The sequence below is a fragment of the Streptosporangium sp. NPDC051023 genome (assembly GCF_040689595.1).
Classification (GTDB): Bacteria; Actinomycetota; Actinomycetes; order Streptosporangiales; family Streptosporangiaceae; genus Streptosporangium.
On record NZ_JBFBCE010000009.1, the window covers coordinates 1 to 53,476 of the forward strand.

Sequence of the window (53,476 nt, forward strand, 5' to 3'; positions counted from 1 at the left end):
GGCCCCGGGCCGGGGGGGCGCCCGCGCGCGGACGCCCGCCGGGTCGGCTCGGCGATCTCGCCCCGTGCCCGGGGCGCCGGGATGCTCAGGAGACGGAGAAGTACGCCGTCGCGGTGACGCCGTTCAGCTTGACGGTTTTGCTCCACGAGCCGATGTGCGAATAGAGCCACGGCCCGCCGTATCCCGTCCAGTTTCCATAGGCGTCGGTGTAGTGGCCGTAGAAGGTATCCACCTCGCCCGTCGACGGGCCGTTCTGGGTGCTGGACCAGTAAATCGGTGTGTACGGCGGGCCCGTGACGCTGTAGTACGGGTACTCGCCGACGTAGTAACTGCTCTTGTCCATCCAGAGCCGGACCGGGTAGACGGTTGCCGGGGTTTTCGCGGTGACCGTGCTCGCGTTGACCGTCCCCGCCTGAATCCCGACGAGTACGGCCGCCATCGTGACGATGAGCGCGAGCCAGTGGATGTGGTGCCGTGCGCGTACCGTGCCTTTCATCATGAGAGAGCTCCTCTGCGCTTGACGACGCCATCAGCAGCTCACACCTGCTCGTGCTCGTCCAGGCCGAATCCAGTCACCTCAGCGCAATCTTCATCGCACCTGGTCGCCGGGATGAGTCGGCACGCGGTCTCATAAGCGCCCACGTGGAGGTGGTGCGCCGACGACGTCGCGAAGGCCCGTGGCCTGGCGATGGGGCCGAAGACCACCTGCAACCACCATCCAATTCGTACCTATGTGTTATTTTTTGAGGCTTTCCTTGCCTTAGTGGTGGTGGTTGCGGGCAGCACGGTTTCATGGCAGACCTTCCCTTTCAGGATCGGACCGACTTCGACAACGCGGAGCGGGGTTTCGTCGCGAAACTCACCCCCGCGCTGATCAAAGGGGCCGACGGCGAAGTCGTCTGGGACAACGACTCCTAACAGCCCGCACGACAATCCTGTGGAACGCATCTGGGCCGCGCTCAAGGCCTTCATCGCCAACACGGCGGTCAGCTGGCCCGGCCGTCTTAGACAGATCCACGCCTTCTTCCGTGCCCGCTCACCTGATCAGATGCTCACCGCAGCTGCACCCTGGACCAGCCCCTGGCTCCCCGCCGGTTACAAGCGGAACTTCTGGAATGCCGCTTAGGACCTACCGATTAATAACTTGCGTGCTCACACGGCTTCCACCGAGGTCAGCGCGCTGGAAACAAGCAAGTTATTTCTCTGCGAGCTCTTAGAAGCACTCGTGCTCGCCGCGCAGCACCTTCAGCCCGAGGTCGGGCAGGCTCAACGTCGCGGCCGTCACCGCCCACGCGCTCAGCCTGGTGTTGCGCAGCGTGAACGTGCTGCTCTGGCCGCCGAAGCTGCCGGCCGGGCCTCTGGCGGCGGGGACTCCGTCCAGGGTGCTGGCGTCGCGGCCCAGCTCGACGTCTCGCAGGGTGGCCGCGCTCTGCGCCGCCGCCACGTCGATCACCAGGTCCTCGATCGTCACCTCGTTGCCGTCCCGGCCGCCGGTGATCCTGATCGTGATCCTGATCGTGATCGTGCCCGCGGGGGTACTCACCAGCGCGCTCGTGCACAGGTCGGTGGCCACCGCGCGCCGGACGCCGGTCACGATGACCGGGATGACCTGGCCCTTCTTGGTGCGCACCACGCCGCCGGCCAGAGTGAAGTCCTGGGGTCCGCTGTATTCGCGTTCCATCCCCGACAGCGCGGCCAGCACGGTGAACACGACCCCGGAGGGGTCGTGGGAGCCCTGCAGGTCGCCGGACAGGAACTCCAGGCCGACGTCGGCGGCACGCAGGTCTTCGGCGAGTTCGATCAGGGCCAGGCCGCGGCCGAGGCGCTTGTGCTCGTGAACCACCAAGGTGACCGCGACGCCGGCGGCGCGGATCTGGCGGGCCAGAGCGACGGCGGCCTGGAGTTCGGGCCGGGCGGTGGCGCGGGTGGAGAGCTTTTCGGAGAAGATCTGGGTGATGCCTGCCGCGGCGAGGGCATCCAGCTGGGTGTCCAGGGACTGGCACAGGGTCGAAGCGCGGCGTAGCCAATCTTGGCGTGCCCGGAGGTGCTGGTGTCGGCGGCCGCGGGGCGGGGCAGCTCGGCCCACGCGGTGCCCGGCTTGCGCAGGAGCGGGGTCGGCACGGTGAGCGTCTTGGCGAGGGAGGGCACCAGCCGGAAGCGGGCGGTGTGGTATTGGGTGGCGACCTTGCCCCTGGCGGTCCGGCACGGGGATCCAGCCGGGGCGGCGCAGGAGGACATGGGGCAGTCGCAGGCCTCCACGCGCAGGAAGTCGTCGTCCATCCCCGGATCGTTTCATGGGGCCAGGGCTATGAACCGACCTATGAAACGAATTCCGGAGAAGAACACCCTGGACGGGCGGGGCCCGCGCCGGTGTTTCACAGGCGGTCGCCTGTGAAACACCGAGACGACTACCCACCATGATCGTTCTCAGCGATAATCGCTGTCCGCCGGTTCCTCAACCCCGCATCCAGCCAGATGTGCCATGACCTCAGCCCTTGATGAACCGGCGGGTCATGTAGCGGCGGACCGGCGGGAGCGCGGCCAGGCGCAGCGGCAGCAGGCTCAGCCACAGCAGCAGCGGGCTGGTGGGGGCGTAGACGCCTTTGACCCGGCGGCCGAGTTTCTGCTTGCGTTCGGCTTCGGGCCGGATGGCGGCCTCCCACGCGGCCAGCGCGGCGGGGAGGTCGCCGGGGTGGGCGGCCAGTTCGGTGCCGAGACGGTCGGCGCCCCCGACGGCCAGGGAGGAGCCGTACCCGGCGAACAGGGTGACGCACCAGGCTGCGTCACCCAGCAGAACCACCCGCCCCTTGCTCCAGGACGGTGCGACGACCTGGCTGATGGTGTCGAAGTAGACCGAATCGGCCCGCTGGAGTCCGGCCAGGGCTTCGGGGATGACCCAGCCGAGGTCGCCGTAGACGCGGTGCAGTTCGGTGGTTACGTCCTCGCCGGGGCGGGCGTGGTCGGTGCGGTAGCCGAAGAAGGCGACATTGCGGCCGTCGGGGATACTGATCACCGCGGCGGTACGGCCACCGGACGACAGCGTGCCGGTGGCGCCGGGCGCGATGGTGGCGGGCCGCTTGTCGAGCATGAAGACGGCGACCTTGTGCTCCAGATTGAGCAGGAAGTCCTCCTCCGGGCCGAACAGCAGCGCGCGGGTGGCCGAGTGCAGGCCGTCGGCACCGACCAGCAGGTCGCCCTCCTCGACCGTGCCGTCGGTCAGGGTCACGCGCACGGCGTGCTCGTCCTGGTCGACGGCAGTCAGGGTGGCGCCGAAGCGGATCTCGGTGTGGCCCTCGGCCTTCTCATAGAGGACGCTTTCGAGGTCGCCGCGCAGGATGGTGATCGAGCGGGGACCGGTGGTGGCCGCGATGGTGGCGCGATCGAGGGCGAAGCGGCGTTCGCCGTTCGGCTTGTGGTAGACGAGTTCGTCGGTGACGAAACCCTTGGCGAGCAGGTCATCCACGATGCCCATGTGTTCGGCGGCGTCGTAGCCGATGCCGCCGAAGGTGACCGCGTAGCCGCCACCCCGCCGGGCTGGGGCGCGTTCGACGATGAGGGTGTCCCAGCCGATCTGGTGCAGGCGAAGGGCGGTGGCCAGGCCGGCGATGCCGGCTCCGATGATGATGGCGCGCATGAGAGTCGTGTCTTCCTTAACGTGCGAGGTGGTCGAGGAGCCGCTGTTCGGCGGAGGCGTCCAGCCAGGTGTCGGGTGAGGGGGCGTCGGCGCGGGGTGCCGGGTCGCCTTCGCTCTGGAGCCAGGCCCAGGTGTCGGCCAGGGTGTCGCGCAGCGGGCGGGTGGTGAGGCCTTCGGCCAGGGCGGCGCTGACGTCGGCGTCGTGCATGCCGCTCGGCGCGCTGCCGTCCGGCAGGCGGAGCCCGAACTCCATGCCGAGCGGCAGCCCATGCTGGAGGAGCAGTTCCGGCTGGGCCCACACCAGTTCGGTGTCGAAGCCGGTGACCTCCAGCATGGTGGTGAGCAGGTCGCCGAGGGTGATCGCGCCGGGCGGGCCGGTCGTGGTGAAGGCGCCGGCCAGGCCGCGTTCGGCGGCCTGGAGCATCCAGGTGGCCAGGTCCCGGGCGTCGAGGTACTGCAGTGGCGTCTGGGCGGGGGCGGGGGCCAGGACGCGCCCGCCTTTCTCCAGGCGGCGCAGCCACCACGGGATGCGGCCGACATCCTCGTACGGGCCGAGGATCATCCCCGCTCTGGCCAGCAGCGCCGCGCCGGGGAAGGATTCGGTGACGGCGAGTTCGCCGCCGCGCTTGGCGGCGGCGTAGTCGGCGTCGTCGGTGCTGGCGGGGTCGCCGTCGACCAGGGGCGCCTGCTCGTCGGCGCCCTCGGGCCAGGGCCAGCGGTGGACGCCTCGGCTGGAGACGTAGCCGTAGTGCCCGGCTCGGCCGGACAGTAGGCGGGCGCTGTCGCGCACCACCCGCGGCGCCCAGGCCCAGGTGTCGACGACCGCGTCCCACTCCCTGAGGCCCAGCGCCAGCCGTACGGTCTCGGGGTCGGTGCGGTCGGCGATGAGCGCCTCCACCTCGGGAGCGGGGTCGCGGCTGAGCCCGCGGTTGAGCGTGCTCACCTCATCGCCGCGCTCCAGGGCGGTCTCCACGACGGCGCGGCCGACGTGGTGGGTGCCGCCGAGAACAAGCAGTTTCATGATGCTCCTGAGGTGAGGGGCAGCCAGAGGGCTGACGCGTGCTGATGGTCGTGAAAGACTTCATGCTTTGAGGTGCGCAGGCTCGTACCGGTCGCGAGCGGTTCGCCAGCTCCGGGGTTGCGGCCGAAGCGCGGGTGAGCGCCGCTGGAGACCTGCAGCCGGATGCGGTGTCCGCACCGGAAGCGGTGGGCCATCGGCCATAGGGGGATGTCGGCCACCCGGATGTCGCCGGGGTCGCGTAGGCGGACGATGCCGTCGCACACGTTGACCGACCGGCCGCGCGCGTCCACATCGCACAACCGGGCGAAGTAGTCGACGTAGGGGTTGGCCGAGCGCGCGTGCAACGTCACGCGGGCCGGACCGACGGCCTCGACGTCCTCGGTCAGGGGCGCGGTGGTCGCTGCTCTCCCAGTACGGCTCGCCGGGCCCGTGCCGGATCCAGTCTCGGAACCAGGGCACGGGGTGACCGGTCAGCACCTGATCGGCCTCCTGCAGCGGAAGGGCGAGCGTGGCGCGCGACAGCCGCCGCGCGGCACCGACCAGTCCGGCCATTTGGCGGGTGATGCCGTAGCCGCCGGTGAACATCCGCTCCACCAGCTGCACCCAGCCCAGCGCGTTCCCCGTCGCGAACGCCCCGCCGGGGTACATGAAGCCTTCGGCGAAGCTGGACGGCGCGTCCTGGATGAGCGCGACCTTCCATTGAGCAGGGTCATGGCCGGTCACCTTCCTGGTTCCTGACGATGTGGATGAGCTGTCACATCGCCGACCAGGCTTCCCGGCACACCATCGAACCTCCCGGGGAGAGGCCGATACGAGGACTATACCGACTTTTCAGAAATTTCTAAACACTCGGAGTGTTCGATATCCTGCTTCCCCGAGGAGGCCATGTGAACGACAGGTATGAGCAGTGGCAGGCGGCCGAGCGGCTGGCCCTGACGCTGATCGAGGGCGGGCTGCAGCGCATGTCCGCGCGCACGTTGGCGGTCTTCCTGTTCACCGACCGGGACAGCGTCACCGCCGGTGAGATCGCCGAGCGGCTGGAGGCCAGCGCCGGCTCGGTCTCCGGCGCGATCAAATCCCTGCTGACGGTCGGCCTGATCGAACGCCTGCCCGCCCCCGGCAGCCGCCGCGAGCACTACCGCCTCCGCGACGACGCCTGGGCCACCCTGTTCACCAGCCAGAACACCGTCATCCAGGCCATGCTCCAGGCCGCGGCAGACGGGATCGCCGCCACTGAAAACGGCGACCCCGCCCACCAGCGCCTGGCCCAGATGCACGCCTTCTACGAATTCCTGCTCGGCGAGCTCCCCGCCCTACTGCACCGCTGGCACCAGCAGAGCGGCTGACCCAGCACTGAGACTCGAGAAGCGGTAGCCGCGCTCAGCCTGGGGCGAGGAATTCGCGGATCTTGGTGGCGATGCGGGGGTAGTCAGGGCTGAACCAGATCATGTGGCTGTCGGCCCTGCTGTCCACCAGTTCGGCGTTCGGCAGGACCGACGCCAAGGACTCGGCGTGGGCGAAGGGCACCGACCGGTCGTGGCGGGTGGCGATGACCAGCGCGCTCTGGCTGACCTGTGCGGCGCAGTCGGGCACGGGGAGCATGTCGGCGACGAAGCCGTGGCCCGAGCGCATCCTGGTGAACAGCCCCGCCAGCGTGGCGCGTTCGGCCGGGGACAGGCCCGCCAGGACCTGGCGCGCTGGCAGGGCCGACAGGCTACGCAGCAGCAGGCGCAGCCCCAGGGACGGTGTGAGACGGATCAGGGACCGCATGATCGCCCAGGTGCCAGCCTCGATCTGGGCGTTGAACACCGCCCGGCCGCCCAGCCGGGTCAGCCTGTCGGGCCAGGGCAGGAATCCGACCGCGCTCTGCAGGATGACGCGCTCGACCAGGTGCGGGTGGCGGGCGGCCATGGTCAGAGCGGTGCGGCCGCCGGCCGAGATACCCACGACCGCGGCGAGGCGTTCGATGCCCAAGCTCTGGCACAGCTGCGCGGCGGCGTCGGCGAAGCCTGCCGGCGTCGTGCCCGTGGTCAGCGGCGTACGCCCGTAGCCGGGGCGCGAGGGCGCCAGCACCCTGAAACCGGCGTCGGCGAAGACCTCCTCGCCCAGAGCGAGCCCCGCCCGCATGTGACCGCCGTGGAACACCAGGACCGCCCTGTGGCCGTCGCCCTCCAGCCGGTACTCCACCGGGCCCGCCGGCGTGCGCGCGACGGCGGTCGCACGTTCGGAAAGGGCGGCGAGGGATGCGGACATCAAGACTCCCTCTTGCAGGCAAGCCAGTCACACCCGGCCGGAATCGGGGTCTCCGCGGGACATCTCGACGGTGGAACGCGGCGGCAGCTCACGAGCCCGGGCAAGCAGCACGTCAAGCCAGTCCGGCCGGGCAGGTCCTGGTCGGCCAGCAGCCGGGCGGCTTCGATCGCCGCGGTGTCCAAGGCGATCGCAGGGAGGTCGGTGAGCAGGTCGCGAGCACGCATGGCGGGCGCCTTTCCGGGATGGACGGCAGAATTGCCGACCAGGCTTCCCGGCGCACCTGTAGGGAACCTACCAGCGAGCGTTAAGATCGGCGAGAGCGCCGTACCTTGTTCAAGCCTCGGCCTGCTGCCCGAAACGCCCCACCACGATCCCCAGTGCTCGTCTCTGGCCTGCTTGCCGTCTACGCCGCTTCGGCCAAGGCGGTGAAGTCGATTACGGGTAGGTCGGGGTCGAAGTCGTCGGGGCGCAGGCACAGCACGTCGGTGGCATACAGGCCGAACCGGCTGATGTGGGCGGTCAGGTAGGGCGACAGCTGCGCGATGTCGGCGGCGGTGATGTCCTGGCCCTGTTCGGGCTGCCAGCCCTCGGCCAGCAGTTGGCGCAGCACGTCGGTCATGTCGAGGGCTGTGTGGAAGAGCACGCAGTTGGCCAGCAGGGAGTTGAATTTGATCATCTTCTCCTGCTCGGCCGGGTCGTTGTCGGCGATGACGCCGTCGTTGCCGAAGCGCAGCCAGCCGGAGAAGCCGTTGAAGCCTTCGACCTTGTTGGTGACCGCGGTGATGCGCCTGCGCAGTGCCGGGTCGGCGAGAAAACGAAGCAGCGCCACCGTGCGCACGCTACGCCCGACCTCGCGAAAGGCCCGGTAGATCTCGTTCTTGCGGGAGTGGGAGCCCAGCCGGCGCAGCAGGGTGACGGAGTTGAGGCGACCCTCGCGGATGGAGATCGCCACCCGCATGAGGTCGGGCCACATCTTTTCGATCAGCTCCCAGCCGATGACGTTGCGGTTCCCGCTCTCACCGCGGAACAGGGAGTCGATGTGGTGGTAGGTGACCTGGTCGGTGTGCTGAAAGAAGGTCAGACCCTTCCAGTTGCGGATACGCGGCATCAGATCGAACCCGAACAAATGCGCCAAAGTGAAGACCGGGAACGACTGACCTTGCGTGTCGGCGTGCACGGTCTTGGGCTGGACCTCGGAGGCGTTGGCCAGCAGCCCGTCGATGATGTAGATCGCCTCTAAATGCGCCATCACGAGGGAAGTAAGCGAATCGCACCAGTTCTTACAGCCCGAGGGGAATGTGTGTTGCCCGTCCCGTGTCTCCTGCATCTTGTCCTCGATCCCACCCGGAGGAGCGAGGGATCATCGTTTTGCTCCTCCGATTAGGCAGCGCCGCAGTCCTCCTCCTCTACGCCGAAGCCGGCTTGTCGGGATCGAGGTGGCGGTAGATCGTGGCGCGGCTGACGCCCAGCCGGTCAGCGATCTGCTGGACGGTGTAGCGGCGCTTGCCATCATCGCCCTTCATTTCGCATTCGGCCAAGATCAAAGTGGGGCTCGTCCGAGAAGCCGCTCGTTTGGGGCTCATGACACGTTTCTTACCGGCACCCCTACAAGGCTGGGCGCTGTCTCTGCCGGCCTGGCTATGCGAGATCGGCGAGGAGCGCTTCAAGCGCACTGGTCAGAGCCTCGGAGTTGGCCTGGTCGAACCATGTGGTGCGGATGCGCTCGTTGTTTCCGTTCGGCGTCTCGTGGTCGGCTGCGAGTCGGTCCAGGGAGCGGGTCTCGTCGCCCAGAGAGCGTCCGACGCCCTGGAAGAGGCTGCGGACGTAGCGGTCGGCGTCGTCGGGGGCGATGCCGTGGTCGGCGGTCCATGAGGCGAGCGTGACGAGATACGCGTAGTGGGTGGAGAGCGTCCCGGTCACCGCGGACAGGACGTTGAAGGCGGCCTCGTCCGCGACGGGGAGTACCCCGCCCATCCGTGCGAAGAAGGAGTCCACCTGCGGGTGCGAAGGGTGCACCACCGTGACGGAGCGGCGTTCGCGGATGGCCGGCAGGGGGATGGCGCGGACCAGCGGGGCGTTAGTGCCGAGCGTTTGGCGCAGATCGTGGTTGCCGACGCCGGCCATCACGTTGACCACGATCTTCTCATCGCCCACCCGCACTCCGGCCAGGGCTGCGTGCCAATCCTGGCGGCGCACCGCGATTATCACCATCTCGGAGCGATCCACCACCTCCTGGTTGTCGGCACACACCTCGATGCCCTCGTAATGCTGGGCCAGTTCCGCAGCCGTGCGGGCTCCTCTTGGGGAGAGGAACACCTCCGGGGACGTGCCGCCTCCATGGCGCAGGCCCGTCACGATGGCACGGCCGATCTCGCCGACGCCGATGATGCCGATGCGTTTCACTGTGTCTTCCTCCATGGCGTGTCGTGATCATGCCCCGGGTCGGTCGGGCTCTGTGTCGTCGAGCCGGCGCTGCGGCCACCGCGATGCCCGCGGCACCGCCCCGGATCCCTTCGCGTGTTCAGGGGCGGGGCTGTGGCTCGGGTCAGTATCACCGAGATGGTTGCCGCCCGCCCGTCACGTGCGGATTATGCCGTGCGCCGGCGCCATACGGCTCCCGCTCCCGCCGCGCCCGAACCTGCCCTCCACCCGACCGTCTCCGACACGAACACGATCAAGCAGAAACCCCGCCCAACCAACCACATTCACCACACCGAAACGATCGCCAATCGTAATCGCGACCTCTCACTCCGCTACCTGGCGGCTGAGGACATCTTCGGGAACGGAAGGACCGTCACCGAACCGTCGTCAACCCGCCGGACTATCGCCAAAATCCGGTCCGATCCTCCTCGCGGGCCGATAATGCTCCGCCATCAGGCAGGAAGCCTAGGACCCGGGCGTTCCGGAAATCTGACCGCCGAGGCCCAATCCTCGTGGCCAGACAGACACCTTCTCATTCTTCGTAATGAACTGACTACCCATGGTAACTATGATGCTCAGCGAACCACCTTAATCAGCAACGAGCAGGGAAGGCGAGGGTCTCATCATGAAATCAGGCAACCACACGGCACGGGCCGCCACGGCCGCCACCGTCCTCGGGCTGCTGTGCGCGGGATTCACCGCACCAGCACCCTCCACACCGGCCGAGTCCGTCACGGTCTCCGCGATCGGGCACGCCACCGCCCTGCAACGCGCGGCCGACCAGTGCGGCGGCGGCGAGATCTGCTTCTGGCGTGACCGAAACTACCGGGGCACACCATGGCGCTGGACACCCGCGAGCGGCTACCGCAACATGCCCGCTTACCTCCACGACCACGTCTACTCCTTCTACTCCAACGCCACGGGATGCTTCATCGACTGGGCTCCCGAGGAGCGCCGCAGGGTGACACCGGGCGACTATGCCAGGGCCTACGACACCAACTTCGGCACCAGGATCGATGCCGTGGACACCTCGTGCTGACCCGCTGACCCGTCTGGCCGGACGGGAGGGACGCGCCGCCGCATGCGGCCGCGCCCCGCGTCCGCCCAGAGGGCGCGGGGCGGCCTTTGATCTAGGTGATTAGGTCTGGATTTCGAGGATACTAGGACATAAACCCGACATCTTTACAATGTAGATCATATAGCTGGAGCGGGCCTCGAGCCCGTGGCTGCCGGGGCAGCGCCAGGGGTGGTTCTCAAGGCTGGAGCGCGGGCTCCGGCACCTGCTCCTCGAGCCAGTCGCGGACCGCGGGATAGGTCCGCTGCGCGATCAGCCGCTGCCCCGCGGCGTTCGGGTGGAAGAAGTCCCACTTGCTGACGTGGTTCAAGGTGAACGGGCAGTCGAACAGGGCGTTGCCGTCGAACCTGCAGGCTGGGCCGTACGCGGCGCAGACCCTGGCCAAAGCGGCGTTGTAGCTCATGACCCGGGCACGCACCCGGTCACGGCGGGCCTGGTCGGCCGGGGCGACCGAGGTAGGCCTGGCCAGCATGGTGGGGCAGATCCTGCCGACCGCCCAGAACCCGCGCGCCGCCAGGTTGTCCTTTCCGACCCGCCACAGCCGCTTGAGGTCGGGGATGCTGGCCACGAACACCCTGCCGCCGGGACGCCCCGTCCTGAACGCGGCCAGTGCCTCGGCCACCCGCCTTTCGTAGACGGCCACCGGTGTCATCTGCCGCTCCTCGGACACGCACGCGTCCTGAGCTCCGATCAGAACCGTCACGTAGTCGGCGTCCCGCTCGACCGCCTCGGCGACCTGACCGGCCAGGGCTGCACTGGTCGCCCCCGGGACCGCGAGGTTCACGTTGTGCCCGAGGGGCCCAGCGCCCAGGTCGAGCAGTCTCAGGTAGTGGCTCTGGACACCGGGCTCGTCACCCGCGGACCAGGACCGAGAAAGGCATGTGACGTACCAACCGCAGGCGTTGAACCCCGCGCTGATCGAGTCGCCGAGCGCGGCCATCACCGCGGGGCGCCACGGCTCCCCCGCGATCGCCGCCGAGGGGGCAGCCCACAGGGCCGCGAACACGGTCGCCGCTGTGAATGCAGTCACAGTCCTACCGGACATGACACCTCCGCCTGAGAGATCACCTGTGCTTCGGATGTATCACCGCAGGACAGCGTGGCGCCCATCGTTGACCCAGTGCCTTGGTTTTCTTGACAGAGCGTGGCGGCCGTGCTGACCGAGGACCGGGCGCCGAACACGTTCAGTTTGCGGCATAGAGTGTTCCGGGTGAGTGTCGCGCTCGGATTGACCCGTCCCCTCGCGGTGAGAACCGCACTTGTCGACGACCCCGGTGACCTGCTCTCGCGGCTCCCCGAGGTCGCCCCATACGCCTGGGTCAGGCATGGTGAGGGCCTGGTCGCCTGGGGAGAAGCCGCCAGGGTGGCCGTTCCCCCCGGCCCAGGACGTTTCGACTGGGCTCGCGACTGGCTGTCGGCGACCTTCGGCGAGGCCCACATCGACGACGGCGTCGGCGTCCCCGGCTCCGGCCCCGTCGCCTTCGGCTCCTTCGCCTTCGACCCGGACGCCCACGGCTCGGTCCTCGTCGTCCCCCAGATCATCCTGGCCCGCCGCCAGGGGCTCGCCTGGCTGACCATCGTCGGTGAGGAACGGCTCGACCTGGTCACGGTTCCGCGCGCACCGGGCAGGATCCGGTACGGCGACGGAAGCCTGACCGCTCCCGAATGGGAACACGCCGTGGCGCGAGCCGTACGACAGATCAGGTCGGGCCGTCTGGAGAAGGCCGTGCTCGCCCGGGACTTGACCGCGACCGCCGAGCGGGCGATCGACGTCCGCGTGCTGCTGGCCCGCCTGGCGGACCGCTACCCGGAGTGTTACACCTTCTCCTGCGCCGGTCTGGTCGGCGCGACCCCCGAGCTACTGGTCAGGCACACCGGCGAGACGATCGAGTCGCTGGTGCTGGCGGGCACGACCCCTCGGGGCACGGACGAGGCCGACGACATAAGGCGCGGTGCGGCGCTGCTCGCCTCTGAGAAGGACCGTCACGAGCACGCCTGCGCAATCGAGTCGGTTCGCGAGGCGCTAACCCCGCTCTGCTCGGAGCTGAAGGTGCCCGAGGAGCCCGAGCTGCTGCTGCTGTCGAACGTCCAGCACCTGGCCAGCCCGGTGACCGGGCGCCTGGCCGCAGGAGCTTCGGTCCTCGACGTGGTCGCCGCCATGCATCCGACGGCCGCCGTCGGCGGCACGCCGACGCGCACGGCGCTGGAGGTCATCCGCGAGCTGGAGGGCATGGACCGCGCGGGCTACGCGGGCCCGGTCGGCTGGATCGACGCCAGAGGCGACGGCGAGTGGGGCATCGCGTTGCGGTGCGCGCAGATCGAGGGCCCTCGGGCCCGCCTGTTCGCCGGCTGCGGCATCATGGGCGACTCGGTGCCCGCCGCAGAGCTCGCCGAGGCCCAGGCCAAGCTCCGGGTGATGCAGTACGCCCTGGAGGGCTGAACCCACGCGAAATTCACGACTCAACCGCGGACAGATGTCAGAAACCCGTCCGCGGCTCCGGCGTCCCCCGGCAACAGGCACCGAGTGGGTGCCGGGGCATGACGAGCATCCGAACGAAAAGTCCCGTTAGCGGGTAGTACCCGCTAACTATTTGATCTTCCGCTCGTCCTGCTTGCTGGACCTGCCCTACCTTCGGCGTCTACGCCGGCGCCCAACCCGACCTCGGCCCCGCCGGTGTCCGGCAGCTCCGCAACCCCGATGAGCCGGATGCTGTGCACCCTGCCCTGGCTCGGGTTCGTGCCCAATGATGTGACCGCGGCGGCGGCGCGGGTGGCCGAGCGGCTCGAGGTGACCCCGGCGACACTGAGGCTGTACGGCAAGCGCGATCAGACCCGCTCGGATCATCTGGGCCTGATCGCCAAGTATCTGGAGTGGCAGACAGCTCCGGCGGCCAGCCAGGCGATGAAAAAGCTGGAGCAGTTCCTGCTGAACCGGGCGGTGGAGCACGACTCGCCGACGCTCTCGGTGGCGGCACCATGAGCTCATCAGATGGCCAGCGGTTCCCGTACGCGGCAAGCCCCTGAGCGGGCCGGACCTGCTGCGGATGGCCGGGGCGCTGAAGTACGGCATGGAGGCGGAGCTGGCCAAGCTCGACACCAGCGGCTGGCGGCCGTTGCGCCCCGCGCAGTTGCGCGAGCTGGGAATGACGCCCTGAGTCGCCCCCGGCGCGAGCTTCGATCTGCGGTGATGGCCGACGCGGCGCGTCCGGGTGTACGAGCCGGCCGCGCCCGCTTCGAAGGCCGCTGCCCCCCAGCCATCTCGATAGAACCAATTTAAAATGAGTTACCCCGTTTACTGGACAATCCCCGCACGCTATGGCCAGCAGTCGAGCAAATAGTCAGTGGCCGGAGAGATACATGATGAGAATTGAGATGTCCATCTCGTTGCGCGAAGCGGCATTTCATGCCCTTGCCAGCGGAGTCGACCTGCTGCTGACCCTGCTGACCTGGGTGGACCGTCTTGGACGGCGGAACGAGTGCGTGACTTCGGCCAGCGAAGGTGGCCGTTTCGACTTTTCCAGCGAATGCGGGCGACGTGTGTGGGGAAAAGCGTTTACGGCAGGCCGTTAGAGTCAACTCCATGGAATGGAATTTTCAGGCGGCCGAAGACCTCGCAGCTGCATTGCGTGCCGGTGAAGTGAGCTCGGTGGAACTGACCGACGAGACGATCGCCCGTATCGAGCAGGACGACAAGGTGATCAACGCTATTTGCGTGCCAGACTTCGACCGTGCGCGGGCCGCCGCGCGCGGTGCTGACCAGGCACGCGCGCGTGGTGAGGACCGGCCGCTGCTCGGCATTCCGGTGACGGTCAAGGAGTCGTACAACATCGCTGGGCTGCCCACGACCTGGGGCATGCCACCGCACCGGAACCATATGCCGGCCGAGGACGCGGTACAGGTGTCGCGGCTCAAGACCGCGGGCGCGGTAGTGCTCGGCAAGACCAATGTGCCGTTGGGGCTGCAAGATATACAGAGCTTCAACGAGATCTACGGCACCACCACCAACCCGTGGGATCACGGTCGCACGCCGGGCGGATCCTCCGGTGGGTCGGCGGCGGCCCTGGCATCCGGGTTCGGCGCGCTGTCCATCGGCTCCGACATCGCCGGCTCGCTGCGCACCCCCGCGCATTTCTGCGGCGTCTACGCGCACAAGCCGACGCTCGGACTGGCGGCTAACCGCGGTATGGTCCCGCCGTCCGAGCCGGCATTGCCGGCCGACCTCGACCTCGCCGTCGTCGGTCCGATGGCGCGCACCGCCCGCGACCTCACGCTCCTGCTCGACGTCATGGCCGGGCCGGACCCGCTGACGCTCGGCGTGGCGCACCGTTTGGCACTGCCGCCCGCCCGCCACGAGCGACTCTGCGATTTCCGGGTCTTGGTCCTCGACGAGCATCCGCTTGTTCCGACCGGGTCCGCCGTGCGGGCGGGCGTGAACCGGGTGGCCACCGCGCTCGTCGACGGCGGCGCCCGCGTCGGACGGCACAGTCCGCTGCTGCCCGATCTGACCGAAGCCGCGACGCTCTACATGCAGTTGCTGATTTCGGGCTCCGTTGCGCGTTTTCCCATTGAATCGCACGAGCAGCTGCGGACCCGCGCCGCCGGACTGAGCGCGGACAACCAGAGTCTTGACGCCGTGCGGCTGCGCGCCATGGTGTTCGGTCACCGCGACTGGCTTGAAGCGAACAACCGCCGCGAGGTCCACCGCCACGGCTGGCGGCAGCTGTTCGCCGAGTTCGACGCCGTGGTGTGCCCGATCACGCCGACGCCCGCGTTCCCGCACGACCACGACCCCAATCCGTTGGAACGGCGCATCGACATCGACGGCGTCGAGTACCCGTACTTCGACCAGCTCGTCTGGGCCGGCCTGGCCACCATGCCCGGCCTGCCCGCCACCGCCGTACCAGCGGGTCGGTCTCCCGAGGGCCTGCCGGTGGGAGTGCAGCTCATCGGTCCGATGTTCGAGGACCGCACCCCGCTGCGGCTGGCCGAACTGCTCGAGCAGAAGATCGGCGGCTTCCACGCACCGAAATAGAGCATATTGCCGGGTATCCGTCGAGGACGAGGTACGTATCAGTCTCCTTCCGGCACAGGAAATCCACAGTGCCGGCCATCTGGCCCTGGCCGAGCTCGCCGAACAACTGCGCGCTGCAGGCGTCGCCCTGGAGTTCCTCACCGGGGAGCTCCAAGGCAGCCATGATCCGTCCGGCGTGGTGTTCACCGTGCTGGCCGCCCTGTCGAGGATGGAACGCGAATACATCCGCGACCGCAGACGATGGCGGGTGCCCCGCTCGGGGTTGATGAGGATGGTGTGGAGGGCTGGCCTGTGGTCGGGTCTGATAGCCGAGATCGGTGGGTCAGGTGGGTTCGCCGGTTTCGAGCAGGATCTTCAGCAGGTCCTGCGGGACGTCGCGCATGAGGTTGTGCCCGCTGTCGAGTGCGTGGGTGGTCCATATGGATTCGCCGTCGGCTGGTACGACGGCGTCCAGGTAGACCAACGATCTGACGCGCTCGGGCATGCGGTCGGCGACTCCGGTGATCACCATTCCGCCGTAGCTGTGGCCGACCAGGACCGCGTCCTGGAGTTGCTCGGCCGCCAGCACACCGGTCACGTCCTGGATGTGGGTGTCCAGGTTCACGCCACCGTGCAGTAGATGGCTGCGCTCGGACAGCCCGGTCAAGGTCAGGGGGTATGCGCGATGCCCGTGGGAGCGCAACTGTTCGGTGAGCTCGTGGAAGCACCAGCCGCCGTGGCACATGCCGGGAATCAGCACGAAGGTGGTCACTGTCGTCCTCCTTGCCTGGTGGCCGGTGAAGGCCGGCGTGTGGGTGATCTCAGGTGCCGGTTTGGTGCGTTGCGGTGGTGGCCGTGGCGGGCGGCGCGGGCGACCGGTGGTGGCCTACGGTGGCGGCGATCGCTGCTGCGGCGGCGCACAGGATCGCGGTCCAGGCCAGCGTGGCGTTGGTCGAGGTGTGATCGGCCAGGATGCCGGCGATCCACGGACCGGCGGTCTGGCCCACCGCGAACACGGTGGTGAAAGCCGCCAGCGTGGCCGTCCAGTCGGCGGGTGGGGTTTCGGCCTTGACCAGCGCGGTGATGGCGGCGGGCACACTCATGAACGTCGCGCCATAGACGATCGCGGACGCGAGAACGAGGGGCGGGGCCGGAGATGCCAGGGCGAGTGCCGCTCCGCCCGCGAGCAGGACCAGCAGCGCGGCGAGCGCGCTGCCGCCGCGCCAGTAGGTGATGGGACGGCTCCACAGTGCCGGTGCCGCCACGACCGCCGTCCCCAGGGACGTCCAGATGAGTGTCACCTGTGTGAGAGGGGCGTGGCGCTCGGCGAGGTAGGCGGACAGGAAAGTGATGTAGGTGATGTATCCGGTTGCGAACAGCAGGTAGGCCAGGAGCATGCGCCGCAGAGGGCGCAGTCGCGCTCGTCCGGCGGTGGTGGCCGTCTCCTCCTCACCGGGGCTCGCGGCCCTCCAACTCACCAGGGTCGCCAGGCCGGCGGCGAGCCCCATGCCAACCCAGGCGATGCGCCAGTGGGTGCCCAGTGCCGGAACGGTCGCGCCGCTGAGGACGATGCCCAACCCAGTGCCGGCGAAGTAGACGACGATGGGGGCACCGGAGGAGGCGCGAGCGGCGATCCGCGATGCGATCACACCGCCGGTGATGAACACCACCGCCCCCGTCACGCCCGCCGCGGCCCTGGCGGCCAACAGCGCCGGATAGTGGCCGCTGACCGCGGTGACCGCCAGCGCCACCGCGGTCAGCACCATGCTCCAGCGGAAAGCGGCCGCGCTGCCCACCCGCCGGACCAGGGCGGCGGTCACCAGCGCGCCGAACAGGTAGCCGAGCCCGTTGGCGGCGCTCATCACCCCGGCCTGGGTCAGACTCCAGTGCAGATCATCGCGCATGGCCGGCAGGAGCAGACCATAGGCGAAGCGGGCCAGGCCCAGAGCCGAGGCGGTACCCGCGGCCAGCCGTACCGCCTGCCACACCGGCGCCCTCACCGTCCCCGCACCGACCCGGCCACCAGGACCCGGCGATCGGCAGCCCTGCGCGGGGCGGCCCCACTAAGACGATCGCGCCGACAAACAATGATCATGTTGACAACACTCCAAGAGATCGAACCGATCGGTACGGTCTGCGACCTTAGCAGTTGATCGAACCGAGCGGTACCATCTAGGTGTGCCAGTGACCAAGGGAACGACGATCGACCCGGTGCGCACCCGCGCCGCCATCCTCCAGGCGGCCACCCCACTGCTGTACCAGCGCGGACTCGATGGCATCGGCGTCGCCGAGTTGTGCGCGCGCATCGGGGTGTCCAAGGAAACGCTCTACCGGCACTTCGGCACCAAGGATGGCCTCGTCGCGGCCTTGCTGGAGGCACGCAGCCGGCGGGTGTCCGACTGGCTCGCCGCGGCCGTCGCATCGGCCGCCGCCCCGCCTGGCTCCTGACGCCGCATCGCGAGCATGCCGGGGAGATTCAGCAGGCCTACGACCCGCTATGAGCTTGGGCGGCCTTCCTGCATCGGCTGGACATGCGGGCGAAGATGCTGAAATCAGTTTTGATCATCATTCGGCGCTCCTCACCGACGAAGTGACCACTGGTTGCGGCGTCATTACGTCGAGTTCACCGCTCTGGGTTTCCGCTCGGCTCTGCCGTCGGTATTTGCCGGGTGCGATGCCGTACTCCCGCTTGAAGGCGGTGGCGAAGGCGAACTCCGAGGTGTAGCCGATCCGGGTGGCCACCTCGCCGAGCGGGGCGTCGGACTCGCGGAGAAGCCGGGCTGCGGTGGTCATGCGCCACCAGGTCAGATAGGTGAGGGGCGGCTGGCCGATCAGAGTGGTGAAGCGCCGGGAGAAAGCCGCCCGCGACAGTCCCGCCTGGGCGCCGAGTGTCTCGACCGTCCAGGGAAGTGCAGGGTCACGGTGGAGGGCGTGCAGCGCGGCGCTGATCGCCGGGTCGCCCAATGCCGCGGCCCAGCCGGCGGTTGTGCCGCGTTTGGACTGCTCGTCGAACCAGGCCCGCAGGATGTAGAGCAGCAGCATGTCAAGCAGGGCGGGCACGATGGTGTCCACGCCAAGGCGAGGATTGTCGAGTTCGCCGCCGAGCAGGTCGACGGCGGCGCGCAGTTCTGGGCGGCGCCCGAGGCGGGCGGGCAGGTGGACGATCTCGGGCAGGTCGGCCAGGAGCGGATGGGCTCGACTGGGGTCGAGCCGGTATCCACCGCAGAGGGTCACGGTGACCGCCCGCGCGCCGTCCTGTCCGGTCTTCCCCACGGTCGCGGAGGCGTAGCGGTCTTCGAATCGAGCGTCGTTCAGTGGGTCACAGGCGGGTTCGGTCAGCGGGGTGGTAGGGCCGTCGGCGAGCGCGTAGCCGCTTCCGTGGGGCAGGAACACCACGTCGCCGACGTTCAGCGCGATGGGGGCGCCGTCGTCCGGGGGGATCAGCCAGCATGATCCCTGCATGACCACTTGAAAGCCGGCGGAACCGCGCACGGTGGGGAACTGCTGCCCCCAGGGGGCGTGCCACCGAACGCGCGCCGAGCGGGGTTCCCCGGCGCGCATCGCGGCGATCACATCGCTGAGTACATCCACAGAGAGAGTCTAGCTCTACGGCTCCATGAAGACGAACACGTATAAATACGAGATTTCAACGCATTGGGTGTCTCTCTTCATCCCCATAGGGTTAAGCACACACGAACTGGTCAACCACTGGGAGTCTTTCATGCCGAAGCAACGCAAGATTCTGGTGATCGGGGCGACCGGCACGATCGGCCGGCAGGTCGTGGCTCAGCTACTGGAGGCGGGGGCCGAGGTTCGCGCGCTGGCCCGCGATCTCGAAGCGGCCGGCCTTCCGGACGGCGTCGAGGTCGTACGTGGCGACCTGGCCGATCCGGACACCCTGCACGCGCCCCTGAATGGGATCGAGGCCGTGTTTTTCCTCTGGCCATTCGCTACGGCTGAGGGGATGCCCGCGGTTCTGGAGGTGATCGCCGCGCATGCCCGCCGCGTCGTCTACCTGTCCTCGGCGGCCGTACGCGGCTACGAACAACAGATCGAGCAGCTAATCGAGCGGTCTGGGCTGGAATGGACATTCCTACGACCGCACGCCTTCGCGGCCAACGCTCTGCGATGGGCCGGGCAGATCCGCACCGAGGCAGTCGTGCGTGAGCCGTACGGCGCGGCCGCCATGCCCCCGCTGCACGAGCGAGACCTCGCGGCGGTCACGGTGCACGCACTCGTCGGCGACGGGCACAACGGCGCGATCTATGAGCTGACCGGGCCCGAGATACTGACCCAGGCCGAGCAGGCGAGCATCATCGGGGAGATGATCGGCCACCCAGTGCACTGGGAGGAGACCTCGCCGCAGACCGCGCGGCAGCAGATGCTCACCCGAGGCTGGCCACCCGCGGCCGTGGACGGCATCCTCCAGGCCCAGGCCGAGATGGTGACCGGCCCGAAGGCGACCACGGCCACGGTGGCAGAGGTCACCGGAGCCCCGGCACGCACGTTCCGCACCTGGGTGACCGACCACGCGGACGAGTTCCGCGACACCATGAAGGCCGCCCGCATCCATGAGTACGGCGACGCCTCCGTCATCCGATACGAAAAAGTACCGCGGCCCGCGCCCGGCCCGGGCGAGGTCCTGATCCGGGTCGCCGCCACCTCGTTCAATCCTTCGGAGACGGCGCTGCGGTCGGGGATGCTGCGAGCCGCGCTGCCGGTGGACCTGCCCTACATCCTCGGCTGGGACGTCTCCGGCACAATCGCCGAGGTCAGCGACAACGTGGAGGGGTTGGCCGTGGGCGACCGGGTCATCGGCCGTCTCGACGCGGGCGGCGCCGCAGCCGAATACGTCGCCGCCCCGGCCCGCGTGCTGGCCAAGGCGCCTGCCACGGTTCCCCTGGCCGACGCGGCCACGATCCCGGTCGCCGCGCTCACCGCCTGGCAGGTGCTGTTCGAGCACGCCCACATCACCGCAGGCCAGCGCGTGCTCATCAACGGCGCCGGCGGCGGCGTGGGAGTGTTCGCCGTCCAGCTCGCCAGGCACGCCGGCGCGACAGTCGTCGCCACGGCCAGCGGCCGCAGCGCCGCGGCGGTCCGCAAGTACGGCGCCGACCAGATCATCGACTACACGACCACCGCTCTCGCAGATGCACTGGACGGCCCGGTCGATGCCGTCGTCAACCTCGCTCCGATCTCCCCCGAGGCCGCGATGAGCCTAATCTCCCTCCTACGGCCGGGCGGCATCATCGTCTCCGTCGCCACCCCCGTCGAACCGCCCGCCGACGCCGATGTCACCACCCTCCACATGGTCGCCCGCAACGACGCCAAGCAACTGGGCGAGATCGTCGAACTCCTCGACGCCGGCGCGCTCATCGTCGACGTCGCCGAATCCCACCCGCTGCCCAACCTCGCGCTGATCCACCGCAGGAGCGAGGCGGGCCAGACCCACGGCAAGATCACCATCTTCCCCTGAACACAAACATCCCGGACCCGGATACCACGGCGTCCGAAGAAAGAGAATCGTCATGACCAAGATTGCGATCATCATCGGGAGCACGCGGCCAGGGCGCAACGGAGAGGCCGTAGCCCGCTGGGTGCACGACATCGCCACCAAGCGCCAGGACGCCGAGTTCGAGCTGGTGGATCTCAAAGATTTCGGCCTACCGCATCTGGATGAGGCGATGCCAGCGGCGATGGGGCAGTACAGCCACCCGCACACCAAGGCCTGGGCCGAGACGATTGATTCCTTCGACGGGTACGTGTTCGTGACACCCGAGTACAACCACTCGACGTCGGGAGCGCTGAAGAACGCGATCGACTTCCTGCACGCGGAGTGGAACAACAAGGCGGCCGGGTTCGTCAGCTACGGCAGCGCCGGCGGCACCCGCGCGGTGGAACACCTACGGCTGGTGATGGGCGAACTTCAGGTCGCCGATGTGCGCGCCCAGGTCGCGCTGTCGCTGTTCACCGACTTCGAGCACTTCAGCGTCCTGAATCCGGCGGCGCACCAAAAGGACGCGGTCACAGCCATGCTGGACCAGGTCGTCGCCTGGAGCGAAGCCTTGCAGCCACTTCGTCAGTAGTCGTCCCCGGAGGGGCCGATGAAGAACGCGACCCAGGAGACACTTCTCGCGGCCACCACGCAGCGGCCCAAGGACACCTCCCCCGGCCCGTACGGCCCCCGCGCCTAGGAACCGAGATAGCGCAGCACGGCGAGCACCCGGCGGCTGTAACCCGTGACGTGCAACAGCCCCAGCTTGTCGAAGATCGCATTGATGTGCTTCTCGACCGCGCTCTGCGAGACGTCACGAAGTACGCCGCCGTCTCCACCTGGCCGGCGGGACGTTCCCGAAGACCGTAGTACACCGTGACCGGAACTCCAGCACGCTCGGCGACCGTGGCGAGGGCATCTCTGAGCCCCAGGGAGTCCAGGCCTGTCGGGTAGACCCGCCAGGCCACGTCCCGCAGGTCACCGAGCGCCTGCCTCGCCTCATCGTGGGCCTGACCGAGCAACTCGTCGAGCAACTCGGGAGAGCGCCCCCTGCAAGCACGACCGATCAGCATGGCCAGCGCGACCAGGCGTTGCTGCACACCGTCGTGAAGGTCGCGTTCGATCCGCCTGCGCTCGGAGTCGACAGCCGCCACGATGCCCGCCCTGGTCTCGGCCAGCTCGGCGATGCGGCGCTCGAGAAACTCGGTCGAACTCGGGCCCAGTGTCCGCAGCGCGGTCAGCCGCTCCAGGACGACGAGTCCGATCAGCCCCATGACCTCGAGAAAGGACAGCGCCAGCCCGGCGACGGCGACATAGAGCACAAGCAGGGCGGTCGGCCGCATGCCGTCGAACGGCTCCCCCGCGCTCCACTACCAGGCCGGCTGTGCCCCAGTGACGATCCCGGCCCCCAGCAGCACCAGCACCAGGCATCCCAGCGCCCCGACGGGCCCGCGCCACAGCAGGTAGCGCAGCGCCCGCCGGCCGTCGTAGCCGGAAACCTCGACCCCGCCGAGCAGGCGCAGTCTCGCCACCTCGGCGTCCGCGAGCCGTACGGCCGCCGCCAGCACGTGCCGCTGAGTGCGGGGGTGCGCCAGGAACGGGCAGGCCAGCAGGAGGAAGACCAACCCGGCCACCGCTGTGAGGACGCCCAGTGCCAGCCCGGCCAGTGCCCGCCCCGGCCGCCTCACATGTACCACCGCGCCGACCGTGCCGGCCACCGGCCTGCTCCCCGTCTCGCTCATCACACCGCTCGCCGCCCCGTCCAGCTCCTCCCGCCCCGGCTCGTCACCGGACGCGGTGGCCGCCCTTGTTCCTGCCCGCCAGCCGGATCGCCACGAAGGCCAGCACCGCGAGCACGACGACGCCCAGCACAACCTTGGAGACGATCCCCATGTACCCCTCGACCAACGACCAATTCTCCCCCAGCAGGTATCCGGCCATCACGAAGGCGGTGTTCCAGATGAGGCTGCCCAGCGTGGTGAGCAGGGTGAAGACCGGCAGCGGCATGCGCTCGACTCCGGCGGGAATCGAGATGAGGCTACGGAAAATAGGGATCATCCGCCCGAAGAACACCGTCTTCCTCCCGTGCCTGGCAAACCACGCCTCGGTTTTCTCGATGTCGGAGACGTCGACCAACGGCAGCTTCGCCGCGATCGCCACCACCCGCTCACGGCCCAGCAGTGCCCCGACCCCGTAGAGCGCCAGGGCGCCGGCCACCGAACCGAACGTGGTCCAGAGCACGGCGTCAAACAGGGACATGTTCCCCTTGCTCGCGGTGAACCCCGCCAGCGGCAGGATCACCTCACTCGGCAGGGGCGGGAACAGGTTCTCCAGCGCGATCGCCACCCCCGCGCCGGGCGCTCCGAGGGCCTCCATGAGATGGATCGCCCACCCGGCGATTCCGTCGGCAGTCGTTGAACTCATGCCCAGAAGGCTAGAAAAAGCAGAATGTGCCGGGTATGAGGAAGACCACGGCAACCACATCCCCCACACCCCAGCACCCGGGGTGCGGAAAACCTCAGCCCCTCGGCACACGACCACGGCCACCTGCCCGTTCCCGAGATTCCCGCACGTCAGGGCCCTGCCCGGCCTTCCTCAACATGGCGGGCGAAGTCATCGGCACCCGCACACGGACGGCCCGCGGACAACCGGGCCACCCGGGTTCCCGCTCTCGGCGTGATCCATCCCACAGCGCTCCCCACGCACCGTGATCCCCGGGGGGCCGGTCACGCTCCCCTGAGGTAGACCGTCTCCCCCGGCTCGACCGCCGCCCTGCCCGCGGTCAGCGTGGCAACCCAGTCTGGGAAAAGAGCCAGGTCCGGCTCGCGCACCGCGACCAGGAAGGCGACCTCGGCGCCGTAACCGACCTCCCTGACCTCGTACGGCGAAGCACGCAGGTCGTTCTCCAGGCGTCCCGCCTGGACGTGCTCCACGGTCACCGTCATCACCCTCGCCGGGACCATCTCGGCCAGGGGCGCGAGGTCCAGGGTCTTGCCGACGGCGGAGCCGTACGCCCTGACCAGGCCGCCCGCGCCCAGCTTCACCCCGCCGAAGTAGCGGGTGACCACCGCGACCACGTCGCCGAGCCCCCGGCGCAGCAGGGTCTCCAGCATCGGGGTCCCCGCGGTACCGCCGGGCTCGCCGTCGTCGTCGGCCTTCTGCAGCCGCCGGTCTCCGCCGATCACGTAGGCCGAGCAATTGTGAGTGGCGTCGGCGTAACGGGCCTTGCAGCCCGCGACGAACCCACGCGCCTCCTCCTCTGAGCGCACGGGGGCGAGTGTGCAGACGAACCTCGACCGCTTGATTTCGATCTCGTGTTCGGTGATGCCCTTCGGGGTTAGGTACGGCTGGGTCATCGCTCCAGGCTACTCGCCTTTACAAAGTAGATTTCAAGGCCCTCTGAGTGACGGCGAGCGCTGCCGCGGCCGGACAGGGCAGCCGGAACCGGATGTTCGACCTGCGCCACCGCAAGCCGGAGCCGCTGGTGTTCGGGGCCGACGTGACGGAGGCCGCCGGGAGGCTGGACCGGCGCGGCGAGGAGCTCCTCCCCGTGGACGAGGACGGCGTCAAGACCGCGGATCCGCGACGAGATCCGGAATCAACCGCGAGCCGCGCCGGTTGCCGACAGGGAACCTACGCAACGATCAAGGGAGGGTTCATGATTCTGGTCACCGGGGCCACCGGGAACGTCGGCAGGCAGGTTGTCGCCCAGCTTCTGGCCGCGGGTGCCGCCGTGCGCGCGCTGGCACGCGATCCCAGGTCGGCCAGGCTGCCCGGGGAGGTCGAGGTCGTGGCGGGGGACCTGTCCGAGCCCGGCACACTGGAGGCCGCGCTCACGGGGATCGAGTCGGTGTTCCTGGTCTGGCCCTTCCTCACGGCCGAGGGGGCGCCCGCCGTGCTGGACGTGGCCGGAAGGCACGCCCGCCGCGTCGTCTACCTCTCGTCATCGGGCGTGAACGAGGAGGCGGAACGCCAGAGTGACCCGATCAACCAGTTCCACGCCGACATGGAGCGCCTGATCGAGAAGTCCGGCCTCGAGTGGACCTTCCTGCGGGCGGACACGTTCGCGAGCAACGCTCTGGGGTGGGCCGGGCAGATCCGCGCCTCGGGTGTCGTGCGCGGGATCGCCCCGGCGGCCAAGGCGGTGATCCACGAGCACGACACCGCGGCCGTGGCGGTGCGCACGCTGACCGAGGACGGGCACGCGGGCGCGAAACACCTGCTGACCGGGCCGCGAGTGCTGAGCAGGGCCGAGCAGGTGCGTGCCATCGGGGAGGCCATCGGCCGCCCGCTGCGGTTCGAGGAGCTCTCCGCACAGGTCGCGCGACCGCAGATGCTCGCGGACGGCTGGCCGCCCGCGCTGGTCGACGCTCTGCTGGCCGCCGCCGGGAGGCGCCCAGGGCAGGCTCCGGTCACCTCGACGGTCGAGGAGATCACCGGGGCGCCCGCGCGGACGTTCGAGGAATGGGCGGCCGAACACGTCGGCGACTTCCGCTGAGCGAAACCCATCCCGAGGTTCACGACGCCGGTCCGCCGCCCGCCTCAAGGAAGAGGACGGCCGGGACGGCGTCGCCTCGCGGGCCAGAAGCGGTTCCTCGGCGCCGAACCCGGCCATGTCCTCGCGGGGAGTGCGCAAGAACGCGGCGAAGGTGCCGTGATGAGCACGACGTGGAAAGTCCGCGGGATTCCCTCAGATGTCTCCGGCACCCGGGTCCCGCCGCGGGACGACGGCATTCCTTTACGGCTTCGTCCCTTTCACGCCCCAGGCCCCGCCCCTTCGCGGTCCAGGCTCCACCCCTTTCACGGCTCGGGCGTTACCCCTTTCACCGCCCGGATGTCCTTCCTTTCCCGGTCGGTGAACGTGAACGCGGAGCGGCCCACGATCGCGGTCAGGCCATCTGCCGTGACAGCCGGATTCGGCTTCCGAAGGACGCCGCCGGGACATGTGGCCTCCGGGAAACCCGCCGGGCACGGGAAACCCGCTCCTTCCAGGAGACGACCGGGTTCTGCGGAAAGGGTTATCGGCGCAGAATTCACAGGGAATCGGTCACGTTCGGTAGCTGATTTGTTCGTGGCGACATTTCACACGGTCTTCGAATTATGGATTTCGCAGCACATGGTGCACAATCAAGGACGCGCAACCGTTCCGGGGCGATGAGGGTGGGAAAACCTTTTCCAAACATCTCGCCGATCCGGAGAATGACCGTTTCCTTTTCGGTGCGGGCGGTGCGGCCGCAGGACGCCGGTGCGCACCCGTCGAACCCCCGGGAGTGAGCGGCATGCGAGGCCGGTGGATTCTCGCGCTGATCGCCTTGGCCCTGGCGATCACCGCCTTCGGCGTGTACGGGATGGTGGTCGCCACGGGCGGCGGAACCTCTCCCGGAGACACCCTCCCGGCGGAGGCAGCCGGGGCCAGCACCCCCGGCCCCGTGCCCACCACCGCCGCGCCGGGGATCCCACAGTCCCACGCCTCCCCCGCCCCGCCTGCGCCGACCTCCTCCTCCCTACTCTCTCCCGTGCCGCTCGCGTCCACGGGGGCTCCGGCCGTACCGGCTCCGCAGGAAGGCCCGGAGCCGGTCGCGGCGAGATACTTCGCCGCGTGGCAGGCCGGTGACCTCGCCACGATGACCGGCCTCGTCTCCGCTCCCCCCGCCGACTTCACCGAACGGCACCGGCGCTTCGACACCGAGCTGCGGGTCTCCTCGCTGTCCCTCACCCCGGGCACGCCACGTCATCGGAACGCCCTGGAAGCCGAGGTGCCCTTCCAGGGAGTGCGGGAGATCGCAGGACTGGGCCGGTGGCCGTTCTCCTCGGTCCTGCACCTGGCGCGGCGGGCCGGAAGCTGGAAGGTGCTCTGGACTCCGCAGACACTGCATCCCTCGCTCGGCGAAGGAAAAGGCCTGCGGCTCAAGGAGACCCGGGTCAGGCGGCCGGCCACGCTCACCCGCGAGGGCCTGCCCTTCCCCCGCGACAGCAGGGCAGGCGACTACTTCACCGGGCTGGACGGCACGACGACCGAGCTGACGCTGCGCGAGATTCCCTCGGGCCGGGTACTGCTGGCCTCCCCGTCCCGACCGGAAACGCCCGCCCGCAGCACGATCTCCCAGACCGTGCAGACCGCCGCCGCCCGGGCCCTGGACGGTCTCCAGGGACAGGCCGCGATCGTGGCGGTGGACGTCGAGACCCGGCAGGTGCGTGCGGTGGCCGACACGCTGGGCGGAAGACGGGCGTTCAACGGCCTCTACCCGCCCGGCTCGACGTTCAAGGTGGTGACCGCCGCCGCGCTGCTCCGCACCGGCCTCACCCCGCAGTCACCGGTCGGCTGCCCGGCCGCCTACACCATCCCCAACGCCAGAGGCTTCACGAACGCCGACGGCACCGACCACGGCGTCGTCCCCCTCACCACGGCCTTCGCGCTTTCCTGCAACACCACCTTCGTCCAGCAGGCCTACGAGCGGCTCCGCGACGGCGGGCTGCGCGCCGAGGCCGCCGACCGCTTCGGGTTCAGGGAGAAGCCCGGTCTGAGCTCCTGCCGGATCAACGCGCACACCGACCTGAACGAGCTGGGCTCGGACGCCATTGGGCAGAACTCGGTGCAGGCCAGCCCACTCTGCATGGCAGAGGTCGCCGCCGCGGTCGCCTCTGGCGTGTGGAAACCGGCCGTCATGACCGCACCCCCGGCGGACTCACCACCTGCCGTGCCGCTGGACGAGAACCTGGCCTCGGACTTGCGGACGATGATGGACGCCGTGGTCACCCAGGGCACCGCCGCCAAGGCGGGCCTGCCCCCGGGCACCGCGGGCAAGACAGGCACCGCCGAGGTGGCCGGAGGCAGGACCCACGCCTGGTTCATCGGCTACCGGGGCTCCCTGGCCTTCGCGGTGTTCGTCCAGAACGGCGGCAGCGGCGGCTCGGTGGCCGCGCCGATCGCCGCGAGGTTCCTCAACGCCCTGCAGTAGCCCTACGGTAGCTCTGAGGTAGATCACGGGGTGCTTCGTAAGCGTCACGAGCGAGACGTACCGCGACGTGGCGTCCGATCGGGTGACCCGTCCGCACGGCAGCCCCGGTTTGCGAGCGAGCCCGGAACGGTGCTGTCATCGTGTTCGTGACGGACGTCCATCGCACGGTCGACGCAGTCTGGAAGCTCGAGTCGGCCAGGATCATCGCCGGGCTCACCCGGCTGGTGCACGACGTCGGCCTCGCCGAGGAACTGGCCCAGGACGCGCTCGTCTCCGCCCTCGAGCAGTGGCCCGAGTCGGGCGTCCCGGACAATCCCGGCGCCTGGCTGACGGCCATCGCCAAACGCCGCGCCATCGACCGCATCCGGCGGTCCCAGCGTCTCGAGCGCAAGCACGAGCAACTCGCCCACGAGCTGGAACAGCCGCAGGATCCCGAGCGGGACGACATCCTGCGGCTGATGTTCGTCTCCTGCCACCCGGCGCTCACGACCGAGGCGCGGGTCGCCCTGACGCTCCGCCTGGTAGGTGGTCTGACCGCCTCGGAGATCGCACGAGCGTTCCTGATCAACGAGCCGAGGATCACCCAGCGCATCGCCGAGGCGAAGCGGACGCTGGCCGAGGAGCGGGTGCCCTTCGAACTGCCGGACGACTCGGAGCTGGCCGGGCGCCTATCGTCGGTGCTCGAGGTCATTTACCTGATCTTCAATGAGGGGTATTCGGCGACGTCAGGAGATGACCTGATGCGGCCTGGACTCTGTCTCGAGGCGCTGCGGCTCGGCCGACTGCTGGCCGAGCTGGCGCCGTACGAGGCCGAGGTGCACGGGCTGGTCGCGCTGATGGAGATCCAGGCATCCCGCTCGGCGGCGCGGACCGGGCCCTCCGGGGAACCCGTCCAGTTGCTGGAGCAGAACCGGGGGCGTTGGGACCAGTTGCTCATCCGCCGTGGGTTCACCGCGATGCTACGGGCGCGGGAGATCGGCGGCACACCGGGACCGTACGTGCTGCAGGCGGCGATCGCCGTGTGCCACGCGCAGGCACGGGCACCAGAGGACACCGACTGGGCGCAGATCGCGACCCTGTACGAGGCACTGGCCCGGCTGATGCCGACACCGGTCGTGCAGCTCAACCGGGCTGTGGCGGTCGGGATGGCCTACGGTCCCGAGGCCGGGCTCGCCCTGGCCGACTCGTTGACCGCCGATCCCACGTTACGGGACTACCACCTTCTTCCCGGCGTCCGAGGCGACCTGCTGATCCGGTTGGGACGGCATGCGGAGGCGCGTCTTGAGTTCGAGCGGGCCGCCTCTCTCACCAGGAACGTCGCCGAACGCGCCTTCCTGCGCCGTCGTGCCGGAGAGATCACCGTCCCCGGCGCTTCGGGGGTCACCCTCGCGCAGGCCGCTCGGGATTTCCTGGGACGTGACGATCTGGACGCCGAGACGATCCGCTCGTACGGGCAGACCCTGCGCCGCCTGTGCCTGGCCCTGGGCGATCAGCTGCCGCTGACCTCACTGACCTCCGGCCAGGTGGCACGGGTGTTCGCGATGGCCTGGGGTGAGGCCGCGGCCACAACCTGGAACCGGCACCGGTCGACCGTCCGGTCGTTCGGCGCCTGGGCATCCCTGGACGACCTCGCAGCGGCCCTCGGCCGGCGCGCCGAAACCCGCCCCCGGGCGGAGACGATCGGCCCGGCGCAGCTCGAGGCGCTCTGGAGCCGTATCGACCTGCCTCTGCGAGAGCGGACCCTGTGGCGGCTCCTGCACGAGTCCGCGGCCGGGGTGACGGCCGTCCTGTCGCTGAACGTCGAGAACCTGGACCTGGACGACCGCCGGGCCCGCGCGGGCGGCACCTGGGTGAGCTGGCGTTCCGGGACCGCCCGGCTTCTCCCCGATCTGGTGGCCGGCCGGAGCCGGGGCCCGCTGTTCCTCGCCGACCGGCGGCCGGGGCCGTCCCGGATGCCGTCGCGGGCCGACCTGTGCCCGGAAACGGGCCGCGGCCGCCTGTCCTACGAGCGGGCCGAGTATCTTTTCAAGCAGGCCACCAGGTCCCTAGACCCGGCAGGCAACGGCTACACCCTCCGACAGCTCAGACCCCGCGCCTGACCGCCAGGGGACCACTCACCACCGATCGAGCACAACCGCAGGTCAGACCATGTTCTCGTGGATGTGCACGATAAGCCATTCGCCGTCGCTCAGCCGCAGCACGGCGGTCGTGCGCACGATCTCCGGCTCGCCCTCGGTGAAATCGACGCGCAGCAGGTATCTGGCGAGCGCCGTGTCGTGCCAGACGTCGACGACCTCATCGTAGGCGCGCACACCGGTCTCCGCGGGGCCGTCCTCAGGCCGGGCGTCGCGGACCTTCTCCAGTTGCTCCCTGCTGGTGATCAGCACCGGGTCCGCCGAGTCCCAGATGGTCGCCTCAGGGTGCAGCAGCCGGTCGATCCCCGCCCGGTCGCCGCGCTGGTAAGCGTCATACATCGCGGTGATGACCGCCCAGACGGCTTCGCGTGCCACTGTTGTTCTCTCCTCGCAGGTTGGTTGTTCCTTACGGTATGGGAGCGCCGTACCAGCCGTCGCCCTTTACATAGTAGATTCGCGCGAGGGCGACGGAGGCGCCTGTCAGCCCGGGGCCCGCGGGGATGAGCTGCTTGGCCTCGAGCCGGTCGAGCAGCCTGGTCATGCCCGCGGTGTCCGTGCCGAGCTCCTCCGCCACACGCTGATCTTCGTCACCGAGCACGGCGTCCCGCTCGGAGCGGCCAAGGCCGAGTACGAATCGGCGATGCTCCGCTACGGCTTCGCCGCCGTCGCCGCCTCCCGGGAGAGGCCGTTCATCCGCGGCCGCTGAGGGCCGCCGGCCGGGTGTTCACTCCTGGTCGTCCAACAGCCCCGCCTCATGGGCGAGCAACGCGATCTGAACGCGGTTGTTGAGGCCGAGCTTGGTGAGGATGCCGGAGACGTGAGTCTTGATCGTGGGGACGCTGAGGTGGAGCAGGAGCCCGATCTCGGCGTTCGACCTGCCACGGCCGAGGGCGACGGCAACCTCGCGCTCGCGGTCGTTCAGCAGCGCGAGGCGCTCCAGCGCCCGGGCGCGGCGCCGGTCGTGGCCCGCGTCCGCGACCCGGGCGATGAGGCGTCTGGTCACCGAGGGAGACAGGACCGGGTACCCCAGGGCCACCTGACGCACCGCGGCCACGATCTCGGCCGGCGGGGTGTCCTTCAGTAAGAACCCCGCCGCTCCGGCGCGCAGCGCGCGCAGGACGTGTTCGTCGGCGTCGAAGGTGGTCAGGACGATGACCTCGGGCGCGCGCCTGCGGGCGCGCAGGACCTCGGTCGCGGCCAGCCCATCCATCGCGGGCATCCGGATGTCCATCAGGACCACGTCGGGGGCGTGCCGATCGACCAGGGGCAGCACCTCGGTGCCGTCACCGGCCTCCGCGACCACCCGGATGTCGGGGGCGCCGCGCAGCATCATCGACAGGCCCGCGCGCACCAGCGGGTCGTCGTCGGCGATGAGCACGCCGACCGTCCAGGGCTCCGACACGGTCATGGCGGCCAGGGTAGTCATACCCGCGGCCGACGGCCATCCGGGCGACGACAGTGCTCCGCCTCCCCGGTACGGCGGCGCCCCTCGGCACAGCGCCCCAAAACCGGCCGAGGGATGACCGGGTATCCTGGGGGTTCATCACAGGCTTGGCGCTCCCGCGACGACGACGATCCGGGAGCGCGCCGGGCCCCACAGCGCGAGGCGAGACGACATCGCCGCCCCGTGCCCGGCGCATCCCACAACGGCCGCCGGAGTCCTCTTGACCCGAAGATCCATCCAGGCGCGGCGCTTACCCGGCGCCGGACGCTTGTCTTTGCCACAGGAAGGGCTATATTTACCATAAAAGCAGTAGGGATTAAGGGTAATAAAAGATGCCGCTGCCAGACTTCCTCACGATCGGTGCCCCGAAAGCCGGGACGACGGCCCTGCACGCCGCGCTGTCGCGTCATCCGGGGCTCCTCCTCTCACCGGTGAAGGAGCCGAAGTTCTTCCTCAGCGACGGGCCACCCCCGACCAGGGGCGGCCCTGGCGACGCCCAGACCTACCGCGAGCACGTCTGGCGGCGTGAGGACTACGAGACACTGTTCGCGGGCGCGCCACCGGGCACGCCGACCGGCGAGTCCACCCCGTTCTACCTGTACGACCTGGCCGCCCAGCAGCGCATCAGGGCCGCGATCCCCGAGGTCAAGCTGATCGCGGCACTGCGCGACCCGGTCGAGCGGGCACACTCAAACTGGACACACCTGTGGTCCGCCGGACTCGAGCCGATCGGCGACGTGGTGCGGGCCTGCGCGGAGGAGGAACGGCGGATCGCAGCGGGTTGGGCCCCGTTCTGGCACTATCTCGCTCTCGGCCGTTACGGCGAGCAGCTAGAGCACCTGTTCACCCTGTTCCCCCGTGAGCAGGTGTTGATCTTCCGTTACCGGGACCTGGTCGACAGGCCGGTCGAGACCCTCGACAGGATCTGCCGCTTCCTGGGCGTCGAGCCCGGCGTCGTCACCGAGGTTCCGAGGGAGAACGTGACCGCCCATCCTGAGCCGACGCGCGGCCACCAACTGCTGTCGCGGGCACTGCGGGCCGGAGCGGCCGTCGGCCGCTTCCTGCCGGCACAGGTGAGCGGCGCCCTGACCGATCCGCTGGAGCGGCGGCTGCAGCAGCGCGCCCGCTCAAGGCAGCCGCTGACCTGGGAGCAACGCGAGCAGCTGATCGGTCACTTCGCCGACGACGTCTCGTTGCTACAGGAAGTGACCGGAGAGGACTTCAGCGACTGGCTGCTCCCCCGCGAGCGGTCGGGCGGTCTGGTCGGCACCCGCCCCGCCGGACAGCGCCAGGCCCGCAACGGGCGTCCGCAGGCATGAGCCGGGCCGGTGCCCGTCTCCCGGCACCGGCCTCCGGCCCGCCCGATGAGGGGCGCGTCAGCGCAGTTCGGTACGCAGCTCGTGCGCGCCGTCCGCACGGGTGTACTCGTAGTAGAGCCGCCGCCCGCCGTCCGGCAGGTCCACGATCTCCATGTAGCGCAGGCCGCCGCCCGCGTGCGGGGAGGCCGCGGCGGGTTCGGTGCCGACGGGAGCCAGCTCGGCCGGGTCGGTGCCGACCGCGACCCCCGTCTTCTCCTCGTAGTTCTCCCCGGCCGTCGCCCGGCCGTCGTACAGGGCGACGACCTGGCCGCCCAGGAAGCGGACCGCGGAGATCCTGGCACCGCGGGCGTCCCAGAAACCCGGCCTCCCGCTGAGCGCCGTGCCCTGCCAGGTCCACTCGATCCCGTCGGCGCTGGTGGCGTAGTCGCTCACCATCTGGTCGGCCTCCTCCGGCTCCGCCAGGGGGTGGCAGGAGGCCCACAGGTGCCACACGTCGCCTCGCCGTACGATCACGGGGTCCTTGACGCCGGTCTTGGGGTCGCCAGGGAGCACGACCCGGCGATGGGCGGGGTCGAATCCGGCCGGATCGTCGGCCTCCAGCACCTCGACCCGCCAGTGCTTGGTGCCGTGGGTGGCGCAGCTGAGATAGAGCCGCCAGCGGCCCCCGGGGGTGCGCACCAGCGTCGGACGCTCCAGGGACTCGGTGTCCATCTCCTGCTGGTGGATCGTGAGCAGGGTCTCGAAGCGCTCGCCGTCCTCCGATCTGGCGACGACGACCGCGTAACCGCGCCCCTCGCCGACCGGCCTGCGCAGCCGGTAGGCAAGGTAGATCAGCCCGTCGCTCGCCACCGCGCTGGGGGCGCCCGCCCAGTGGCCTGAAACCGGCCTGGCCGGTTCGATCGCCACCGTGGAACGGTCGGGGTCGGGAAGAAGGTCCTCGATTGTCAGCACGACATCGACGGTAGGCAAGGCTTCCGCAGTGCTCACGAAGAATCACCAATCATGGTCACGAACTTTGGTCGCCCTTTGACGATCATGGGATCAGACCGTCTTCAGGACCTCCCGTACGAGGAGCGGCGGCGGCCGCTGCCCCTTCCCCGCCGGGGCGGCACGATCCGGCGTGCCTGGGTATGTCTCGAAGGGTAAGTGAAGAACACCACGCTCTGTACGAATGTCAGCGCAGGTCACCGCGTTGACACCGGTCGCGCAAGAGTGGGCGGGACGGTGCTCGCGCCGGGTTCCGCATCCCATGCGATGGTCACCTCCGCCCTTCCCCCGGGGCTTCCCGCGCTCAGGACCGGCGAAGCGTCGCCGTGGGGAGCGGGATGGCCGGGAACGGATTGTCCGGCGGCAGGACGAGCCTGCGCGCCTCCTCCGGGCGTGTGGTCGCGTCCAGGTGCAGCAGCGCGGCCCCGATCCCCGCGGCCCCGATCATGTAACCGGTGTCCGCGGTGACCTCCCAGGGCCGCAGCCTGCGGTAGGCCTGGTACCACCGCGAGCCCCGCTCGTCGTGTGAGGTGGCCCTGCCGATGAGGTTCTCGCCCAGTTCGTGGGCGAACTCCAGATGGGCGGAACGGCCCGTCGCCGCCCAGAGCCCCACGAACAGCTCGACCAGGCCCGCGGTGCCACAGCACTGGCAGGCGACGTTCCAGTAACCCTCGGTCTGGCGTCCCGGGACCCCGCTGCGGACGATCCCCCTGGCCAGCCGCTCGACCCAGTCGAGGTCCCCGGCGTCGCCGGCGACCCGGTACAGCTCGTAGAACATCCGCGCGACACCGGCAGAGCCCGAGCAGAATCCCAGGTAGTGCAGGTCACGGCCCTGCGGAATGTGGTGCGGGACCATCGCGCACCGCTCGGTCACGGTGCTGATCGCGCGGACGAAGTCGGCTCCCCTCCTGGCGGCGCTCAGGAAGCGGAGTTCACCGGTCACGCCGTAGAGGCGAGCCAGCAGGAAGGCGGTGCCCGCGGTGCCGGACAGGAAGCCCGGCGTGACGGCGTCCAGCGGAAGGTCGGTGGCGCAGGCCCCGTGGCCGAAGCGGTGGCCGGGCACGGCAAGGGAGGCGATACGCGCGCCCGCCTCGACGGCGATCTCCTGGTAGGCCGGGACGCCGAGGATGCCCGCCGCGTGCAGCAGGGCCAGGATGATGCCGCCGTCGCCGCGCTGGGCGGGGTCGCCGGTCCAGCCGAGGCCGCCGTCGATCGAGCGGGCGCTGCGCACGACGTGGTCGGCGACCGCCCCCGCCTCGACCTCGAAGGAGCCCTCTCCGGTGGCCCACCCCGCCTCGGCGAGCGCGAACATCACTCCCGACAGGCCGTGGTGGAGGGAGAGATCCGCCTGGTCCCGCCAGGTGGCGGCGAGGTAGCGGGCTCCGGCCCTGGCGTCGTCGAGATAGCCGTCGTCCCCGGTCGCGGCGGCGAGCTCAAGGAAGAACAGGACGACGCCCGCCGCCCCCGAGTACAGCGACAGCGGCTGACCAGGCAGGGCGGCCTTGCCACGCGGGTCCGGGTTCGCCCTCCAGTGCCTGCCCCGCTCGTCGTCGACGGCTGCGGAGCGGATCCATCGCGCGGCCCTGGTCGCCGCGAGCAACGGGCTCTCGGTTCCCGGTTCCGGGCTCATGGCGGCTCCTTCGTACGGCGAGACCACCAGCTTACCCCCATTTCCTACAGGATCAATAGGTAATACTGAAATCGGCAAGGTCGGTGACGTCTCCCCGGGTATAGAAGGCAGGCTACTACGCCCGCCGTCGCGCCGGAGGCGATATCCGCCGACCAGGCGATTGCGCGCACCCGCCCTCCATCGCGGGCACCCACCTCACCCCTGGCGATCATCCCGACACCCATCCTCATTCCGGACATGGAACCGAGAGGGAGGCCACCCCGTGAACCTGTTTTGACGAGGGGTTTTGACACCTGCGGACATGACATAAAAGGACATCGGGGAGAAAATCACCTATATGACCTCGGATCCTGGACAAGGCGATGCGCGGCCGGGCCCATGAATGGGCGACGGTCCTGCGGCTGCTGGGGGCCACGGGGACGCCGGGAAACGTGATCCTCGTCGAGGGCGAGCCTGGGGTGGGCAAGAGTCTCATGCTCGCCGAGGCGGCCACCGTCGCGTCCGCGCGGGGAACGGCGGTCGCGGCGGGCAGGGCCGACGAGCTGGGCAGGCTGATGCCGCTGGGGCCGCTGCTGTCCGCCCTTGAGGAGTCGCCGTCGGCCATGGCCGTCACCAGGAACGCCATGCCCGGCGGATCGGGCCTGCTGATGTGGCTGGCCGGGCAGGTGCGGACCTCGCTCGAGCGGCGCGCGGAGCGGGGGCCGCTGCTGGTGACCCTGGACGACCTTCAGTGGGCTGACCCCGCCACGCTCATGGCGCTGCGGACGCTGCCCTCCCAGCTTGCCCGCCGCCCTCTGGCGTGGCTGCTGGCCCGCCGGGTCACCGAGGGCACCGACGACGCCCGCCTGTTCGACCTGTTGCGCCGCGAGGGGGCCACCAGGATCATGCTGCGCCCCCTCTGCGAGGAGGCCGTGGCCGAGGTGGCGGCGGACGCGCTGGGCGCGGTCCCCGACGAGGAGTTGACGATGCTGGCGGCGCAGGCGGGAGGCAACCCGTTCCTGCTCGTGGAGCTGCTCACCGGGCTGCGTGAGGAGAACGCCGTCAGGATCGAGGCCGGCGTCGCCAGGCTGACCGGTTCGGCGCTGCCCCGCCGCGTCCACACCGCGGTACGGCGGCGCCTGGAGGAGGTCGGCCCCAGGACCCGGTACCTGCTCGAGGCGACGGCCGTGCTCGGTCGCTCCTTCTCACCCGCCTACGCGGCCGAGATGCTCGGCGAGCCCCCCGCGGCCCTGCTTCCCGCCCTGGAGGAGGCGCTGGCCGCGGGCGTCCTCGTCTCCGGCCAGGACGAGCTGTCGTTCCGGCACGAGCTGCTGTGGCGCTCCGTCGTGGAGACGGTCCCCGCCCCGGTACGGCGGGCGCTGCACGACCAGATCGACAGAACCGCGCCCCCCGGACCGGCCAGAAGACACCACGTGGCGGACGGCGCGACGGCCGAGAGGCTCGTGCTGCTGGCCCTGCTCGCCTGGGACGAGGGCAGGCTCTCCCGCGGGCTCGACCTCGCCAGGGAGGCCGTGGAACGGCCGGGCACGGGACACTACCCGCAGCCGCGGGCCGTACTGGCCACGATGCTCACCGACCTGTGGCTTCTCGACGAGGCCGAGGCCATGACGGCGAACGCCGCGATCGAGGCGGCGGGGCGTCCGGCGTGGGCCGCGGAGATCCCCGTCCTGCGCGCCCGTCTCGACCTGGCGGCGGGCCGCTTCGGCAGCGCGATCGCGCAGGCGGAGACCGGCCTGACCGCCGTCGGGTCGCTGAGCCCCGCGGAGGCCATGGACGTCCCGGCCCTGGCCTCCTCCGCGCTGTCGGTCCTGGGCACCGCGTCGCTGCGGGCGGGGGACCTTCCCCGGGCGATCAGGTACCTGGAGAACGAGCTGGCGCGGGGGGCGCGGGACGCACCGCCGTACGCGCGACTGCGCTCCGAGCTGACCGCGGGACGGATCAGCGAGGCCCGGGACGGGGCGGCGAGTGGGATGAGCTCGCTGTGCCGGGTCTACGACGCGTTGCCCCGGCACACGGGGGCGCTGACCAGCGAGCCGACCGCCGCGGCCTGGCTGGTGCGGGTGGCCATGGCGGTCGACGACGAGCGCAGGGCCGACGCCGTGGTGGACGCGGCAGAGGGCATCGCCTGGCGCAACCCCGACCTGCCCAACCCCGCGGTGTCCGCCACCCATGCGCGGGGCCTGCGCGAGCGCGACAGGGAGGCGCTGGGCCGCGCCGTGGCCGGGCACACCGATCCGTGGGCGAGGGCCTCAGCCGCCGAGGATCTGGGCGTGCTGCTCAGCGCCGACGGTGACTGCCGCGACCTGGCCGTCGAGACCCTCGACGATGCCCTCTCCCGCTACGGGGCGATGGAGGCGATCCGTGACGCGGCACGGGTGCGCGGCAGGCTGCGAATGCTCGGGGAGCGCCGCCGCCACTGGGTCAGGACCGACCATCCCGTGTCGGGCTGGGACAGCCTGACCGGCACCGAGCGCGCCGTCTGCGAGCTCGTCTCCAGGGGGCTGACCAACCGTCAGTCCGCCGAGCAGTTGTTCATCAGCGAGCACACCGTCGCCTTCCACCTGCGCCAGATCTTCCGCAAGCTGGGCATCCGCTCACGTGTCGAGCTGGCCAGGCTCGCCGCGGAGAGAGAGGACCGTCTGGCTCGCTGACAGGTCGCCGGAGGGCGGGCGGCGAACGCGACGAGCGAGGATGGACCGGAGCGGCCGTCCAGGTCACCGGGCGGCCCCGGACGTCCGGGCCGGGCGAGCCGTCTCCCTCGTCTTTGTGGGTTCGGGGGACCGAGGGCTCTGGGACGTCTCACGCGCGAAGTGCTCGTGCACCAGCCGCACCGCCATGGCCCCCTCGCCCACCGCCGAGGCGACCCGCTTGACCGACTGGCTTCTGACGTCGCCAACCGCGAAGACGCCCGGCAGGCTGGTCTCCAGGGGCAGGCCGTCGTCGGCACCGGTGACGATGAACCCCTTGTCGTCGACGGCGAGCACGGAGGCGAGCCAGGTCGTGCACGGCTCCGCCCCGATGAAGACGAACATGGCCCGGGTTTCGACGCGCCGCCGCCGCCCGGTGCGCGTGTCCACCGTCACGACAGCCTCAAGCCCGTCCCGGCCTGCCAGCTCGCGGACTTCCGTGTGGAGCGCCACCTCGATCCGGGGGACGCGCCCGATCCGGTCGACGAGATAGCGCGACATGTTCTCCTCGAGGTCGTCACCACGGACCAGCAGGCGCACCGACGCGGTGTGCTCGGAAAGGAAGACCGCCGCCTGCCCCGCCGAGTTCCCTCCGCCCACGACCACGACCTGTTCACCCGCGCAGAGATCCGCTTCGGCCAGGGTCGCGGCATAGTGGACGCCATTGCCCTCGAAGGCCTCCAGGCGGGGCACGTCGAGCTTGCGGTAGCGCGCGCCAGTGGCGATGACGATCGTGCGGCCCTGGATCGGCGGCTCGTCACCGATCCCGACGGAGTAGAACCCGCTCCACGGTTCAAGCGAGGTGGCCTTCGCGGGTACAGCCAGGCAAGCGCCGAACTTCCTTGCCTGGATGACGGCCCGCTCGGCGAGCTCTCCGCCGGAGATGCCCGAGGGGAAGCCGAGGTAGTTCTCGACGCAGGAGGAGGTACCTGCCTGGCCCCCGGTCGCGACCGCGTCGAGCAGCACCGTGCGCAGTCCCTCCGACGCCCCGTACACCGCCGCGGCCAGGCCCGCGGGCCCCGCCCCCACGACGACGAGGTCGAAAAGGTCCCCGGGCACCCACGGCACCGGCAGGCCGACGGCGCGGGCCAGCTCGGCGTCGGTGGGATTGCGCAGGACCTGGGTACCGCCGAGGATCGCGATCGGCGTCTCCCGCGGCGTTATGCCGAGGTTGCGGACCAGCACCTCGACCTCCCGGTCCTCCTCCAGGTCGACCCAGCGGTGCGGCAGTCGGTTGCGGGCGGCGAACTCGCGCAGCCTGCGGGCGTCGGGCGAGTAGCGGGAGCCGACGACCCTCAGCCCGGATCCGCTGCTGATCAGTAACGACCGGCGGATCATGAAGGCCCGCAGAATCAGGTCTCCGAGTTCGACGTCGTGGGCGACGACGTGCCGCAGGGTGTCGACGGGGACCTCGAGGACCTCACCCGCCTCACAGACGACCGAGGTCACGAACGCCTTCCGGCCGGTGAGCATCCCGAGTTCGCCGGGGAAGCGTCCGTGGCCGTGAACCTGCGTGACCCGCTCCCCCTTGATGACCGCGACCTTCCCCGCCAGAACGACGAAGAAGTCGGGGACGTCCTCGCCCTCCCGGATCAGCACGTCGCCCGCCCTGCTGGAGCGCCGGGTCCCGTGGGGGGCGAGTCGGCCGAGCTGTGCCTCCTCCAGACGGGGAAACGCCCCGTGGTGATCGGGTGTCTCCGCGAACGCGTCCATCTCAGCCTCCCTCCCCTCCCGCCGTCGCGATCGCCCGGTCGACCCACGCGCGCAGCTCGGGGGCGGGGACGGCACCGACCTGCTCGGCCACGACCCGGCCACCGATCACCACCATCAGGTAGGGGATGCTCCGGATCGCGAAACGCTCGGAAAGCTTGGGTGCCCTGTCCACGTCGACCTTGACGAGCTTCACCTGTCCCGCGAGATCCTCCGCGACCTGGTCGAGCGCCGGGCCGACCGTCCGGCACGGCCCGCACCACGACGCCCAGAAGTCCACGACCACCGGAACGGCGGACGCCTCGACCACGTCGGCGAAGTCGTCGTCACCGGCCTCGACGATCCACGGCAGCCGGCCGCGGCAGTTACCGCAGCGCGGGACACCCGCCGCCGCGGCGGGCACCCGGTTCTTCTTCCCGCAGTTCCCGCATCGCACGATGTTCGCCGACATGCCGCTTCTCCTCACTCATAGACGACGACCAGTTCCCCCTCGGCCAGACCGACCCGGACCACGGCGCCCTCGTGCGCCTCACCGGTGAGCAGCGCGCGTCCGATGCGGGTCTCGACATCCCTGGCGATGAAGCGGCGCAGCGGGCGGGCGCCGTACACCGGGTCGTAACCCCGCTCGGCGATGTAGCGGCGTGCCTCGCCCGAGACCTCCAGCCCGATCCCCCGCTCCTCGAGCCGCGCCCGCAGGTCGCCGAACATCAGCTCGACGATGCGCTCGATCTCCTCCTCGGTGAGCGGCTTGAAGATCACGATGTCGTCGACCCGGTTGAGGAACTCGGGCCGGAAGTGCGAGCGCAGCTCCGCCATGACCCGTTCCTGAGTGTCCTGCTTGATCTCCCCGCTGGAGGTGACGCCTTCCAGCAGGTAGACCGAGCCGATGTTGGAGGTCATGATCAGGACGGTGTTGCGGAAGTCGACGGTCCTGCCCTGCGCGTCGGTGAGCCGCCCGTCGTCGAGAACCTGCAGCAGCGTGTTGAACACGTCCGGGTGCGCCTTCTCGATCTCGTCGAAGAGCACCACCGAGTACGGCTTGCGCCGTACGGCCTCGGTGAGCTGCCCGCCCTCGTCGTAGCCGACGTAGCCGGGCGGGGCCCCGACGAGGCGGCTGACGGTGTGGCGCTCCTGGTACTCGCTCATGTCGATGCGGATCATGTTGTCCTCGGTGTCGAACAACGCCGCCGCGAGCGCCTTGGCCAGCTCGGTCTTGCCGACACCCGTCGGCCCGAGGAAGATGAACGACCCGATCGGGCGGCGCGGATCCTTGATGCCCGAGCGAGCCCTGATGATGGCGTCCGACACCGACCGCACGGCCTCGTCCTGGCCGATCACCCGCTCGTGCAGGACCTCGTCCAGGTGCAGGAGCTTCTCACGCTCCCCCTCCTGCAGGCGGCTCACCGGGATGCCCGTCCATCTGGAGACGATCAGTGCGATCTCCTCCTCGGTCACCACCTCGCGCAGCAGCCGTCCAACCCCCTGCTTGCTGCGCAGGCGCTCCTCCTCGGCCCGCAGCCGCCGTTCCAGCTCGGGCAGCCTGCCGTGCCGCAGTTCGGCTGCGCGGTTGAGGTCGTAGTCGCGTTCCGCCCGCTCGGCGTCGGCACGGACGTGCTCCATCTCCTCGCGCAGGGCCTGGACACTGCGCAGGGCCTGCCGTTCGGCCTCCCACTGGGCGCGCATGGCGTCGGCCTCGGCGCGCAGGTCGACCAGTTCCTTGCGCAACTCCTCCAGGCGGGCGGCGCTCGCCTGATCCTCCTCCTTCGCCAGCGCGGCCTCCTCGATCTCCAGGCGCATCACCCTGCGGGTGAGCTCGTCGAGCTCGGCGGGCATCGAGTCGATCTCGGTCCTGAGCATCGCGCAGGCCTCGTCGACCAGGTCGATGGCCTTGTCCGGCAGGAAGCGGTCGGAGATGTAGCGGTGGCTCAGCACCACGGCGGCGACCAGCGCGGAGTCCTGGATCGTCACCCCGTGAAAGACCTCGAGGCGCTCGCGCAGGCCGCGCAGGATCGAGATGGCGTCCTCGACCGAGGGCTCGTCGACCATGACGGGCTGGAAGCGGCGTTCCAGGGCGGCGTCCTTCTCGATGTGCTTGCGGTACTCGTCCAGGGTCGTGGCGCCGATCATGTGCAGCTCACCGCGGGCCAGCATGGGCTTGAGCATGTTGCCCGCGTCCATGGCGCCCTCCGCCGCACCCGCCCCGACGACCGTGTGCAGCTCGTCGACGAAGAGCAGGATCCGGCCCTCGGCGGCCACGACCTCGGTGAGCACCGCCTTGAGGCGTTCCTCGAACTCGCCGCGGTACTTCGCCCCCGCCACGAGGGCGCCCATGTCGAGGCTGAAGATCACCTTGTCCTTGAGCCCCTCGGGCACGTCGCCGTTGCTGATCCGCTGGGCGAGGCCCTCCACGATGGCTGTCTTGCCGACTCCCGGGTCGCCGACCAGCACCGGGTTGTTCTTGGTCTTGCGGGACAGGATCTGGACGACGCGGCGGATGTCGGCGTCACGCCCGATGACCGGGTCGAGCCTGCCCGAGGCGGCATCGGCGACCAGGTCCCGCCCGTACTTGGCCAGCGCCTCGTAGGCGACCTCGGGCATCGCCGAGGTGACCCGCTGGTTGCCGCGGATGGCGGTGAGCGCCTGCAGGAAGCCGTCCCTGGACAGCCCCTGCTGGTGCAGCAGGCGTCCGCTCGCGGTCTCGCTGCCCTCCTCCAGGAGGGCGATGAGCAGGTGCTCGACGGAGACATACTCATCCTTGAGCCGGTCGGCCTCACGCTTGGCCGCCTCGAGCAGCCGGGAGAGTCGCTGGGTCACCCGGACCTGGCCGGGGTCGACACCGGGCCCGCTGACCCTGGGCCTGCTGCTCAGCGCCGCCTCCAGGTCGTTGCGAAGCCGCTCGGTGTCGACGGAGGCACGCAGGAGCAGGCGGGGTATCAGCCCGTCCGGCTGGTCCAGCAGCGCCAGCAGCAGATGTTCCCCGTCGACCTCGGTGTGCCCGAAGCGAAGGGCCTTGGTCTGCGCGTCGTGCAACGCCTCCTGGGACTTCTGCGTCAGCTGGTTGACGTCCACCTCGGTCCTCCTGGGATTCGGGAGCGGTCGCGCGCGGCGGCCTCCAGTTCGGCGATGCGGTCGAGCAGGTCGACCACCAGGCCGAGGGCCGCGTAGTTGAGGGCGAACCCGGCGCGCAGACGCTGGATCCTGGCCATGGCGAGCAGCTGGGACGTCGGGAACCACAGGCGCCCCGCCGCGTCGCGCTGCGCGTCGAGCACGCCGAGGGCGACCAGGCGCCGCACCAGTTCGGGGTGCGTCCCGGTCGCCCGGGCGAACGACTCGATGTCCAGACGCTCGGGCCTGGCGAGGGAGTAGACCATCACCGCCTCCTCGGGTCGAACGTCGAGACCGCGGCGAGCTGCTCGAACAACCGCCGTTCCTCGTCGGCCGGCCGGGGCGGAACCATGATCCGTATTTCGGCGAACAGGTCACCCGGCTGGCCTCTGGGGTTCGGCATCCCCCGGCCGCGCAGCCGCAGCCGTCGCCCGCTTGATGTGCCCGCGGGCACCTTGACCTTGGCCTCGCCCGCGGGCGTCTCGACGGCGACGGTCGCGCCGAGCGCCCCCTCCCACGGGGTGATCGGGAGCCGGAGGTGAATGTCGCGTCCCTCGACCCGGTAGCGGGGATGCCGCGCGATCCTGACGATCAGGTAGAGATCTCCCGCGGGGGCTCCGTCGCCGCCCCTGCCGCCCTGTCCCGCCAGGCGGATCCGTTGGCCGTCCGTCACTCCCGCGGGGATCTCGACCTCGATCCTGCGCCCTCCCACGGTGAACGCCTTGTGGCCTCCCCGGTAGGCGTCCTCGACGCTCAGCTCGATCTCGGCCTCCTGGTCGGCCCCGGGGATGGGCCCCCAGCCCGGGGCCGCCCTGCCCGGCCTGCCCGTCCTGCCGGCGAAGAGTCCTTCCAGGAGATCGTCGATGTCGACGCCCTCCCCGAAGCCGGACGGGCCCCCCTGAGCAGCCCATCCGCCCTGTTCCCTGCCCTGTCCCCTGCCTTGCCCCCCGCCTTGTCCCGCGCGCCCCGCCCCGGCACGCGCCCACGTCTCGGGGTCGACGTCCTCGGGCACCTGGCGGAATCCCGGGCCGAACGCGTCGTAACGACGGCGGGTCTTGGGGTCGGACAGCACGCTGTAGGCCTCCGAGATGTCCTTGAAGCGATCCTCGGCCGCCGGGTCCTTGTTGACGTCGGGGTGGTTGGCCCGCGCGAGCTTGCGGTAGGCGCGCTGGATGTCCTCCTGGCTCGCGTTCCTCTGCAGGCCGAGGATCTCGTAGAAGTCCTGGTCGGGTGGCATCATTCCGCCTTGGAGACGACGACCAGCGCGGGCCGCAGTTGCCGTTCGCCGTCCCCGTACGCGGGCTGCACCACGTGCAGGACCGTCCCGTCCGGTGTGCCCTCCTGGGTGAGCACGCCGACCGCCTCATGCCTGGCGGGGTCGAATCTCGTGCCGGTGTCGTCGCGGCGCGGGAAACCGAGACGGTCCAGCACGTCCAGCGCCTGGTCGCGGATCGCCCGCAGTCCCTCGGCGACGGAGGCGGGGTCGGTGTCCGCGTGGTCCAGGGCGCGTTCCAGGTTGTCCAGCACGGGCAGCCACTCGGCGGCGGCCCGCGCCTCCTCCTCACCCCGCACTCGAATTGTGTCGCGGCTGACTCGTTTGCGCAGGTTGTCGAGGTCGGCCAGGGCGCGCCGCCACCGGTCCTGAAGCTCGGCGACCCGGTCCTGGAGCTCGGTGACGTGCTCCTTGAGCTCGGTGATCTCCGGCTCCGCCGTACCGGTGGCGTCCTCCCCCGGACCTGCCTGCGCGGCGTCGGCCCCTCTGTCGGCCGCCTGCCGGCCGACGGCCTCCTCGGCCTCGGCGTCGTGCCGTCCGGACCTCTCACTCATCGGTCGTGAACTCCGCGTCGATGACGTCGTCGTCCTGGCCTCCGCCCGCGCCGCCGGCGCCGCCGGCACCGCCAGGACCACCGGGACCACCGCCCGCACCGCCCGCACCGCCCGCACCGCCAAGGGACGCGCCGAGGCCCTGGTAGACCTGCTGCAGCTCGCCGGTCAGGGACCGCAGCCGGTCGATCGTCGTCTCATGCTGCTTGATCGCCTCGCGGGCGTCGGAGACGAGCATCTCGGCCCGCGCCTTCTCATGGACGGGAACCCCGTCCCCCAGCTCGGACAGCCGCCGTTCCACCTGGTAGGCGACGCTGTCCAGCTCGTTGCGGGCGTCCACGACCTGCCGCAGCCGCAGGTCCTCGTCCCGGTGCCGCTCCGCGTCCGCGACCATCCGCTCGACCTCGCCCTTGTCGAGGGTCGAGCTCTCGCTGATGGTGATGCGCTGCTCGGCGCCGGTGTCCTTGTCCTTGGCCGAGACGTTCAGGATCCCGTTCGCGTCGACGTCGAAGGTGACGTCGATCTGGGGCACGCCACGCGGTGCGGGCCTGATGTTCTCCAGCCTGAACCGGCCGAGGACCCGGTTGTCCGCGGCGCGCTCGCGCTCGCCCTGGAGCACCACGACGTCCACCGCGTTCTGGTTGTCCTCAGCGGTGCTGAACACCTCGGCACGCCGGGCCGGAATCGTTGTGTTGCGCTCGATGACCTTGGTCATGATCCCGCCGAGGGTCTCGATGCCGAGCGACAGGGGCGTCACGTCGAGCAGGACGACGTCCTTCAGCTCGCCCTTGATGACGGCCGCCTGCACCGCCGCGCCCAGCGCCACGACCTCGTCGGGGTTGACCGTCATGTTCGGGTCCTTGCCGCCTGTCATGCGGCGCACCAGGTTCTGTACGGCGGGCATCCTGGTCGAGCCGCCGACCAGGATCACCTCGTCGATGTCGTTGGCGCTGAGCCGGGCGTCGGCCATGGCCTGCTCGACCGGCCCCTTGCACCTCTCCAGCAGGTCGGAGGTGATCTCCTCGAACGTCGCCCGCCGCAGCGTGGTGTTCAGGTGCTTGGGCCCCGAGGCGTCCGCCGTGATGAACGGCAGGTTGATCTGGGTCTGGGTGACCGACGACAGCTCGACCTTGGCCTTCTCCGCGGCCTCGAAGAGCCGCTGCAGGGCCTGGGGGTCGGAGCGCAGGTCGATGCCGTTGTCCCGCTGAAAATCGTCCGCGAGGTAGTCCACGATGCGGCGGTCGAAGTCGTCTCCGCCAAGGTGGGTGTCGCCCGCGGTCGCGCGCACCTCGACGACGCCGTCGCCGATGCTCAGGATGCTGACGTCGAACGTCCCTCCGCCCAGGTCGAAGACAAGCACGGTCTCGTTCTCCTTGCGGTCGAGACCGTAGGCGAGGGCGGCGGCGGTCGGCTCGTTGATGATCCGCAGCACCTCGAGGCCTGCGATCTTCCCCGCGTCCTTGGTCGCCTGGCGCTGGGAGTCGTTGAAGTAGGCGGGCACGGTGATGACCGCCTCGGTGACCTTCTCCCCGAGGAACTTGGAGGCGTCGTCGACGAGTTTGCGCAAAACCAGGGCAGCGATCTCCTCGGGCGCGTACTGCTTGTCGCGCACCTGGAAGCGGACGGCGCCGTCGGGACCCGAAACCACGTCGAACGACACCGCGTTCATCTCGGTGGAGACCTCGTCGTAGCGGCGCCCGATGAAACGCTTGGCCGAGTAGATCGTCCCCTTTGGGTTGAGGATCGCCTGGCGCCGGGCCAGCTGCCCCACCAGACGCTCGCCGTCGTCGGTGAAGGCCACGACTGACGGTGTCGTCCGCGACCCTTCGGCGTTGGGGATCACGGTGGGCTTCTCGCCCTCCATCACGGCGATCACCGAGTTGGTCGTCCCCAGGTCGATCCCGACTGCTTTAGCCATGCTGATCTCCTCCTGTGGCGCTTGCGCGCCGCCGACGCCGGCTCACCGTCATGGCCGCCTCATCCTCAGATCTGACAGTCCCGCGCCCCGGCGGGACAGGGGCCGCACGGGCCCGCGCCCATCACCGGCGGCAACACGGCACGGGTGCGAGGAGACGTCCGCCCGATCCCGGAAGAGCGCACGAGACACGGGTGCCGCGCCCCGGCGGCCAGGGCGTGCGGCCCCTCCCGGCACACGGTTCGGGCGAGCGGTCACCGCGCTAGGTGTGCTGAGGTACGCCGGTCTCGAGAAGCCTGCGGGCCTCGGCGGCCTGCGGGGTCGTGACACGCAGTTCGTAGCGGTTGGCGACGATCGCGCTGGAGGACAGGAAGTCCCGCTTGCCGCCGGTGAACGCGTGAGCGATGAGCCCGAAGATGGCTCCCGCCACCGCACCCCAGATCACGCTCCACAGGACCAGGATCCAGGGGAACCCGCCGGGGGTGAAGATCGCGAAGAACAGGCCGATCAGCAGTCCGAGCCAGGCGCCGGTCCCCGCGCCCATCCCGGCGGAGCGCAGGTAGGTCAGCCGTCCGAGCACCTTCTCGACCATCCGGAGGTCCATTCCGACGATCATCGCGTGCTGGACGGGGAAGCGCTGGTCCGACAGGTAGTCGACGGCTCGCTGGGCTTCCTCGTAACTGCCGTATGTGGCTATCGAGTCATAGCCGGTCAGAGTCTGGTCGGATAGCATGCCGTCTCCCTTTCACGGTGAGTTCGTACACACTCAGCGTGACCAGATCACGGCTTCCCGCACATCCCCAGGTCTGGTAATCAGCCGGCGCCGACCGGCTCGCCCGGCTCCTCGGGCTCCTCAGCAGCCATTTTGGCGGCCCTGCGCCGGAGGATCAGCGTGGTCGCGGCGCCGAACAACAGCGCGACGACCAGGGCGACCCAGGAGAAGCCCTGCAGCCATCTCTCAGCGGCCATGCCCAGGTAGTAGATCACCGCGGTGGTCCCGCCCGCCCAGGCGACGCCGCCGAGCATGTTGGCGATCAGGAACTTCCAGTACGGCATGTGCAGCGCGCCCGCCAGCGGCCCCGCCAGGATGCGCAGCAGCGCGACAAAGCGGCCGAAGAACACCGTCCACATGCCGTAACGGTGGAAGTAGCGCTCGGCCTTTCCGATGTGGGAGGGGCCGAAGTGCTTGGGGAACCTGCGCCCGAGCCGGTCGAACATGGGCTTGCCGCCCCTGCGCCCGATGGCGTACCCGATCGAGTCGCCCACGATGGCGCCGATGCTGGCGCAGATGCCGACCCAGAGCGGGTCGACCACGCCCTTGGCCGCCAGCAGCGCGGAGCTGACCAGAACGATCTCGCCGGGCAGCGGGATGCCAAGGCTCTCGATCCCAATCACCATACCGACCAGGACGTAGACCCACACGGCGGGAATCGCCTGAAGCCACTCGTCGACATGCATGACCGCCACCCTATTGCGTCATCATTGCGTCATCGTCGTCGCGCCGCCCGGCACGGGACGTGTCGGGCGACGCGGAGCACGGCGTCCTCGCCGCCCGCGCCCCCGCGACGTCACATGACGCGGCGGATCGCGCTGTGGGCCGCGTCGCGCATCATGGCGTGCAGCACCGCGTTGGGTTCCCGGTCCGTGCGGACCTCGACGATCCGCACCCCCTCCCCGCGCAGCGCCTTGGGAAGCTGGTCCGGCTCGCCGACGAAGGTGTACGGCGTGCCGGTCGCCGCGGCGACGTGGGCCAGGTCGACCCCGTGCGAGGTGCCGAAGACCCGCTCGAACGGGTCGCGCAGCGCAGCCTGAGGCAACAGCGAGAAGATCCCGCCGCCGTCGTTGTTCACCACGACCAGGCACAGGTCGGGGCGGGGCTCGCGAGGGCCGAGGATCAGCCCGTTCTGGTCGTGCAGGAACGTCAGGTCGCCCATCAGCGCGTAGGTGGGGCCGTTGTGCGCCAGCGCCGCGCCCATCGCGGACGAGACCACGCCATCGATCCCCGCGGCCCCCCTGTTGGACAGGATCCGCAGCCCCCGCCTCGGACGCATCGCCTGGTCGAGGTCGCGGATCGGCATGGAGGAGCCGGAGAACAGCAGCGACCCGTTCGGCAGCACGTCGACCAGGTCGCGGGCCAGGCGCGGCTCGCTGAGCCCGCCGCCGTCCAGCACCTCGTCGATCGCCGTCCTGGCCGCCGTGTCCGCGCGGCGCCACGAGCGCAGCCAGGCGTCGTCTCCCGCCGCGACCGGGATCTCGACCGCCTGCGCCACCTGGGTCGCCGAGCGGGTCGGGTCGGGCCAGCGGGTCAGGTCGGGGGCAACGACGATGTGCTCCTCGGCGTGCCTGAGCCAGTTCAGCAGCGGCCTTGACAGGCCGGGGCGGCCCAGGGTGACGACCACGTCCGGGCGGTGCCGGTCGGCGAACTCGGGAGTGCCGAGCAGGAAGTGGTAGGTCGACATCGCGTGGTCCCCGTAGCGGGCGCCGCCATTCGGCTCCGACAGGACCGGCCATCCGGCCATGCCCGCGGCCGCGACGTATCTGCGCATGTTGGCTGCGCCGTCCCCGACGACGAGCACGCCCCTACGGGTCGGCGGCAGGTGCAGCGCAACCGCGGGAGGCGCGACCCTGGCGCGGATCCACGGCCCGTTGGCGTCACCCTCGAGGGACTCGCACCAGGAGGCGTCGCCGTCCGGGACGAGCGGCTCGCGGAAGGCGAGGTTGAGGTGAACCGGGCCGGGGTCGGATGGGCCGAGCGAACGCTGGTAGGCGCGGCAGGCCAGGGATCGCCAGTAGGCGACCTGGCCCGGCCGGTCCTCGGGCACGCCGACCTCGCTGAACCAGCGGACCGCGGTGCCGTACAGCTTGATCTGGTCGATGGTCTGGCTGGCGCCGGTATCGCGCAGCTCGGGCGGCCGGTCGGCGGTGAGCAGCAGCAGCGGCACCCCCGACTCGTGCGCCTCGACGACCGCGGGGTGGAAGTTCGCCGCCGCGGTGCCGGAGGTGCACATCAGCGCGACCGGTCGCTCGCCGCGCCTGGCCAGGCCCAGGGCGAGGAAGGCCGCCGACCGCTCGTCGATGCGCACGTGCAGCCGGACACGGCTGTCGGCGTGCGCGGCGAGAGCGAGCGGGGCCGAGCGGGAGCCCGGCGCAAGCACCACGTCGGTAAGGCCGCAACGTACGAGTTCGTCGACCAGCACGGTCGCGAGCGCGGTGGCGGGGTTCACCGCACTGCCTCCTCTGGTCGTCGCGCCCTGAACGGCGGGCGCGTCTGGTGACGGACCGGCGCGAGCCCCGTCGCGCCTGGACGGCGCGTTCCGAGACCGGCCCGGGTTCGGGTTCGGTTCATGACCACAGGCCTGTTACGGCCTGCGCGGGAACGTGCCTGGGCCGGGGGCGCGCCTCTTGCGGCCGCCGCCCGAGCGGAAGGCCCGGTCTCCCCCGCCGGTGAGAATGATCACACCGATCTCCGGGTACTCCCGAGGGACGGTGCAGGCATCCCTGAGCCCGGAGAGCCTCGCCTCGCCCACCGCTCGCGCGCCAGTGGCCGCCGACTCGACTCGCCCCGTGCTCACGATGGCTCCGCCCCTTTCCGCCGCGCCGGGGACTCCCCGGCCATCATCCGTTTTCCCGGCACTAACCTTACGACTGTGATGACCGGCCCTGTGCACGCGGAGTCGCCTTCCGAGCGGCGCGAGCTACACGCCGTCGTGCTGCCCCCGGGACCGGAGCTGTTCAGGGCCGTCGGCGCCGCCCTCGACGGCAGCGGCCCCGCGGTGCTGCCCCTGCCGCCCTCCCTGCCCGCCCCCGCGCTGCGGGCCACGCTCGACGCGCTGCGCCCGACCCATGTCAACGGGATACGCCGCGAGCGCGGCGTCGGAGTGCCCGGCGAGGTGGCCGTCGTCATCGCCACCAGTGGCACGACCGGAACCCCGAAGGGGGTCCAGCTGTCCGCAGCCGCCCTGCGCGCGTCCGCCTCGGCCTCGTTGCGCCGCCTCGACGCCCGTCCTGGCGAGCGCTGGCTCTGCTGCCTGCCTCCCTCCCACATCTCGGGACTGCAGGTTCTCGTCAGGTCGCTGCTCGGGGAAACAGAGCCGATCGTGCACGACGGTTTCTCCCCCGAGGAAGTGCTGGCCAGCGGTGCCCAGCACGTCTCGTTGGTGCCGACGCAGCTGCGCCGCCTGCTCTCCGCCGACCTATCGGTTTTCAGGACGATCCTGCTGGGTGGTGCGGCCGCTCCTCCTGGCCTGCTTGAGGCGGCGAGGGCTGCGGGTGCCAGGGTCGTGACCAGCTACGGGATGAGTGAGACCTGCGGGGGGTGTGTTTACGACGGCACCCCCCTTTACAATGTAGATCTGAAGATTGGCGACGATGGACGGATCCGCGTCGCGGGCCCCGTGCTGTTCTCCGGCTACCGGCTGCGGCCTGACCTGACCGGCGCGGCGCGCGACGGCGACTGGTTCCTCACCTCGGATCTCGGCACGCTGACCGGTGGGCGGCTGCACGTGCTCGGCCGCTCCGACGACGTCATCAACACCGGCGGAGAGAAGGTCGTCGCGGCCGCCGTCTCCGCCGTCGTCGCGGAGCATCCCGGGATCACCGACGCCGTCGTGGTCGGCCGCCCCGACCCGGAGTGGGGCGAACGGGTGACCGCCGTCGTCGTCTCGCCCGATCCCCCATCCCTGGCCGACCTGCGCGCCTTCGTCAAGGAGCGGCTGCCCGCCTACGCGGCCCCGGCCGAGCTGGTCGTCATGACCGAAATACCACTTCTGTCCAATGGCAAGCCGGACCTCGCGGCTCTCCGTTATGGTCATGACCGGGAACCGTGAGAGGACCCGGAACGTCAAACAGACAGCCGAGGAAGGAAGGACGAGCCGATGCACATCACCCGCAAGACGTGGGTCTCCGCCGGAATCGTCAGCGCGATCCTCGCGGGCGGCATCTCCGTGACGGCGGCGGCTGCCGCCAGGGGCGACAGGGAGACGGGCATCGAGGGGAGCGCGGATCCCGTGTCCGCCGTACCACCGGGCTCCGTCTCTCCGACTCCCGACTCCCAGGTCACCGAGACTCCCCCGACCTCCGAGCAGACGCCTCCACCTCGGGACGGCTCCGTGGTCTCCAGGGATGTCAACCCCGACCCAGAACAGGTCACGACATACTGGACCAAGCAGCGCCTGCAGGAGGCGAACCCGTTTCCCATGCCCGAGGTCGACGACCTTTCCGAGGGCCGGGTGAACGGGACCGAGTAGCCCCTGTCCTGCACCGAGTAACACGGGGGGACCGCTCCGGAGCGACCCCCCATCATATTTTCCCCGTCAAGTCGGGAACATAAAGTTCTTGGCTGGGGTTATTGGTACTGGTGCGTTGAGTGGCCTCGGGCCGCCCCACCCAACAACCTGTAAGCAGACGACTCCGTGATGGAGGAGGTGTCCTCATGCCCCAAACCGCCGTGGCGACCTCATCGGAGGCCCCGACGACCCTCGAGCAGCTCCTTGACCGAGGGCGAGTCCAGGGCCACCTTTCACTCGCGGAGCTGCGTCACGCCTTCGCGGAGGCGGGGATCAGCCCCACAGAGGGCCGGTCGATCCTGCGGGAGCTCACCGAGGCGGGCGTCAGCCTGGCCGCCGAAGACGAGCCCACGCTCACCGCCGCGACCAAGAAGGCCGCGACCAAGGCGGCGGGACGCGCGACCACCACCCGCAAGGCCAAGGCCGCCCCCGCGAAGAAGACCTCGACCGCCGCGAAGGCGGAGCCCACCGCCGACACCCCCAGGGGCGCCAGGCGCGACGCGGCCGAGATCGAGCCGGAGGCCGACGAGGAAGAGTGGACCGCCGAGGAGGCGGAGATCGAGGCCGAGCCCACCATGGACCTGGACGACCAGTCCTCGGTCATGGGCGATTCGGTCCACACCTACCTCAAGTCGATCGGCCGCCGCACCCTGCTCACCGCGGCGCAGGAGGTCGAGCTGGCCAAGCGGATCGAGGCGGGCCTGTACGCCGAGTCCAAGCTCGAGGCCGAGCCCGGCCTGTCGGCCGCCGTACGCGACGACCTGGAGTGGATCGCCGAGGACGGCCGCCGCGCCAAGGACCACATGCTGGAGGCCAACCTCCGCTTGGTCGTCTCCGTCGCCAAGAAGTACACCGACCGCGGCATGGCACTGCTCGACGTGGTCCAGGAGGGCAACCTCGGCCTGATCCGCGCGGTGGAGAAGTTCGACTACACCAAGGGCTACAAGTTCTCCACCTACGCCATGTGGTGGATCCGCCAGGCCATCCAGCGTGGTTTCGCCGACTCTGCGCGCACCATCCGTCTGCCCGTTCACGTGCTGGAGATGCTCTCCAAGCTCTCGCGCGTCGAGCGCGACATGCATCAGCGTCTCGGCCGCGAGCCCACCCCTGAGGAACTGGCGGTCGAGCTGGACAAGACCCCCGACCAGATCGAGGAGCTGCTGCGCACCAGCCGCCAGCCGATCAGCCTCAACGCCACCATCGGCGACGACGGCGAGACCACCATCGGCGACCTCATCGAGGATGTCGACTCGCCGGAGGCGTCGGAGGTGGTCGACCGCCAGCTGCTCGGCGAGCAGCTGCGTGGCGTACTGGGCAACCTCTCCCCCAGAGAGGCCAAGATCATGGCCCTGCGCTTCGGCCTCGTCGACGGCAAGCCGCACACCCTCGACGAGATCGGCAAGCATCTGGGCCTGACGCGCGAGCGCATCCGCCAGCTGGAGAAGGAGTCCCTCTCCAAGCTGCGCCACCCCAGCAACACGCGTCCGCTGCTCGACTGGGCGTCGACGCTTCGGGTAAGAGCTACCTGGACTTCTTCGCGGGCATTCTGACCAACATGATCGGGTAC

50 protein-coding genes and 4 pseudogenes are annotated in these 53,476 nt (G+C 70.0%); 20 read left to right on the top strand and 34 right to left on the bottom strand.

The features are described from left to right. Nucleotides 1-85: 85 nt before the first annotated feature. A complete protein-coding gene (locus AB0395_RS07940; RefSeq protein WP_366278130.1) occupies nucleotides 86-499 on the bottom strand; it encodes a hypothetical protein in 414 nt (137 codons plus the stop codon). Between the two features lie 293 nt (nucleotides 500-792). On the opposite strand from AB0395_RS07940, the gene AB0395_RS07945 reads away from it, so the two are divergent. Both AB0395_RS07945 and AB0395_RS07950 read left to right on the top strand, forming a co-directional pair. Further along, on the top strand, nucleotides 793-918 hold the full coding sequence (locus AB0395_RS07945; protein WP_366278131.1) for a hypothetical protein: 126 nt from the start codon (nucleotides 793-795) through the stop codon (nucleotides 916-918). 1 nt (nucleotide 919) lies between these two features. Beyond that, nucleotides 920-1,126, top strand: a pseudogene (locus tag AB0395_RS07950) (IS630 family transposase); the annotation flags it as partial. Nucleotides 1,127-1,213: 87 nt separating this feature from the next. On the opposite strand, the gene AB0395_RS07955 reads toward AB0395_RS07950, so the two are convergent. From AB0395_RS07955 to AB0395_RS07970, 4 genes and pseudogenes are all read right to left on the bottom strand, one after another. Continuing rightward, nucleotides 1,214-2,086 (bottom strand): DUF6230 family protein, encoded by an 873-nt coding sequence (locus AB0395_RS07955; RefSeq protein WP_366278133.1) that lies wholly within the window; start codon nucleotides 2,084-2,086, stop codon nucleotides 1,214-1,216. A 402-nt stretch (nucleotides 2,087-2,488) separates the two neighbouring features. Then, nucleotides 2,489-3,634 carry an FAD-dependent monooxygenase gene (locus AB0395_RS07960; protein ID WP_366278135.1) on the bottom strand — a complete coding sequence of 382 codons (1,146 nt, stop codon included), beginning with the start codon at nucleotides 3,632-3,634 and terminating at the stop codon, nucleotides 2,489-2,491. A 16-nt stretch (nucleotides 3,635-3,650) separates the two neighbouring features. Then, nucleotides 3,651-4,655, bottom strand: coding sequence for a reductase (locus AB0395_RS07965; protein ID WP_366278137.1), 1,005 nt, complete (start codon nucleotides 4,653-4,655; stop codon nucleotides 3,651-3,653). After that, a pseudogene (locus AB0395_RS07970) lies at nucleotides 4,652-5,062 on the bottom strand (CocE/NonD family hydrolase); the annotation flags it as partial. The gene AB0395_RS07965 and the pseudogene AB0395_RS07970, both read right to left, overlap by 4 nt. A 170-nt stretch (nucleotides 5,063-5,232) precedes the next feature. Here AB0395_RS07970 and AB0395_RS07975 point away from each other — a divergent pair. Next, complete coding sequence (locus tag AB0395_RS07975; RefSeq protein WP_366278138.1) at nucleotides 5,233-5,358, top strand: hypothetical protein; 126 nt, start codon at nucleotides 5,233-5,235, stop codon at nucleotides 5,356-5,358. 184 nt (nucleotides 5,359-5,542) lie between these two features. Beyond that, nucleotides 5,543-6,001 carry a MarR family transcriptional regulator gene (locus AB0395_RS07980; RefSeq protein WP_366278140.1) on the top strand — a complete coding sequence of 153 codons (459 nt, stop codon included), beginning with the start codon at nucleotides 5,543-5,545 and terminating at the stop codon, nucleotides 5,999-6,001. A 34-nt stretch (nucleotides 6,002-6,035) separates the two neighbouring features. On the opposite strand, the gene AB0395_RS07985 is transcribed toward AB0395_RS07980, so the two are convergent. The 4 genes from AB0395_RS07985 to AB0395_RS08000 all read right to left on the bottom strand — a co-directional run bounded on the left by AB0395_RS07985 (nucleotide 6,036) and on the right by AB0395_RS08000 (nucleotide 9,311). Continuing rightward, complete coding sequence (locus AB0395_RS07985) at nucleotides 6,036-6,908, bottom strand: alpha/beta hydrolase (protein ID WP_366278142.1); 873 nt, start codon at nucleotides 6,906-6,908, stop codon at nucleotides 6,036-6,038. Between the two features lie 403 nt (nucleotides 6,909-7,311). Then, nucleotides 7,312-8,157 (bottom strand): Tn3 family transposase, encoded by an 846-nt coding sequence (locus tag AB0395_RS07990; protein WP_366278143.1) that lies wholly within the window; start codon nucleotides 8,155-8,157, stop codon nucleotides 7,312-7,314. Between the two features lie 157 nt (nucleotides 8,158-8,314). Further along, nucleotides 8,315-8,431, bottom strand: a complete 117-nt coding sequence (locus tag AB0395_RS07995; protein ID WP_366278145.1) for a helix-turn-helix domain-containing protein — start codon at nucleotides 8,429-8,431, stop codon at nucleotides 8,315-8,317. 115 nt (nucleotides 8,432-8,546) lie between these two features. Beyond that, nucleotides 8,547-9,311, bottom strand: a complete 765-nt coding sequence (locus AB0395_RS08000) for an NAD(P)-binding domain-containing protein (protein ID WP_366278147.1) — start codon at nucleotides 9,309-9,311, stop codon at nucleotides 8,547-8,549. Between the two features lie 643 nt (nucleotides 9,312-9,954). Between AB0395_RS08000 and AB0395_RS08005 the strand changes: the two genes are divergently transcribed. Continuing rightward, nucleotides 9,955-10,368: a peptidase inhibitor family I36 protein gene (locus AB0395_RS08005; RefSeq protein ID WP_366278149.1), complete on the top strand. Its 414-nt coding sequence runs from the start codon at nucleotides 9,955-9,957 to the stop codon at nucleotides 10,366-10,368. 214 nt (nucleotides 10,369-10,582) lie between these two features. Here the strand turns inward: AB0395_RS08005 and AB0395_RS08010 are convergent, their stop codons facing one another. Beyond that, nucleotides 10,583-11,434, bottom strand: a complete 852-nt coding sequence (locus AB0395_RS08010; RefSeq protein ID WP_366278150.1) for a GDSL-type esterase/lipase family protein — start codon at nucleotides 11,432-11,434, stop codon at nucleotides 10,583-10,585. 171 nt (nucleotides 11,435-11,605) lie between these two features. On the opposite strand from AB0395_RS08010, the gene AB0395_RS08015 reads away from it, so the two are divergent. From AB0395_RS08015 to AB0395_RS08030, 4 genes are all read left to right on the top strand, one after another. Beyond that, nucleotides 11,606-12,844 (top strand): isochorismate synthase, encoded by a 1,239-nt coding sequence (locus AB0395_RS08015; protein ID WP_366278386.1) that lies wholly within the window; start codon nucleotides 11,606-11,608, stop codon nucleotides 12,842-12,844. 258 nt (nucleotides 12,845-13,102) lie between these two features. Next, entirely contained in the window at nucleotides 13,103-13,384 is a 282-nt protein-coding gene (locus AB0395_RS08020) for a DUF4158 domain-containing protein (protein WP_366278151.1), read from the top strand. Nucleotides 13,385-13,761: 377 nt separating this feature from the next. Continuing rightward, nucleotides 13,762-13,974 (top strand): hypothetical protein, encoded by a 213-nt coding sequence (locus AB0395_RS08025; protein ID WP_366278153.1) that lies wholly within the window; start codon nucleotides 13,762-13,764, stop codon nucleotides 13,972-13,974. 10 nt (nucleotides 13,975-13,984) lie between these two features. After that, complete coding sequence (locus AB0395_RS08030) at nucleotides 13,985-15,436, top strand: amidase (RefSeq protein ID WP_366278155.1); 1,452 nt, start codon at nucleotides 13,985-13,987, stop codon at nucleotides 15,434-15,436. Between the two features lie 322 nt (nucleotides 15,437-15,758). On the opposite strand, the gene AB0395_RS08035 is transcribed toward AB0395_RS08030, so the two are convergent. Together AB0395_RS08035 and AB0395_RS08040 are read right to left on the bottom strand one after the other, a co-directional pair. After that, nucleotides 15,759-16,187: an alpha/beta hydrolase gene (locus AB0395_RS08035; RefSeq protein ID WP_366278157.1), complete on the bottom strand. Its 429-nt coding sequence runs from the start codon at nucleotides 16,185-16,187 to the stop codon at nucleotides 15,759-15,761. A 49-nt stretch (nucleotides 16,188-16,236) separates the two neighbouring features. Beyond that, nucleotides 16,237-17,415 (bottom strand): YbfB/YjiJ family MFS transporter, encoded by a 1,179-nt coding sequence (locus AB0395_RS08040; RefSeq protein ID WP_366278158.1) that lies wholly within the window; start codon nucleotides 17,413-17,415, stop codon nucleotides 16,237-16,239. 178 nt (nucleotides 17,416-17,593) lie between these two features. On the opposite strand from AB0395_RS08040, the gene AB0395_RS08045 reads away from it, so the two are divergent. Beyond that, nucleotides 17,594-17,863: a TetR/AcrR family transcriptional regulator gene (locus AB0395_RS08045; protein ID WP_366278160.1), complete on the top strand. Its 270-nt coding sequence runs from the start codon at nucleotides 17,594-17,596 to the stop codon at nucleotides 17,861-17,863. A gap of 117 nt (nucleotides 17,864-17,980) precedes the next feature. On the opposite strand, the gene AB0395_RS08050 is transcribed toward AB0395_RS08045, so the two are convergent. Further along, nucleotides 17,981-19,006 (bottom strand): AraC family transcriptional regulator, encoded by a 1,026-nt coding sequence (locus tag AB0395_RS08050; RefSeq protein WP_366278162.1) that lies wholly within the window; start codon nucleotides 19,004-19,006, stop codon nucleotides 17,981-17,983. Between the two features lie 130 nt (nucleotides 19,007-19,136). Between AB0395_RS08050 and AB0395_RS08055 the strand changes: the two genes are divergently transcribed. Together AB0395_RS08055 and AB0395_RS08060 are read left to right on the top strand one after the other, a co-directional pair. Further along, the gene (locus tag AB0395_RS08055) at nucleotides 19,137-20,891 is read left to right on the top strand and encodes an NAD(P)H-binding protein (RefSeq protein ID WP_366278163.1); all 1,755 of its coding nucleotides are present in this window, start codon (nucleotides 19,137-19,139) and stop codon (nucleotides 20,889-20,891) included. Between the two features lie 52 nt (nucleotides 20,892-20,943). Continuing rightward, a complete protein-coding gene (locus AB0395_RS08060) occupies nucleotides 20,944-21,501 on the top strand; it encodes an NAD(P)H-dependent oxidoreductase (protein WP_366278164.1) in 558 nt (185 codons plus the stop codon). Between the two features lie 104 nt (nucleotides 21,502-21,605). On the opposite strand, the pseudogene AB0395_RS08065 reads toward AB0395_RS08060, so the two are convergent. The 5 genes and pseudogenes from AB0395_RS08065 to AB0395_RS08085 form a co-directional block, all read right to left on the bottom strand. After that, nucleotides 21,606-21,722 (bottom strand): annotated as a pseudogene (locus AB0395_RS08065) (DNA-binding response regulator); the annotation flags it as partial. A gap of 140 nt (nucleotides 21,723-21,862) precedes the next feature. Further along, a pseudogene (locus AB0395_RS08070) lies at nucleotides 21,863-22,252 on the bottom strand (histidine kinase dimerization/phosphoacceptor domain-containing protein); the annotation flags it as partial. Nucleotides 22,253-22,279: 27 nt separating this feature from the next. Beyond that, complete coding sequence (locus AB0395_RS08075) at nucleotides 22,280-22,651, bottom strand: hypothetical protein (protein WP_366278166.1); 372 nt, start codon at nucleotides 22,649-22,651, stop codon at nucleotides 22,280-22,282. Between the two features lie 43 nt (nucleotides 22,652-22,694). Further along, nucleotides 22,695-23,333: a DedA family protein gene (locus tag AB0395_RS08080; RefSeq protein WP_366278167.1), complete on the bottom strand. Its 639-nt coding sequence runs from the start codon at nucleotides 23,331-23,333 to the stop codon at nucleotides 22,695-22,697. 302 nt (nucleotides 23,334-23,635) lie between these two features. After that, the gene (locus tag AB0395_RS08085; RefSeq protein ID WP_366278169.1) at nucleotides 23,636-24,265 is read right to left on the bottom strand and encodes a YigZ family protein; all 630 of its coding nucleotides are present in this window, start codon (nucleotides 24,263-24,265) and stop codon (nucleotides 23,636-23,638) included. 47 nt (nucleotides 24,266-24,312) lie between these two features. Here AB0395_RS08085 and AB0395_RS08090 point away from each other — a divergent pair, with 47 nt between their 5' ends. The 3 genes from AB0395_RS08090 (at nucleotide 24,313) to AB0395_RS08100 (ending at nucleotide 29,967) form a co-directional block, all read left to right on the top strand. Next, nucleotides 24,313-25,407, top strand: a complete 1,095-nt coding sequence (locus tag AB0395_RS08090) for an NAD(P)H-binding protein (RefSeq protein ID WP_366278171.1) — start codon at nucleotides 24,313-24,315, stop codon at nucleotides 25,405-25,407. Between the two features lie 781 nt (nucleotides 25,408-26,188). After that, on the top strand, nucleotides 26,189-27,868 hold the full coding sequence (locus tag AB0395_RS08095) for a penicillin-binding transpeptidase domain-containing protein (RefSeq protein WP_366278173.1): 1,680 nt from the start codon (nucleotides 26,189-26,191) through the stop codon (nucleotides 27,866-27,868). A 146-nt stretch (nucleotides 27,869-28,014) separates the two neighbouring features. Next, nucleotides 28,015-29,967 (top strand): sigma-70 family RNA polymerase sigma factor, encoded by a 1,953-nt coding sequence (locus tag AB0395_RS08100; protein ID WP_366278174.1) that lies wholly within the window; start codon nucleotides 28,015-28,017, stop codon nucleotides 29,965-29,967. A gap of 42 nt (nucleotides 29,968-30,009) precedes the next feature. Here the strand turns inward: AB0395_RS08100 and AB0395_RS08105 are convergent, their stop codons facing one another. From AB0395_RS08105 to AB0395_RS08115, 3 genes are all read right to left on the bottom strand, one after another. Continuing rightward, nucleotides 30,010-30,378 (bottom strand): nuclear transport factor 2 family protein, encoded by a 369-nt coding sequence (locus AB0395_RS08105; RefSeq protein ID WP_366278175.1) that lies wholly within the window; start codon nucleotides 30,376-30,378, stop codon nucleotides 30,010-30,012. A gap of 31 nt (nucleotides 30,379-30,409) precedes the next feature. Next, a complete protein-coding gene (locus AB0395_RS08110) occupies nucleotides 30,410-30,577 on the bottom strand; it encodes a hypothetical protein (RefSeq protein ID WP_366278176.1) in 168 nt (55 codons plus the stop codon). 150 nt (nucleotides 30,578-30,727) lie between these two features. After that, nucleotides 30,728-31,411 (bottom strand): response regulator transcription factor, encoded by a 684-nt coding sequence (locus AB0395_RS08115; protein ID WP_366278177.1) that lies wholly within the window; start codon nucleotides 31,409-31,411, stop codon nucleotides 30,728-30,730. A gap of 368 nt (nucleotides 31,412-31,779) precedes the next feature. Between AB0395_RS08115 and AB0395_RS08120 the strand changes: the two genes are divergently transcribed. Next, entirely contained in the window at nucleotides 31,780-32,766 is a 987-nt protein-coding gene (locus AB0395_RS08120) for a sulfotransferase (RefSeq protein ID WP_366278179.1), read from the top strand. 57 nt (nucleotides 32,767-32,823) lie between these two features. Here AB0395_RS08120 and AB0395_RS08125 read toward each other — a convergent pair whose 3' ends face one another. Next, the gene (locus AB0395_RS08125; protein WP_366278181.1) at nucleotides 32,824-33,717 is read right to left on the bottom strand and encodes a hypothetical protein; all 894 of its coding nucleotides are present in this window, start codon (nucleotides 33,715-33,717) and stop codon (nucleotides 32,824-32,826) included. 340 nt (nucleotides 33,718-34,057) lie between these two features. Beyond that, nucleotides 34,058-35,383, bottom strand: coding sequence for a lanthionine synthetase LanC family protein (locus tag AB0395_RS08130; RefSeq protein WP_366278182.1), 1,326 nt, complete (start codon nucleotides 35,381-35,383; stop codon nucleotides 34,058-34,060). A gap of 362 nt (nucleotides 35,384-35,745) precedes the next feature. Between AB0395_RS08130 and AB0395_RS08135 the strand changes: the two genes are divergently transcribed. Beyond that, nucleotides 35,746-38,034: an AAA family ATPase gene (locus AB0395_RS08135; protein WP_366278184.1), complete on the top strand. Its 2,289-nt coding sequence runs from the start codon at nucleotides 35,746-35,748 to the stop codon at nucleotides 38,032-38,034. A gap of 63 nt (nucleotides 38,035-38,097) precedes the next feature. Here AB0395_RS08135 and AB0395_RS08140 read toward each other — a convergent pair whose 3' ends face one another. The 11 genes from AB0395_RS08140 to AB0395_RS08190 all read right to left on the bottom strand — a co-directional run bounded on the left by AB0395_RS08140 (nucleotide 38,098) and on the right by AB0395_RS08190 (nucleotide 50,196). Beyond that, nucleotides 38,098-39,783 (bottom strand): FAD-dependent oxidoreductase, encoded by a 1,686-nt coding sequence (locus tag AB0395_RS08140; protein ID WP_366278186.1) that lies wholly within the window; start codon nucleotides 39,781-39,783, stop codon nucleotides 38,098-38,100. A 1-nt stretch (nucleotide 39,784) separates the two neighbouring features. Next, nucleotides 39,785-40,231 (bottom strand): thioredoxin, encoded by a 447-nt coding sequence (trxA, locus tag AB0395_RS08145; protein WP_366278188.1) that lies wholly within the window; start codon nucleotides 40,229-40,231, stop codon nucleotides 39,785-39,787. Nucleotides 40,232-40,242: 11 nt separating this feature from the next. Continuing rightward, nucleotides 40,243-42,849, bottom strand: a complete 2,607-nt coding sequence (clpB, locus tag AB0395_RS08150; protein WP_366278189.1) for an ATP-dependent chaperone ClpB — start codon at nucleotides 42,847-42,849, stop codon at nucleotides 40,243-40,245. Continuing rightward, nucleotides 42,831-43,151, bottom strand: coding sequence for a chaperone modulator CbpM (locus tag AB0395_RS08155; protein WP_366278190.1), 321 nt, complete (start codon nucleotides 43,149-43,151; stop codon nucleotides 42,831-42,833). The genes clpB and AB0395_RS08155 overlap by 19 nt, the downstream gene beginning before the upstream one ends. Continuing rightward, a complete protein-coding gene (locus tag AB0395_RS08160; protein WP_366278192.1) occupies nucleotides 43,151-44,125 on the bottom strand; it encodes a DnaJ C-terminal domain-containing protein in 975 nt (324 codons plus the stop codon). Before AB0395_RS08160 ends, AB0395_RS08155 begins: the two co-directional genes overlap by 1 nt. Further along, nucleotides 44,122-44,712 (bottom strand): nucleotide exchange factor GrpE, encoded by a 591-nt coding sequence (locus AB0395_RS08165; RefSeq protein WP_366278194.1) that lies wholly within the window; start codon nucleotides 44,710-44,712, stop codon nucleotides 44,122-44,124. Before AB0395_RS08165 ends, AB0395_RS08160 begins: the two co-directional genes overlap by 4 nt. Continuing rightward, nucleotides 44,705-46,627, bottom strand: coding sequence for a molecular chaperone DnaK (gene dnaK, locus AB0395_RS08170; protein WP_366278196.1), 1,923 nt, complete (start codon nucleotides 46,625-46,627; stop codon nucleotides 44,705-44,707). Before dnaK ends, AB0395_RS08165 begins: the two co-directional genes overlap by 8 nt. A 259-nt stretch (nucleotides 46,628-46,886) precedes the next feature. Further along, nucleotides 46,887-47,357 (bottom strand): general stress protein, encoded by a 471-nt coding sequence (locus tag AB0395_RS08175; protein WP_366278197.1) that lies wholly within the window; start codon nucleotides 47,355-47,357, stop codon nucleotides 46,887-46,889. Nucleotides 47,358-47,437: 80 nt separating this feature from the next. Further along, a complete protein-coding gene (locus AB0395_RS08180; protein ID WP_366278199.1) occupies nucleotides 47,438-48,082 on the bottom strand; it encodes a DedA family protein in 645 nt (214 codons plus the stop codon). Between the two features lie 110 nt (nucleotides 48,083-48,192). Then, complete coding sequence (menD, locus tag AB0395_RS08185) at nucleotides 48,193-49,848, bottom strand: 2-succinyl-5-enolpyruvyl-6-hydroxy-3-cyclohexene-1-carboxylic-acid synthase (protein WP_366278201.1); 1,656 nt, start codon at nucleotides 49,846-49,848, stop codon at nucleotides 48,193-48,195. Between the two features lie 135 nt (nucleotides 49,849-49,983). Continuing rightward, a complete protein-coding gene (locus AB0395_RS08190; RefSeq protein WP_366278202.1) occupies nucleotides 49,984-50,196 on the bottom strand; it encodes a hypothetical protein in 213 nt (70 codons plus the stop codon). A gap of 78 nt (nucleotides 50,197-50,274) precedes the next feature. Between AB0395_RS08190 and AB0395_RS08195 the strand changes: the two genes are divergently transcribed. The 3 genes from AB0395_RS08195 (at nucleotide 50,275) to AB0395_RS08205 (ending at nucleotide 53,459) form a co-directional block, all read left to right on the top strand. Beyond that, complete coding sequence (locus AB0395_RS08195) at nucleotides 50,275-51,450, top strand: AMP-binding protein (RefSeq protein ID WP_366278388.1); 1,176 nt, start codon at nucleotides 50,275-50,277, stop codon at nucleotides 51,448-51,450. A gap of 48 nt (nucleotides 51,451-51,498) precedes the next feature. Beyond that, nucleotides 51,499-51,870: a hypothetical protein gene (locus tag AB0395_RS08200; protein ID WP_366278204.1), complete on the top strand. Its 372-nt coding sequence runs from the start codon at nucleotides 51,499-51,501 to the stop codon at nucleotides 51,868-51,870. 185 nt (nucleotides 51,871-52,055) lie between these two features. After that, nucleotides 52,056-53,459, top strand: a complete 1,404-nt coding sequence (locus AB0395_RS08205) for an RNA polymerase sigma factor (protein WP_366278205.1) — start codon at nucleotides 52,056-52,058, stop codon at nucleotides 53,457-53,459. Nucleotides 53,460-53,476: the final 17 nt, after the last annotated feature.

What these genes read in the sequence shown, in the direction of transcription:
- AB0395_RS07940 (WP_366278130.1), bottom strand. Translation starts at nt 499, where the DNA reads ATGATGAAAGGCACGGTACGCGCACGGCACCACATCCACTGGCTCGCG.
- AB0395_RS07945 (WP_366278131.1), top strand. Translation starts at nt 793, where the DNA reads ATGGCAGACCTTCCCTTTCAGGATCGGACCGACTTCGACAACGCGGAG.
- AB0395_RS07960 (WP_366278135.1), bottom strand. Translation starts at nt 3,634, where the DNA reads ATGCGCGCCATCATCATCGGAGCCGGCATCGCCGGCCTGGCCACCGCC.
- AB0395_RS07965 (WP_366278137.1), bottom strand. Translation starts at nt 4,655, where the DNA reads ATGAAACTGCTTGTTCTCGGCGGCACCCACCACGTCGGCCGCGCCGTC.
- AB0395_RS07985 (WP_366278142.1), bottom strand. Translation starts at nt 6,908, where the DNA reads ATGTCCGCATCCCTCGCCGCCCTTTCCGAACGTGCGACCGCCGTCGCG.
- AB0395_RS07990 (WP_366278143.1), bottom strand. Translation starts at nt 8,157, where the DNA reads ATGGCGCATTTAGAGGCGATCTACATCATCGACGGGCTGCTGGCCAAC.
- AB0395_RS07995 (WP_366278145.1), bottom strand. Translation starts at nt 8,431, where the DNA reads ATGAAGGGCGATGATGGCAAGCGCCGCTACACCGTCCAGCAGATCGCT.
- AB0395_RS08005 (WP_366278149.1), top strand. Translation starts at nt 9,955, where the DNA reads ATGAAATCAGGCAACCACACGGCACGGGCCGCCACGGCCGCCACCGTC.
- AB0395_RS08020 (WP_366278151.1), top strand. Translation starts at nt 13,103, where the DNA reads ATGAGCCGGATGCTGTGCACCCTGCCCTGGCTCGGGTTCGTGCCCAAT.
- AB0395_RS08025 (WP_366278153.1), top strand. Translation starts at nt 13,762, where the DNA reads ATGATGAGAATTGAGATGTCCATCTCGTTGCGCGAAGCGGCATTTCAT.
- AB0395_RS08030 (WP_366278155.1), top strand. Translation starts at nt 13,985, where the DNA reads ATGGAATGGAATTTTCAGGCGGCCGAAGACCTCGCAGCTGCATTGCGT.
- AB0395_RS08055 (WP_366278163.1), top strand. Translation starts at nt 19,137, where the DNA reads ATGCCGAAGCAACGCAAGATTCTGGTGATCGGGGCGACCGGCACGATC.
- AB0395_RS08060 (WP_366278164.1), top strand. Translation starts at nt 20,944, where the DNA reads ATGACCAAGATTGCGATCATCATCGGGAGCACGCGGCCAGGGCGCAAC.
- AB0395_RS08075 (WP_366278166.1), bottom strand. Translation starts at nt 22,651, where the DNA reads ATGAGCGAGACGGGGAGCAGGCCGGTGGCCGGCACGGTCGGCGCGGTG.
- AB0395_RS08080 (WP_366278167.1), bottom strand. Translation starts at nt 23,333, where the DNA reads ATGAGTTCAACGACTGCCGACGGAATCGCCGGGTGGGCGATCCATCTC.
- AB0395_RS08085 (WP_366278169.1), bottom strand. Translation starts at nt 24,265, where the DNA reads ATGACCCAGCCGTACCTAACCCCGAAGGGCATCACCGAACACGAGATC.
- AB0395_RS08095 (WP_366278173.1), top strand. Translation starts at nt 26,189, where the DNA reads ATGCGAGGCCGGTGGATTCTCGCGCTGATCGCCTTGGCCCTGGCGATC.
- AB0395_RS08115 (WP_366278177.1), bottom strand. Translation starts at nt 31,411, where the DNA reads ATGACCGTGTCGGAGCCCTGGACGGTCGGCGTGCTCATCGCCGACGAC.
- AB0395_RS08120 (WP_366278179.1), top strand. Translation starts at nt 31,780, where the DNA reads ATGCCGCTGCCAGACTTCCTCACGATCGGTGCCCCGAAAGCCGGGACG.
- AB0395_RS08130 (WP_366278182.1), bottom strand. Translation starts at nt 35,383, where the DNA reads ATGAGCCCGGAACCGGGAACCGAGAGCCCGTTGCTCGCGGCGACCAGG.
- AB0395_RS08135 (WP_366278184.1), top strand. Translation starts at nt 35,746, where the DNA reads ATGCGCGGCCGGGCCCATGAATGGGCGACGGTCCTGCGGCTGCTGGGG.
- AB0395_RS08140 (WP_366278186.1), bottom strand. Translation starts at nt 39,783, where the DNA reads ATGGACGCGTTCGCGGAGACACCCGATCACCACGGGGCGTTTCCCCGT.
- trxA (WP_366278188.1), bottom strand. Translation starts at nt 40,231, where the DNA reads ATGTCGGCGAACATCGTGCGATGCGGGAACTGCGGGAAGAAGAACCGG.
- AB0395_RS08155 (WP_366278190.1), bottom strand. Translation starts at nt 43,151, where the DNA reads ATGGTCTACTCCCTCGCCAGGCCCGAGCGTCTGGACATCGAGTCGTTC.
- AB0395_RS08160 (WP_366278192.1), bottom strand. Translation starts at nt 44,125, where the DNA reads ATGATGCCACCCGACCAGGACTTCTACGAGATCCTCGGCCTGCAGAGG.
- AB0395_RS08165 (WP_366278194.1), bottom strand. Translation starts at nt 44,712, where the DNA reads ATGAGTGAGAGGTCCGGACGGCACGACGCCGAGGCCGAGGAGGCCGTC.
- dnaK (WP_366278196.1), bottom strand. Translation starts at nt 46,627, where the DNA reads ATGGCTAAAGCAGTCGGGATCGACCTGGGGACGACCAACTCGGTGATC.
- AB0395_RS08175 (WP_366278197.1), bottom strand. Translation starts at nt 47,357, where the DNA reads ATGCTATCCGACCAGACTCTGACCGGCTATGACTCGATAGCCACATAC.
- AB0395_RS08180 (WP_366278199.1), bottom strand. Translation starts at nt 48,082, where the DNA reads ATGCATGTCGACGAGTGGCTTCAGGCGATTCCCGCCGTGTGGGTCTAC.
- AB0395_RS08195 (WP_366278388.1), top strand. Translation starts at nt 50,275, where the DNA reads ATGACCGGCCCTGTGCACGCGGAGTCGCCTTCCGAGCGGCGCGAGCTA.
- AB0395_RS08200 (WP_366278204.1), top strand. Translation starts at nt 51,499, where the DNA reads ATGCACATCACCCGCAAGACGTGGGTCTCCGCCGGAATCGTCAGCGCG.
- AB0395_RS08205 (WP_366278205.1), top strand. Translation starts at nt 52,056, where the DNA reads ATGCCCCAAACCGCCGTGGCGACCTCATCGGAGGCCCCGACGACCCTC.